This is a genomic window from Ruegeria sp. CF3 (assembly GCF_056537365.1).
The window spans coordinates 225554-283224 of the sequence record NZ_JBQFRK010000001.1 but is presented as its reverse complement, the minus strand read 5'-3'; the positions used below and the strand labels follow the sequence as shown (position 1 = coordinate 283224).

Sequence of the window (57671 nt, the reverse complement as noted above, 5' to 3'; positions counted from 1 at the left end):
CTTGATCATCACATTAGCTCCCTGTGTCTTATTGTGCCCTTCTTGTATTCTGTATACAGTACACAAGACGATAGTTCGATCAAATCCTTTCTTGATGACTCATGTTCAGATTCCGCTGATTTCGCCGTTTTCGTCGTGAATTACCGCATCCACATCGATTTCCACCGTCAAACCGGGTTGCGTCAGCCCGGCTTGAACGGCTGTCAGAACAGGATCGATATCTTTGAATACCTCTCCGTGAACGCTCGCGAATTCACCCGCGCGCGACAGATCGGTCAGATAGGCGCGAACCCGGCCTACATGGCGCATCTCGGCACCGACGGCCTTAAGCGCCTCTTCTATACGGGACAGAATGTATTTTGTCTGGGCGCCCACATCTCCTGGCGCATGAATACGCCCGCTGGGTTCGATCGCTGTGGTCCCTGCGACCCAAACGAAGGGACCGATGCGCTTTGCGCGGGAATAAGACGCAACTTCTTCGAACCGCCCGCCTGACTTCCAGATGCGGAGGGTCACAGGCCTAACCTCGATCGGATGGCATCCGCCGCTTTCTGCAAGGCTGCTTGTTCTTGATCGGTCAGCCGCAACTCCTCGACTTCGACCAACCCGGAAGACCCCAGATGGGCAGGAACACCAAGCACAACCCCATCGATGCCATATTCCCCCTGCAACATGACCGAGACCGGAACCGGGCCGGTGCGTGCGCCCCGGATATGGTCGATCAACTCGATCGACGCGTGCGCCGGTGCTATGGTTGCGGAACCGGATTTCTTCAGGGCAACTACCTGCCCACCGCCGGTCACGGCGTCCTGAACGCAAGCCTCAATCTGATCAGGCGATAAAAACACATCCAATGCCCTGCCCTTAATTTTGGCCCGGCTTGGGATTGGCGCCATCTCGTCCCCGTGGCTTCCGAGCGTGAAGGCCTCGACATCAGCGGGCGCTACTCCCGCAGCCATAGCAAGGGCGTTGCGAAACCGGCTGCTGTCCAGAGTACCGGCCATGCCCAGCACTCTTTCACGAGGGAACCCGGTTGCGCGCAGCATTTCTACGGTCATTTCGTCAAGCGGATTGGTCACCACGATGACGATGGAATCAGGCGCAGCGGAGCGTATGGCCTCAGCGGCCTGGCGGATCACGCGCGCATTCACGTCGATCAGATCCGCGCGGCTCATACCCGGACGCCGGGCACGGCCTGCGGTTACCACGACCACCTCAGCCCCTGACACAAGGTCCAGCGACTCGCCACCAACACATCGTGCCCGTGCGCCGGTAATGCCTGACGTGTGGTTCAGATCCAACGCCGTAGCAGCGGCCATTCCGGGCGCAATATCGATCAGCGCGATCTCATCCGCGATATCCTGCATCGCCGCCAGATGCGCCACATTGCCCCCGACGCCCCCTGCCCCGATCATGGCAAGTTTGCCAAGCCTTCGGGCCTTGTGTTTCGCACGCACCGGAGCAACCCATTTTGGCGAGCGGCGATACAACACCCGCTGCATTGAAATAGCAGCGTCTGTACGCGTTGGTTGTGGCTTTTCCAGCGGTCCGTCGACAAGCTTTATGCCAACACGCTCGGCAGTTTCGCGTGCCAAGGCCGTCACGATATCGTCGGGCAGGACTTCAAACACGATCCGACCGCGACGGCGGGCATCTTCAACCGCCTCTGAACCTATAACGCGCGGCGCTGCCATCAGTTGGCTCGCCCGTCCACCGCCTCTATCGCGCGGGTTGCGGCCTCGACGGCGGTCTTGACCGAGTTTTCAGACCCCGAGATGAACAGGCGGCCAAATCGCCCCACGGCGCGCACTTCGACAATATCGATCTCTGCTGCCTTCTCCGCTTCATTCGCGGCAATCGAGATATAAGCAGCCGGGGCACATTCGACGATGCCCAACGTCTGCCCTGGAACGATCAGAGCCCCCTTGCGCCATTTGTTCAGCAGTTGCGCCTGATAGGGTTCGACGCTGGTGATAATCTGCGTGGAACTGATCGCCGGTTTCAACCGGTCAGACATTGTTGCGCCGAGCTCGGCCAGCATCGCATCGCGCGCGGCGGACACCTCCGCATTCGACGGAGACCGCAAGATAAAAAACCCGAACTCGCGCTCGACCATCTGTGTTGTCGCCTCAACCGAAGATGCCTTGAGCGCCCGGTCGATCAGCGAGAATACTCCGTTACCCGGCGCAAACTCTCCGATCAAAACCGTATCCCCGGACAAGGGCACCGACCCTTGCACCGTCGCACCGTTATAGGCGGCGAATTTTGGTTGCAGGTTGTCGATCTGCATCAGCGCCCGGATGGTAATCTCGCTCATGCGCCATACTCCTCGTAAATGTCGCGCCAGGGTCTGCTTTCATAGGCTACCCGTTTGATGTTGATGAGATGCAGGGCCGTCACATTGTCCGAAGTGATCGAACCGGACCACGTGCCGGTGCCCAGCATGAAGGATGGTTCCAGATCAGTCGAATATCCCATACCGCCCATGATGCCCGGTGTATTCACCAGTACCCGACCCGTCGGCACGGTGGCAAAACGGGCCACGATCTCAGGGTCGTCCGAATGGATGACCGAGGAATGACCCCACCCTTCGAACTTGGCGATGGATTGCGCCAGCTCGATCCCATGGTCTGTGGATTTCGCCGCGTAGAACGCTAGAACGGGGTTCAGCTTTTCTGCAGACAGCGGGCGCTGCCAACCTACTTCTGTCTCTTCCGAAACAAGGCACCGGGTGCGTGGTGGGATGGAAAAACCGGCAGAATCCGCCAGCGCCTGCGGGCTTTGCCCCACCTTCTCAGGGTCCATGGCCTGCACGCCTTTGAAGATCACCCCGGCAAGACGATCCGCTTCGGCCGGTGTGCAGAAATAGGCACCTTTCAATTTAAGCTCGTGGCGCAAATCACGTGCGATCTCAGGATCAGCGACGACGGCCTGCTCACTGACGCAGGCGGTCCCGTAGTCAAAGCTCTTCGACGTCACGATCATCTCGGCGACTTCCGCCAGATCGCGTGCTTTCGACTTGTGTACGTAACACGGCACGTTGCCCGCACCGACCGCGAGCGTGGGTTTGCCGCTGGAATACGCCGCTTTGACCATGGCAGGACCACCGGTTGCCATCACAACCGAGGTACGGCGATGTTTCATCAACTCGGCTGTGCCCTGAATTGTCACGGAATCCAGACATTGGATTAGACCCGTGGGCGCACCCATTTGTTCAGCCACGCGCGCCATAATTCGCACCGTTTCGATGCCACAACTCACACCACGCGGATGCGGCGCACACACGATCGCATTGCCTGCCTTCACCGCAGAAAGCACTTTGTAGATGATGGTTGAAGTGGGGTTCGTCACCGGGATCAGAGCTGCCACAACGCCCATCGGTTCACCGAAGGCTGCGATCTTTGTCGCATCATCGCGCCAAAGCAATCCCAGCGTTGTCACATCTCTTAGATAATCCGCGACTGAAAGCGCGTTGAACAGGTTCTTGACGCGCTTGTCCGGCACATTCCCATATCCGGTTTCCTCGACGGCCATTTGCCCCAGCCGTTCGGCCTCGGGCTCGATGGCGCGCGCCATGGCGTCGACTATTGCGTCTACCTGCGCCGGGTCGGTGCCCAGAAAGGCGCGATAAGCCTCGAAAGCGCTATCTGCGGCACGCCGTGCGGCGGCGATTGATTTCAGATCTGCATCCATCAAGAAGCTCCGGTGACGATGGTGTCAAAGATACGGCGCGCTTGATCAACGTCGCCCGCTGAAACCCCTATTGCTTCGAGGCGCCGTCCGGCGGCAGCCACATCCGCCCCCAAAATTCGGTCGGACATCGCGATCAGGCTGTTCGTCAGCGGGCTCGGGATACCCGCAAGCTCACCCGCTGAGACCAAAGGTACAAGCGAGCCCAACACGCCATCCCGCATCATACCGCGCGACGTTTGTTGATCCGGGATCGGACGCGCGCCCGAGCCACGTTCGGCGCCGGCAAAAGTGGATATCCACCGCCCTGTCTCCGGCAGATTACGAACTCCAAACGCAGCAGCAATGCGTCGCCGTTCGTCTGCAAGACCCTGAATGACATCTGTCTGGTCCGGACCAATCAGAGACGCAAACGTCTGGTTATCCTCAAGCGGAACACCACCCATTGGAATGCCAGGACCACCTGTCCCCATTGCGGCACCGCCGAGGATCAGCGCAGGTATCTCGACTGCGGCCGACAGATCGTTGAAGCCGCACGACAAAACCGAGTCGACCACCTGAACGTTGGACAAATAGGCGGACACGGCGTCCAGAACCTCTTCCCGACCGCGCGGCAAGGTTGCCGCAGCCATCGGTGCCGCCTGCGAAAGCGTCAAAGCTGCGCCCTCGGAACGGAACCAGTATGGCAGACCCTGAACCTCAACCAGCGTGACGTCCGCCGCGCAGCCTCCGATCCGCAACAACCAGGCTGTTTCCACAGCCCCGAGAGATCGTCCCGGCGCAAGGACCAAGATTTGCCCGTCGCTGAGGTGATCGGCCAGCACCATCGCATACGTGCGCTGTTTGTGAAGCGGTCCGGTCAGGAATATCACCTGTGCATCGCGCACCGCTGCATCCAGCTCAGCGGTTGTGCGCACCGACGGCCCATCCCGATCGACTTGATAGGTCCCGACCGGACCTTCACCGCGAAGCGAGATGCCTGAGGACTGGGCCAACAGCGACAGTTCGGCCCCATAGGCCGAAAACAAGGTGACTTCAGCCCCTTCGGCAAGACAAAGAGCGGCCAACAGGCGCGCATCAGCCCCGCCGCCCAACACCGATATTCGGTCGAGCTTGGGATGTTCAGGTGCACCCCGGGTTGAGCCACGTGTCGCTGCACGTGTGAATTCCTCGAAACCGGCTGACATAGCGTCTCCTCAAGACAGACGGATTAAGCCGCAGAGCCAGCACCAAGGCTGTCGATTATGGCCTCAAGTTCATCATGTGGGCGCGCGATCACGTGGACGGATACGACTTCACCAACTTTATTTGCCGCTGTCGCACCTGCATCCGCGGCGGCTTTGACTGCGCCGACTTCACCACGCACAAGGGTGGTGACTAGGCCTCCGCCAGCCTTGGTTTGGCCGACAATCGAAACGCTGGCCGCCTTGACCATCGCATCTGCCGCTTCGATCGCGCCGACCAGTCCGCGCGTTTCGATCATGCCCAGGGCCATTTGCCCCGCCACTGGTTTCGCCATTTTTAGTTCCTCCAAAGAAATTTAGATGTTTGGTGTTCTTGGTTCAGGTCGTGGACACGCGATCCACAATCGCGATGATCGCCAGATCGACGGGCGCGGTGGACAGACCGGCGGCCATACGCGCCGCCGAGCCGTTGACCAGCAGAACCGTATCCCCCACCCCGGCACCGCAGGTGTCGACGGCGACCCGCGCCGGTTCGATCACCTTGCCTTTGCTATCGACCAAATCCGTCACCAGCAGTTTCGTACCGACCAGTTTTGCGTCTTTGGCCGTGGCTGTGACGGTCCCGGCGACCTTGCCCAAATGCATCAGAAAGTCCTCAGGAAACGGTCCAACTCAACCGGAGTGACCTGTTGATTGAAGAATTCAAGCTCGCGCTCGGCCTGTTGCAATACCAACTCCCACAGCATTTCGCCCATGAGATCGCGAAGCCATTCGGATCCTCGCGCCAGTTCGATCGCCGTTGGCAAGTCGGTCGGGATCGGATCGCCGATCCCTTCTTCGTAACCGTTGCCGGTCGTCGGTTCTGACGGAGCCAGGCCCTGCTCGATCCCGTCCAGCCCCGCTGCAATCTCAGCAGCCAACAGAAGGTAGGGGTTGGCATCCGCACCAGCATCGCGTTTTTCCACGCGCACCGCGCTGTCGGATCCTTCAATGACCCGAATACCAACGGTTCGGTTGTCATAACCCCAGCTCGTGTTGATCGGGCAGAAAGTATAAGGCTGACGGCGTCGATAACCATTGACGGTGCCACTGCCACAGATTGCCGTTTCGCACATGCGTTGTTGCAGCCCGGCGATGAAGGATTTGCCGGTATCGTTTATCTTGCCGTTGTCGGCAAAGACATTCTTGCCGTCTTTCCAAAGCGAGTAGTGTGTGTGGAAGCCGTTGCCGGACTGATCGAAGAACGGTTTTGGCATGAAGGTTGCCAGATAGCCGTGGGCGATGCCCAGCTGGCGGATCAGCGACTTAAACAAGACGACACGATCTGCCGCTGCCAGCGCTTCGCCGTAACGGATATTCACCTCAATCTGACCCGCAGCGTATTCGGGGTTCGATTGCTCGATTGGGATACCGCACTCGTTGATCTGCTGACGGATCGGTCCAACGATGTGCTCCATACGCGCGGCGCGGCCCAGACCGTAGACCTGAATCCCGCTATCGCGCGGCTGTCCGGTCTCCGGATCCAGTAGATAGAATTCAAGTTCAGTGCCGACATTGACCTCGAACCCCATTTCGCGGGCCCGTTCAACTTGACGCACCAACGCCTGACGCGGATCGATCGGAACAGGCTTGTGATCCATACCTTCCGCCCGACCAAAGCAAACAGCGACGCCTGGCTCCCACGGCACAGCGACGGGCTGGGTCATTGGGAAGACGTGCATATCGGGGTAGCCGTTGTCGAAATTGACATAAGGCGTATCCCAGACGTCGCACGTCATATCGATCGCCATCAATGCAATCGACAGCGCATTGCCGCTTTTGCAGACGTGGTCCCAGTGGCTGGCCGGAATGCGCTTGCCACGCATGATGCCGTTGAGGTCACCCACACCAAGTATGACGGTGTGCGTGCCTTCGGGCAGATCAAATCCCGAACTCATTGATGCGCTCTCCCTGTTTTTTGGCTTTATAATTGTTGTATTCTGTATACAGTATTCACAAAGACAATCGATAAACAAGGAAAATCTGCATCATGTCCAAGAACTCGGTCATCGTTGTCGGAGGCGGCATCGTCGGCGTCATGACGGCGCTTACACTGCAACGACGTGGTGAGGCAGTGACTTTGATAGATCGCTGGGAACCGGGACATTCCCGTGCATCTTCAACGGATTACAACCGTGTCATCCGTGCGATTTCCGGGCGGGATGAGTTCTATACACGTTGGGCCCGCGAAAGCCGCCTGCGCTGGCTGGAACTGCAAGCCGAGAGCGGCCAGAACCTGATGTATGAATGCGGTGCGCTGATTCTTGCAACAGGCGGTCATTGCGACTGGGAGAACGCCACAGCCGAAACCTTCGACCGCGTTGGTGTGCCCTACTACAAGTTCGGGCGGCAGGACATCGAATCGCGATTTCCGCAGTTTCGCGTTCCTGACATCGAATACGCCCTGTTCGAACCCGAAGCCGGAATGCTGATGGCGCATCGCTGTGTCCTGACCGGGCTTGAGCTGTTTCGTCGAGCGGGCGGGATCGTACAGCGCGGTCGCGTGACCACCGATGGATCAGAGCGCCCAATGCTGGATGGAAAGCCGCTTGAGGCTGATCTTATCATTGTCTCAACCGGCCCCTGGATGGCGGACATGTTCCCCAGGACGATCAAGCCGATATCGACGGTGGTTGGTGTGAATGTCCTCTATACCTCAACGCCAGATGGGTCCGAGGAGTTCGATATGAGCCGAATGCCCTGCTGGATCGATCATGGTCAGGGCTCATTCGGGCTGCCCTCCTCCGAGGGTTCAGGGGTAAAAGCGGCAGTCGTCATCCCGGACAAGATCGATCTGGACAATGACGAAAGGCTAATCCGACAGGAAACGCTAGGACGCACTCGCAGCTATATCCGTCATCGTCTTCCGGGCCTTGAGGGTGAGCGGGTCGTGGATTCCAAATTCAACCAAATCATCCTGACGCCAGACACGCACTTTATTGTCGACTGGCACCCCGAGCATGAAAACGTGCTGTTCGCCGGAGGCTGCTCGGGACATCTGTTCAAACACGCGCCGGTTTTTGCAGAATTTGCGGCAGGTGTTGGAATGAAGGATTTCGGAACGGCTGATCGTTTCAAGATCACTGGTCGAAGAAAACTGAGCCCAAAAGAAAGTCCAAGCGGGCGTTAACCTTCTGAAAGCGCCGCATAGAGTCCTGAATTCGGGCACTTTTCCTGAGGCAGGCGAACGCCTGATCGAATTGCATCTCGGCAGGTCTTTGCTTGGCGACAATGTCCACATTTTTCCGCCAACTCAAGGCCAAGCTCAGGATGGGCATTAAGATCATCTTCACTCAGGCCAAACTGACTAGCCATCGAGAGTATACGCTCTCGCGCGTTGGGCGCGCCAGAGCGCAACATGGCCAAGTCAGCGCGGGACAGGCCGAGATCCGATAGCTCCAGATCGCTGATACTTCCCTCGCGTGGAGCATTCACAATCCGCGCAATCCTCTCAAAGAAATCCTTGTATCCCGTCATTGCCAAATCTCCCAACCGATTGCGTATACAGTATACAAAATGCGGCTTGGCTGGACTTGATTAGGATCAAGAGCCGTTCGCTCAAACGCTTATTGTTCAGGGACGTATGCACCGCGAAAAAGCTCTACTGCTTGAAGCGCTGCAATATCGTCCGGCACCTTTGCCGCGTTGATCGAGGACATCCCATCATCCGCCTCCGTAGCTGACAAAAGCACCTCTCGACCTCTGGTGAACAGATCGCGCAAATGATGCGCCTTGTATTCGGGATGAAACTGAACAGAGCGGGCAGGAAAATCATAATCCAGTGCACCAACTGGACAGTGGCCCGCTGATCCGGTCACCCGAGCCGAGTCCGGAATGCTTGTTACCTGATCCTGATGCCAGACATATGCATCCACGCTATCTCCGCCATAGTCGAAGGGCCGTGCGCCAACGACATTGCCTACCTCGGCTTTCTCGGCCTGACCACCATAGACGTCAGCCATGATCTGATGACCGAAACAGATACCAAAGACTGGTTTTCGGATTTCTCGACAACGGTCCAGGAAGGCACGTAGCGGCTGCATCCAATCCGTGTCATCATAAACGCCAAATTCAGATCCGCCGACTATAGCACCGTCGAAATCGCTCTCGTCCGGGAGCGGTTCTCCATCAACAACCCCGATTACTACGAACTCGGCTTCCGGTAGGTGTGGGGCGATCCACTCCCGAATCTGCTGTGAAGTCCGCGGCATTCCCTCCAACAATGGCAGCGGATGGCTAGTCAACTCAAGAACTGCGATTTTCACCAGTCGTAAGCCCTGTCAATTCCAGCCATTTTCACCCCTGTAAAAGCTGACGCTTGAAAACTAAGCGCGCGCAGGTCTTCAGTTTCCAGGTTGTGTACCGAGGACTTTCCGCAGGCTTTCGCTAGCGCTGTAATCTCCATGGTCATGGCCGTCAAATAGCGCGCAATGCGCTCTGCGCCTGCATTCGGGTTCATACGAGCTTCGAGACTTTCATCCTGCGTCGCAATCCCGACCGGGCAGCGACCTGTGTGACAATGGTGGCAGGCGCCCGGCGAGGTTCCCAACGCCGCGTAATCTTCGAGATAGCGCGGACTGTTGCACCCTAGCGCAACCATGGCCGCGTTGCCGATCATCACAGCGTCAGCACCGAGGGCCAGACACTTCGCCGCGTCCACACCGGACCGAATGCCACCGGCAGCCACGAGAGAGACTTTGCCGGTCATGCCGCATTCGTCCAATGCTTCACGCGCAGCGCGAATAGCGCTCATCGTTGGGATACCGGTATGGTTTAACAACAGCTCCGGAGACGCACCGGTGCCACCTTCGGCACCATCAACTACTACAACATCGGCACCCGCTTTGGCGGCAACTGCCACGTCAAACCGGGGACGTGTCGCACCCATCTTGATGAAGATCGGCACCTGATAGTTGGTGGCGATGCGCAATTCCTCAATCTTCACTGCCAAATCATCAGCGCCGAGAAAATCGGGATGGCGGATCGTAGATCGCTGATCCACACCTTCGGGCAAAGTTCGCATCTGGCTGACGCGCGGGCTGACCTTCATGCCCAGCAACAGACCCCCGGTTCCGGGTTTCGCACCCTGCCCCACGACAAGTTCCAAGGCATCCGCGCGGCGCAGATGATCCAGATCCACACCATACCGCGCGGGTGACATCTGATAGAGCAGGCGTTGGGAGGCTTCGCGCTCCTCTTCCAGCATGCCACCCTCACCCGTGCAAGTCATGGTTCCTACTTTCGAGGCCCCATAACCCAGCGATGCCTTGGCCGATGCCGACAAAGCACCAAAGGACATTGAAGCGATGTAGATCGGGATCTTCAATTCAAGCGGGCGCTCCACAAGGCCGCGCCCTCCACCCAGAACGGTCGTCGTATCGCAATTCTCGCGATAGCCTTCCAGCGGCAGACGGGTCATCGTTGCAGGAACGAATGTCAGATCATCAAAAGTCGGCAATTGCTTGTTGAACGTGTTGTATCCACGTACCTGATAGCGCCCAAGCTGCGCCAGCGCGTGAACTTCCGAGATCGCCTCGGGTGTCCAGCGGGTCGAACCTCCTTCGTCATACGACGAAGGAACGCCAGCCGGGCGGCCGTCGATCGCTCCCGCATCGCGGAACCTGATTTCCTCTTCCGAGGCAACGTCGAACGGATATTCGTAAGGTTTACTCAGATCATGAGCCATGCGCTTGCGTCCCTGCTTTCAAAATACCAAAGACGCTGGCCCGAAACCATTTTGCGCCAATTTCGCGAACTGTCGACAAGCCCGAGCGGGTCGAGGATCGCATCGACCTCGGCCACTTCTTCAGCAGTCGGTTCGATCACGTCGACATCCACACCCAGGCTGTCGACCTCGCCAGCTACCCAGACTTCGCCTTCCCAGAGCGCATCAGCACAGGATTCACCCGCACCGCCAAGCGCTATTATCCGACCGGAATGCGCCATGAAGCCGGACTGATAGCCAATCTTTCCTTCGACGACGATGTTTCCACCTTTCATCGCAACGCCCACCCGTGGCCCCGCATCGCCTTTGACATGGATCGTGCCGCCGATCATCGCAGCACCACAGGACATACCGGCATAGCCACCGACAGTGATGTGCCCTTTGGCCATACCTTCGCCAACGGCCCAGCCGCAGTTGCGTTCGATAGTGATTTTCGCCCCGGTATTGAGACCGCCGCAGTAATAACCAACCGACCCCTCGAAAGTGATATCCACATTGTCTGGCAGACCCACGCCCAAATTATGACGAGACAGCGTATCTACCACGCGGATCGGCCGACCCATTGTGCAGGCTTCCATTATCTCACGATTGACCTCGCGGATATGTCGCTTGCCGACTTCGATGACGATCTCATCCATCTTTACAGCCACCTCATTCATGCCGCCAAACTCCGGTTTCCGACGCCCCAGATACCGGTCAGCGACGGGCCGTCGTAGTTGATCACATCGCATTCCTCGGTCATCACCCGGCGGACCGCTTGTTCTTCGGTCGCAGCCGCCAGATCGCCATTGCGGTTGACGACGACCAGAGGCTTCATTGCAAATCGGTCTTTGGCAAACCCAATCCCGTTTGGCGTTGCGATCATGTAGGTAAACACACCATCGATAGAGGTAATGGACTTCTTTAGCGCCTGCTCCATGGTCAGGCCCGCCTTCATCTGGTCGCTGACCCAGACGGCAATCAACTCGCTGTCATTCTCAGTCAAGAACCGATAACCCATTCGGGTCAGCTTATCGCGCCAGGTGAAGTAATCGGTGATCTGCCCGTTATGTACGATCGCGACATCCGAAAATGGGCGCGCCCAGAACGGATGCGATGCGTTAGGCAATACCGAACTTTCCGTAGCAAGCCGTGCATGCCCCAGCCCATGTGTTCCTATCATATCGCGAACGCCGTGCTTTTCTGCCACGGCTTCGGCACCACCAATATCCTTGATGATCTCAAGACTGCGGCCGCAGGATTGAACTTCAATGCGGTCTGTCAGCTCATCCGCGTCCGCGACCCAGGCTTGAAGATTCCTTGGGTCTGAAATTTCCATCCGAAAGCAATAGTGACGACTTTGGTCCGTTACGATTTGGGGGTCAGACAGAAAGCTGCTTCCGTGTTCACGCAATATCGTTTCAAACGCGGAGAGATCCGCATCCTGTTGAGACTTGTCGAATCCCATTCCGCGTAAAACGTATCCCGTTTCTCGTGGCAAACCATAAACGGCGAAGCCAGTGCTGTCGGCGCCTCGATGTTCCTGCGCATCCATCAGGTCAACAAGATCCGCCCCAACCTTCCCGGGCGCGGCCAGTATTCTACCAGCAATTCCACACATGAAGAGCTCCCTGTTCATTCTTTCCTGTATACTGTATACAGTACACGAACAATAGCAACCCCATTCGCCTTGGCAGCAGTTGTTTTATTGAATACAGAATTCATGAAGGACAGAAAGAGAGGCTCCGAGTGGCTCTGAAACAAATCAAAACACAGCGCAGACGCCTGGCGGACGAGGTCTATGACCAACTGGTCGAAGCCATCATGAGTCGCGAGATCACCGGTGAAGATCGGCTAGTGCAGGAAAAGTTGGCCGCCGAGTTGAACATCAGCAGGACGCCTGTACGCGAAGCGCTCATGCGGTTGGAGACTGAAGGCGTGTTGGAAGTGGCCGCCAGCGGCGGATTTCGACTGGCGCGCATGGACCAGACCGAGGTGCGGCAACTATACCAGGCACGTGCAGCCATCGAAGGACAAGCCGCGCGCATACTTGCGGTACACGCTGAACCAGAGGTGCTGGATCGATTGCGTGAACTCATTCGTCGCGAAGAAGATCTGAGTCAGCCGACGACCCGAGACTACTTTATCGCAAACCGGCGCATTCACCGTGCCTTCATGGTTGAGGCGGGCAACAAATTTCTGATCGACATGTTCGATATGATTTGGGGCAAAGCAATGGCGTTCCATCTGTTTTCGGCGATTGAAAACGTCGATATCTCCAAATCGCTCGGAAACCACCTGACGCTCGTTGACGCGATTGCGACGGGTGATGTCACCGAAGCGCTGGAAACTTTCACCAGCCACATTCAGGAAGGTTTCGACCTTCAGATCGAAGGTCTGAAAGAAGCGGATAACGGCTAAACCGCGTTTCTGATCGAGCGACCAATCAGGGCCTGAGCCCTGATTGGCCGCAACTGGTTCAAATCACAAAATGCAACCTATCGAACTCACTGCGCCATCCAGATACCTCGGATAGAACGGATTCACCGCCCAAGCCACGTCGGATCAGTTCTGCCAGACGCTCTGCATCTCCTGCTGTCATACCCCACCGGACCAGCTCGGGCGTGCCGATCCGTAGGCCATTCATGTCGCCTTCCACCGGCTCAACTGGCAATCCGATGCCACATGCCAGAAACCCGGATTTTCGAAGCAGTTTGGAGGCAGTCTGACCCCCACCATACGGCGCTGCCAGTACCGCGAATTGATGAGAATTGGTGAAACCCTCTCCACCCGCGAAGACCGGAACACCTTGCGCATCCAACGCGGCAGCAAGTGCTTTGGACATCGCAATCATTTCATCTGCATAGGCTGATCCGAACTCTTTCCAATCCAGCATGGTGACGGCAAGTGCAGCCGTTTTGGCTGCATCAAAGTTGGCTGTCATGCCGGGGAAAGCAATTGTATCCAGCGCCTTGGCGATTTCCGCATCGTTTGACACAATCAGCCCCCCGGCCGGTCCGCCAAGGCTTTTGTAGGTACTCATGGTCATGAAATGCGCACCCTCCTTCAGCGGGTTGGACCACGCATGCCCGGCGATGATCCCGCACTGGTGGGCGGCGTCGAACATGACCTTTGCGCCGATTTCATCCGCTATGGCACGCACTTCGGCCACAGGATGCTCAAACAGGTTCAGACTGCCGCCTATCGTGATTAGCTTGGGGCGTTCGGCTTTCGCCAATGCTCTCAACCGGTCCAGATCAACGGTATACCCATCTGCGTTGACGGGGGCCTCAATAGTGCGCAGACCAAACAGACCGGCACACCCCGCCAGGTGGTGCGTCACGTGGCCACCAATCGACGCGGGCGGAGCGATGATCGTATCTCCGGGTTTGCAGGTCGCCATAAAGCCATAGAGGTTGGCAATGGCCCCCGAGGGCACGCGAACCTCGGCGAACTGCGCATCAAAGACATCGGCACATAGTTCTGCGGCGATAACTTCGATCTCTTCGATCGCCTCCAGTCCCATTTCATATTTGTCACCGGGGTATCCCAGCGATGGTCTGGATCCAATGCCCGAAGACAATAGCGCCTCGGCCCTCGGGTTCATGACATTTGTCGCCGGGTTGAGGTTAAAGCACTCTTTTTCGTGAATGCGGCGGTTTTCGTCCGCCAGATGCTCGATCCGGGCCAGAAGATCGCCAGACGACAACGATGCGGCCTTTGTCGCGATGTCCTGGATCAGAGTTTCGCTTGCGGCAGGCACCCAATCTCTTTGTACAAGTGTCATCTGACATCCTCCTGTTTTTTGCAGTTTGGCGGCTTTCGCGTGACACCGCAAAGCAGAATTGTTATTTCTTGGCGTAGAAAAACTAAGGCTAGATCAATGAGTGTCTCCCCCAAACGCCCCAAGGGACCTCCGCTGAATGCAATGAGGGCGTTCGAGGCCGCGGCGCGTCACGTCAGCTTTGTCGCGGCGGCGGAAGAGCTGAACGTTTCTCCGGGTGCGATCTCACAACATGTAAAGGCGCTGGAGGGTTGGGCAGGTGCGCCGCTGTTTCGCCGCAACGCCCAAGGGGTGGAACTGACGCCCCAAGGTCAATCACTTGTCGCGGTCTTCACCACAGCCTTTGATCAGATGGGCGATGCCGCTCGGGCCCTTCGGAACCTCAAGCCAAATGCCGATTTTCACATCGCCGCCTTGCCTGCTGTTGCCCAACTCTGGTTGCCCAAACGATTACGCCGGATCAGAGAGTGTTTTCCACATATCAATTTTTCGGTCACGGCGCTGGAAACACCACCCAGCCTTTCGCGTGAGATGTTCGATTTGGCGATCTTCTTCGCGACCTTGGACGAAGCACCTGACCAAATTGTGCTGTGCGAGGATGAAACCCAACCGGTTTGCGCCCCTGCTCTGCTGGATCAGTTAACCGGCAACAACGGGTTTCAAGGCACTCCCTTGTTGCACGATCAGACTTGGAGCAGCGATTGGTCCACATGGTCGCGAAGCACAGGTTGTGAGGTCCCAGATGTCAAAACTGGCCCGCAGTTTTCGCTTTACAGCCTTGCCGTGGAAGAGGCCAAGGCCGCAGCTGGCGTGCTAATGGGGCACCTATGCTTACTCGAAGAGCCATTGAAATCTGGTGCACTCGTAACGGCCCACGCGCAATCCTGCGCGACAGGGCGTGCTCTAGCTGTTCAAGTGCCAGTGGCATCGCGACGAAGACCCGAAACCGATCAAGTCATCGCCTTGTTGTCAGATTGAGTCAAATCTCATCAATCCGGTGCATTGTGCACGACACTTCACATTGAAAGCCCTGCACAAAACAGTCTCGCATAGACCGCAAGGCAACTCAGATTACATAGGGCATATGGCGGAGAGACAGGGATTCGAACCCTGGAGACGGTTTCCCGCCTACACACTTTCCAGGCGTGCGCCTTCGACCACTCGGCCACCTCTCCGGTAGAGGTGACTTATGCGAATTTCTGAACCGAGCGCAAGGCCCCTTTCGCAAAAATGGACGGGTCAGAAAATACGAAAGCTGGCGACAAATGGCAGATGATCCGACACCTCATCCTTGAACGCCTCGCGCCCCATATTCATGGTCCAGTGCATAGGAAACAGTCGCAAGCTGCCGCGGATATAATCGGTGGAATAAGTGCGTGATACGGCAAAACCGTCCAGTAAATTGGCGCGACCCCTATCCAGAATATGCGAAAATCGGTCTTGTAGATCCCAGCACGAAACAAAGTCCATCATGTCATCCCCACCAAGATGGTGGAAATTGCTGACGTCCTGACCGGGGATCATGTTGAAATCACCCATCAGAAGGATCGTGCGCTGTGTCAGACCGGGGGTCGAGCGGATCTCGGCGATCTTGTCTCCGATAATCCTGCATTGGCTGTCACGTATCTGCTGCTCGGGCCGGTCTCGTCCGGATTTAAGATGCACAGCGATCAGCTTGGCCTTGAATTTGCCGACCTCGACATCGGCGATCAGGGCCTGACGTCCGCCGGGATCGTCACCTTCCGAGCCGTCGATCAGCTGCAAACCTGTCACCGAGACCCCCGGTTTGTGCAGAAACCCGATATGGATATTGCCGTTGGGCTGCGGCAGGATCTTGACCTGATAGTCCAGCCCCTTATCGGCCAGACCCAAGGCCAACCGATCGATATGTTCGATGGGGCTGACCTCGACCAGAGTGATCAGTTCGGCGTCCAGCAGGGCCAGCCCTTCGATTTGATGGGTGACCCGGTCACTGCTGGCCGGAATACCCAGACTTGTGTTTACTGGATTGAAGCCAGCCAGATTCCAGACGGCAATACGCGCGAGGCTGTGTGAAAATGTAACCATCAAAATTCCTCCTGCAAATGACTTTAGACTACATCAAAATGAAACAGTCCGATAACCATTTGCGGGAAAATGCCGATCGCATCACGCTCAGTGGTTGTCGCCCTCGCCGTCCTGATCCCCTGCCGCGTCCAGATCGTCTGCTGTCATGTCCACTGGTTTTGTCGATGGCGCATGGGGTGATAGGTCGTCATCCACGGCAGAAGCATCATTGGACGGATCGGACTGACCCGTCAGCACCTCAGGGTTACGGAGCCACAGGTCACGCTGCGCAAACGGGATCTCGATGCCTTCCTCAACGAACCGGCGATTGATCTCGTGGTTCATGTCGGATTTGACAGACAGCACCCAATTCACATCCCGCAGGATTGCGCGGATTTCGAAATCCAACGAGTCTGCACCGAAGCCCTGGAACACTACGCTGGGCGCGGGATTGGCCAGAACCATCGGGTGCCCGTTTGCGATCTCGCCCAGAATAGTTTCGACCTTGCGGGTATCGGTACCATAGGCGACGCCTACAGGCACGATCACTCGGCCAATCGTATTGCCCCGGGTGTAATTCGTAACCACCCCACTGATCAGGTCCGAGTTTGGAACGATCACATCCGTCCGGTCGAACGTCTCGATCCGCGTCGACCGGACTGAGATATCGCGCACATATCCCATCATCCCGTTCACATCGATCCAGTCACCTTTGGAGATAGGGCGCTCAACCAGCAGGATGATCCCTGAGACAAAGTTCGATACAATGGTCTGAAGACCGAAACCGATGCCGACCGACAAAGCACCCGCCACGATCGCAAGCGAGGACAGGTCAAAACCGGCAACCATGATGGCGATCAGTGCCGCCAGAAAAATTCCGACATATCCGGTACCCGACACGATGGCATTCTGCCCGCCGGGATCAATGCTGGTCTTCGGCAGCAGTGAATTGCGCAGCCCGCTTTGCAGCAAACGGGTCAGCGTATATCCAATGGCGAAAATGGCAACGAAAGTCAGGAAGTTACTGGGTGAAATCGTAACCCCGCCAATATCGAACCCCAGCAACAATCGCGACCAAGCTTCAAGCAAGTCCGTCTGGCGCGCGCCCCAGTAAAGCGCCAATATCGGCAACGCCAGAATGGCAAGCGCGAACCCGACCAGAACCGAAAACAGTGAATCGCGCGCGGCGTCGCCCTGCCCCGAAAGCCAGCCATATACCGTACCAATAAATCGCTGCACGATCACTAGAGCTGCAATCAGAACCAGCGTTTTGATGGCAGGAAATACGATAGCTTCGGCAGCGTTAATGTATCCGAAAGCCCCCAGGATTGGAGTCGCAATCCCAAGCATGAACAAGGCGCGCCGCAGGAACTCGACCAATTGGCTGAACCCTGCGCCACGGCGGGTAGCTTCCTGGTCCGTCTGTTCTTGCTGAGGCTCTGATTGGCGGACCTGACGCACACGCAGCAGAAGAAGGGCAGACACCACAACGATCGGGAAGCCAACAACGGCGCGGGTCGCGTCAGAGATATTCTCGATCTGCTCGAACAATTGCGCCAGCTCGTGCAAAATAAGCATGACCGCCAACAGGTCTATATAAACCCGCAATTCTCTGATTTTGCCTGCGGACAGTCTTTGGAAGTTCTGCGCCGCTCCCATCAGATAGACCTGCCGGCCGATCCAATCAAAATAGAAGATAATCGCGGCCCAATAGGGGATTTGCTGGAACAAAAGTGTACCGCGCAGGCCCAGCACGCCAGTTAGCACGACGGCGGTGACCAACGCCAACACGCCCAACCAAGGCAATAGAATGCGCAACAGCGAGACAATAAAGGTCCAGACCCCGCTGCCGCTACCTCCTAGCGAGCGGAGATATTCGCCGCCTTTCTCGGACCATTTGCGCCCAAACAGCAATAGAACTGCTGAAACAACCAACAGCACGAGAATGCCAAGACCGCGCTCGCGGATTTGTTCACGCACCACATCAGAGCGCAAGTTTTCGATGGTTTCGTTAATAAGACTGTGCGTCGCCTCTTTGATGTCGACCCAGGCTGGTCCCCAATAGACGGGGTTGAGCGGCGACGGCCCGCGTTTCAGCATCTCTTTCTTTTGTCGGTCTCGGACGATCCGATCAATTTCGCTGATCAGCCCATTCGCGCGACTGAAAGCCTCTTCCGAGATGATGCGGGGAACACGCAAACTGTTCAGTTGTGTTTCGAGTTGCGCACGCAGCTTGGCAATGTCTTCAGCCTCGCTTTCCCCTTCAGCCGGCTTTGGGCCAAGCGCCTTGAGTTGGCTTTCCAGCGTCTGAATACGATCGGTGTTGGCACCCCGCGCTTTGTTAAAGTCTTCGCGATACTCATTTATTTCCGAACGCAAATTCTCTAATGCCGCATTGGATGCACGGTTCGCGCGAATAACAGATTCCGCCCGATCCGCCGTGCTGACCCAGCCCTGATAATACTCGCTCTGCCGATCAGTAAGTTGGGCAGAGGCGATCCCGCCCAACCCAATCAGGCAGAATAGCACCAGAACCAGACACAGGCGGACCTGTTGCAGCATCACACGTCCTCAAACACGCCAGGAATACTGCGCGGCGCATCGGTCATCCAATCGGGCACGGGAAGTTCCTTTTCACGCAGGAATTCAGGATTGAACAGTTTGGATTGATAGCGGGTGCCGTAGTCACACAAAATCGTAACAATGGTGTGCCCTGGCCCCAGTTCTTTCGCCAAACGGACGGCACCGGCTATGTTGATCGCGGTTGACCCGCCCATCACCAGACCCTCTTCGCGCAGCAGATCGAAGATATAGGGCAGCGCTTCGCTATCGGTAATCTGCCAGGAATGGTCAGGGGTGAACCCTTCGAGGTTCTTGGTAATCCGCACCTGTCCGATACCTTCTGCGATAGAACCACCCTCCATCGCGATCTCACCCGTAGTGTAGAAGGAATAGAGCCCCGCCCCCATCGGATCAGCCAAACCGATCTTGACACCCTTGGGCTGCAACGCTTCAGCCACCCCGGCCAGAGTACCACCCGATCCAACGGCACAGATGAAGCCATCGACTTTACCGCCGGTCTGCTCCCAGATTTCGGGACCAGTGGTTTCCACATGTGCCTGACGGTTGGCGACATTGTCGAACTGATTGGCCCAAATCGCGCCATTTGGTTCGGTTTGAGCCAATTGTTCGGCCAGACGGCGCGAATAGTGCACAAAGTTGTTGGGATTACGGTACGGCGCCGCAGGCACCTGCACAAGCTGAGCCCCCGCCAGGCGGAGCATATCCTTTTTCTCTTCGGATTGGGTTTCAGGAATGACGATCACCGTCTTGAACCCCATCGAGGCACCAACCAGCGCCAGACCGATGCCGGTATTCCCGGCCGTGCCCTCAACAATCGTGCCGCCGGGTTTCAGATCACCGCGCGCTATCGCATCGCGGATGATAAACAACGCAGCACGGTCTTTGACGGACTGACCCGGGTTCATGAATTCGGCCTTGCCGAGAATCTCGCATCCCGTTTCTTCGCTGACGCGACGCAGCCGGATCAAAGGTGTTTTACCGACAGCGTCGGCAAGGTCTCGTGCAATGCGCATGGCATCCTCTTGTCATATGGTATTGCAGCAGATTTACAGGTGCCCTGACGCGATCACAAGCAGGGATCACTTAGCGCGCAGTCGATCGCGGTTCCGCGCCAACCAATAAGCAAGAGTTAGAAGCGGCAGATCCTTGAAAACATGAGCATCTACCATGCTCATGAATTCATCAAACGGCAGAATTCTGCTGCGGATATCCTCACCTTCGGAAGCGAGGCCACCGCTTTCAACCGTACTAGTCAGATCCCCAAGACCGACATAGAGATAAACATATTCTGTTGACGATCCGCTGGATGAATAGGCACCACCTGCATATTCCAGTTGGTATAGTGAAATCTGCGCTTCTTCCATGGCCTCGCGGGTGGCCGCCTGCTGAGGTGTTTCGCCCGGGTCGATCATGCCAGCCACAGGCTCCCACATCCACGGCTCGGGGTCGTCGATCAGGAACACGGGCGCGCGGAATTGCTCTACCAGCAACACCGTATCGCGCACCGGATCATAAGGTAGGACGACCACAGCGGACCCTTGCATCAATCCATTGCGATGCAGCACCGGACTCATCTCGCCGTTATTCTGACGATGCTGCAGTTCAATTTCATCCATCCCAAAATAGTTGACATAGGCGCGCTTGCGGTCATGAACGATCACGTCATCCGCAACGCTCCGCTCATCCCCCGCTCCACGTTGTCTTGCCGCTAATCTGGCCCAGGCGCGTGTTCTTATGGCTGGAAAGCTGCGCACGATGTCCGAGGCATCGACTCTTCCATAATGGGCCATCACCTCGTCTGCCGCGAACACCGAAAGCGCACCCCAATCCCTGATCCAGGTTTCAAGATCCCACGGTGCGCCTTTTTTCCAAATGTCAGTATCCGGAAAGAACACCAAGGCCTGATGTTCTTTTCCATCCTCAGTCACGATTGTCTCCGGGCGCAGTTCATATTCGAAACCGCCTTCATAGAAGGCCAATCGACTACGCTCGACGTCACCTAGGCCCTGCACCAGAATGCCACTGGCCTTACTGCCCTTTTCGGTGACAATCATTGGAAAGGGTTGATCTTGAACCGCGTATACGGCGTGATCCGGCAAAACAGCCTGCATCGCCGATAAATCGCCTGCGCTGCGACCCATGACGAGTTCCAGCAAAGAGACATGGCGCAAAGTGCCATAGAAAAACAGATTGGACAAAGCAGAGGCCCCGAATTGGCAGATCAGATTTAACGCCAGCGGCGAAAGGCAATTTCGGTAAGTATCCCGCTGAGAACAGCACCAAAACCCAGCGTAAGCAGGATTTCCGGTGCCAGAAGCTGTTCACCATAGGCAATCCCGATCTGAAAGATGGCAAGCAGAGCCTCAAACGGACCACCAAACCGATGGCGCATCGCCTGACTGAACATCTCGTAGGTGCCCTGAACGAACAGCCCCCAGAACACCAGTGCCGCAACACCGGTCAAACCGTTGTTGACGGCCGCGGTCCAGCCACGGCCAGCACGTTTACCCATGACAACCCAGCCACAGATCCAACCCAGGATTATGTTCACGTAAGTGAAATAACCATAGTCCTTACCCTCTTCCCCGTTGTCGATGATCATGCCCGTCACAAGGAACGCGATCACCAGCAGACACAACGCGGCGACGAGACGTGAGGCTGTAGGCATTCGATTTTTCCGTTCTTCAACTGGGTTTGGCTATCGTGATCTGTGTCACATCACAATTACCGGTGTCAAAGGCTGCGCCACATGCGGTCAAATAATAATTCCACATGCGGCGAAAACGCTCATCAAACCCCATCTCCGATATCTGATCCCACTTGGCATTGAAGGTCTCGTACCAGCGCCGCAGGGTCAGATCGTAGCTTTTGCCAAACTCTTTTGAGCGTACAACGGTCAACCCCGCCTGATCGATCTGATCTCTAAGGATAGACGGTGCTGGCAGCATCCCGCCGGGAAAGATATATTTCTGAATGAAATCAACGCCGTTCTTGTAAATGTCCCAGCGATGATCCGCGACCGTGATGATCTGCAAAGTGGCATGGGCGCCAGGCTTCAACCGATCACGGACCGTGTTGAAATATGCGGGCCAGTATTTCTGACCGACTGCCTCGAACATCTCGATCGAGGCAATTCCATCATATTGACCCTGCTCATCGCGGTAGTCCTGTAGCTTGAACTCCACGAGATCAGAAAGTCCCGCTTTTTCAATTCGCTCTCTAGCAAACTTCAACTGCTCTTGGCTAATGGTCAGCCCGGTGACGCGCAGCCCACGCTCTTTCGCGGCATATTCGGCGAACCCGCCCCAGCCGCACCCGATCTCAAGGATATGATCCCCCGGTTTGGCCCCCATTTCATCCACCAGGCTGGCATATTTCGCAGTTTGCGCCTTTTCGAGGCTTTCCTGACCCGTTTCAAATATGGCGCTGGAATAGGTCATCGTGTCATCCAGCCACAGGCCATAGAAGTCATTGCCGAGATCATAGTGATACGAGATGTTCTTTTTCGCCTGCGACCGGTTGTTACGATGCAACCAGAACCGCAGTCTTTCATAGGCTCGCACTAGAAACTGTCCGGTAAAATCATCGTAGACCGTCTCAGTTCCCAGATGCACGAGGTCCATGAAACTGCGTAGGTCCGGTGTGCTCCAATCGCCTTCAAGGTAGCCGTCCGAGAAGCCCAGCTCTCCCTCGCGCACCAGCCGGGAAAAGACGTCCGGGTCGTGGATGTCCACATGTGCCACGGGGCCTGGTTGGGGCGCATCCGCGCGGAAAATGCGGCCGTCGGGCAGCGCGATGTCAAGTCGGCCGCGCTCCATCCTCTTCAACATCTTGAAGACTTGTGTAAAATATCTCGGCAGGTTTTCCTGCCCTTCGGTGCTCGTCAGGAACATCCGCTCTCCCCTCTGCGGTTGCGGGTCAAAGCTAGGACGGGATTCGGTTTCTGGCAAGTTTTCAGTTCCTTACTGGTCTTTTCCGGCATTATACGCGCCCAACGCACGGGCGCGGCCTTCCTTCAGCCCCACCACAGGTGCGGGATACATCTGGTCACGAGAAAGCCCCCATGATCGCGGCACGGCATCAAAATAGGCCAGCGCGGTCGATGGCGGCTCGGATTGGCCCTCGGCAATCCAGCGACGCACATAACCTGAGTTTGGATCAAACCGCTCGCGCTGTGTGTCGGGATTGAAGATACGGAAATACGGTGCGGCATCAGGGCCGCAACCGGCCACCCATTGCCATCCCATCGCATTTGCAGCTGGGTCCCAGTCGATCAGGCAATCCCCGAACCAGTCTGCGCCGATTTTCCAATGCGTCATCAGATGCTTTGTCAGATAACTCGCGACAATCATTCGAGCCCGATTGTGCATGCGTCCGGTGACATACATTTGTCTTAGACCGGCATCGACAAGCGGAATTCCGGTTCTTGCCTGACGCCACGCGCGCACTTCGGGCGTGTCGGGATCAGTATTCCAAGGGAATGCGTCCCATTCAGGCTTCCAATTGGCACTCAGAAGATGCGGCCAGTGGTACATTAAGTGATATGCGAACTCACGCCACACAAGCTGACGCAGATAGCCTTCACCACCATGCGCCCCGGTTTGGTCGGCGATTTGCACCCGATGCCAGATTGTACGCGGCCCGATCTCGCCCAGTGCAAGGTATTCTGAAAGATCAGAGGTTCCAGATTGATCTAGTTGATCCCGCTGTTCGCGATACTGATCAATACGTTCCAGAAACGCGTCCAGCTGGTCCAGCGCCGCGTTTTCGCCCGGGCGGACAAACGGGCGGACCACTGCGGCCCCGCGCTGCATATCCCGATCCAGTCGCCAATCAGACAATTGATCGGACGCAGGCCAGGTTTTCGGCGTCATAAGCCGCGTGGGCGCGGGCTCGGGCAAAGAGACTTCGCGCCCCTGCACTGATCGCCACATCGGAGTGAAGACCCGAAACGGCTGGCCGGTTTTGGTGGCGATCGTCCAAGGCTCAAACAAAAGTTGGCCAGCAAAAGACTGTGCCTGGATACCCTGTTCGGTCAAAGCAGCCTTGATCTGGGTATCCCTGTTGATCGCCTCCGGATCATAAGCCCGCGTCCAGAATACGGAGCCTGCCCCAGTTTCTCTGACCAGTTCACAAAGAACATCCAGTGCTTGACCCTGGCGCAGTATCAACTTGCTGCCAAGCTGCTCAAGCCTGCCGGCAAAAGCGTCAAGGCCCAGACCAAGGCGCCATTTCGGCGCGGCACCCAAAGTCTGAACCTGATGATCTAGAACAAATACGGGCACGATGGGTCGACCTGATTGCACCGCCGCGCTCAGCGCCGGATGATCTCCTAACCGAAGATCGCGCCTGAACCACAAAATGATCGGAGAATGATCAAAATCCATGTCCGCCCCATGTTTTCTTCGAACTACGAAGCGCCGCAGAAACTGGATCACAAAACGCGGTCAAGCGCCTCCAAAAGCTGATCAATTTCCTGTCGACTGGTGTAGTGTGTAAAGCTAAGGCGCAAGACCCCTTGTTCTGCGTCAACGCCCATCGCTTGCAAAGGGCGATGTGCGTAGAAATCACCGCCACCTGCCATGATACCGTGTTTGGAAAGCTCGGCAGCAACAGGCTCGGCCTTCTTATTCAGACTTAACGCTACCGTCGGTGCGCGCCGACTGGCATCAGACGGTCCGATCAGGCGCAGAGCGTTCCGGTCTTTGACCGCGTCCAGTAGAGGTTGCAATAGAGCGACCTCGTGTTCCCGCATCAGATCATGCACAAAGGACCCCCGTGCCGAAGCTCCTGTTTCCGGTCCTCCATGATGGGCACAAAGCAGGTCCACATAGTCCGCCATGCCTGCGCTGGCCGCGATCTGAGCATGGTCAGGCCCGGCTGGTGTGAACCGCTTGAAAAGAGTGTCGCCGTTAAAATAATGCGCTTGGTTGGGCAGCAATTCACCCAGAGCTCGTCGAATAACCATGCAACCCTGATGCGGGCCATAGGTTTTGTAGGCGGAGAACAGATAGATATCAGGGCCCAGATCACCGACATTGGGGAACCCGTGCGGTGCGTAAGAAACCCCGTCGACACAGGCAAAAGCACCCGCAGCATGGGCGATTGCGGTGATTTCGGTGACCGGGTTGATTTCCCCAACAACATTCGAGCAATGCGGAAAGCACACCAGCCGCACTTTCTCGTCCAGCAAATTCTCCAAATCTTGCGGGTTCAAAGACCCACTCTCCGGATCAATCTTCCATTCCCGAATTTCGATCCCCTCATCGGCCAATCGCCGCCAGGGCCCCGAGTTTGCTTCGTGGTCTTGATTGGTCACGACAATCGCTTCGCCCGGCTGCATCCACTGCCGGAATGCCTGAGCCAGTACATAGGTGTTCTGCGTCGTCGAAGGGCCAAAGCTCAGCTCATCTGCTTCCACCCCCAATATCGCGGCAAGTCGCGCTCGTGCTTCGTCCATTTCCGCGCCACCCACACGGCTCGCCTCATAGGGCGCGTAGGGCTGAACCTTTCGCTGGGTGTAGAACCGGCTCAACCGATCAAGCACAGGTTTGCAGGTATAGGATCCACCTGCATTCTCAAAAAAGGCCTGTCCTTGAAGGCTGGGTTCCGAAAAGGCCGGGAACTGCGCCCGAACGAATTCAATATCAAGAGCGCCCATCGCATCTCTCTCCCTTATCATGCACTACAGTCCGGGTCGTTGCCCGTGCAAAGTCCGGACATCCCCGAAAACAAGGCAGGTCTTCCAGCCTAGCCGCAGGTCCTTGGAACGGGTAAGGATCGACGGCAGCCCCCATGATGGCCCCATCACCACCAGCAGACCCGGCCAGATAGCCAGAGGTAGAAGGTTGGGTCAAGTGATTGCGTTAATGGTATTTTTTGCCGCCACGCAATGCGTGCACTGACGACGTCATTGGCCCACGCGGGGCTTAGTTTCTTTTTGAGTACAAAAATGCCGGGCAGAGATGCCCGGCTCAGTGTTGTTCAAATCAGCATTAGCCCTGAACTTTGGTATAAGTCCCCTCACCCGCCAGGATGCCGCGGAACCCGCCGGGCTCATCCAGACCGAAAACGATCAGTGGCAGATTGTTGTCGCGCGCCAACGCTATGGCCGATGCGTCCATCACGCGCAGCCGCTTGGCCAAAACATCGTCATAGGAAACCTGATCATAGCGCACTGCATCCGAGTGTACCTTGGGGTCTTTGTCATAAACGCCATCCACACCGTTCTTGCCCATGAAGATCGCCTGACACGCCATTTCGTTAGCGCGCAGAGTCGCAGCGGTATCGGTGGTGAAATAGGGGTTCCCGGTTCCTGCGGCAAAGATGCAAACCCGCTTTTTCTCAAGGTGACGAACAGCACGGCGGCGAATGTAGGGCTCGCACACCTCATCCATCCGAATGGCCGAAATTACACGTGTAAAGACCCCTACCCCCTCCAGAGCGGATTGCATCGCCAGCGCGTTCATGACAGTCGCCAGCATGCCCATGTAGTCGGCTGTCGTACGCTCCATCCCCTGCGCAGATCCAGACAGACCACGGAAGATATTGCCACCCCCGATGACCATGCAAATCTCAACACCAAGATCATGAACCGATTTGACCTCTTGCGCGATGCGCTGAACGGTGGGCGGATGCAGTCCGAATCCCTGATCTCCCATCAGCGCCTCGCCGGAAATCTTCAACATGACACGGTCATATGTTGTTTTTGGGGTCTCGGTGGTCTCGACGGAAGGGGAAAGGCTCATGTTGCGCTCCGGGCTGGCACGGGGTTATTTTCCGGCGCAAAATGAAGCAAAACCTCCGCAGGTTCAATGCGGATAGTCAGGAACGGGGCAACCAGTCATGGCCGACAACTCTGAGAACCGGCTTTTGGCGCAATTGCCGTCGATTCCCGATGACAAACCTGTATTGATCGCCGGGCCCACTGCCTCGGGTAAATCGGCGCTGGCGCTGTTGATCGCCGAGCGTTTCGGAGGCGTGATTGTCAACGCCGATGCCAGTCAAATCTATGACTGCTGGCGTATTATCTCGGCCCGCCCCTCGCCCGAGGATGAGGCCCGCGCACCGCACCGTCTGTATGGGCATGTTGCCTATGACCAGACCTATTCGACTGGTCATTGGCTGCGAGAGGTCACGCCGATGCTGTCGCAACGCCCTCGTCCGATAATCGTCGGAGGGACCGGTCTGTATTTCACAGCTCTGACCGAGGGGATGGCCGATATCCCCGCAACCCCGCCGGAAATCCGGGAACACGCGGATAAGTTGCCGTTGCAAGAACTAATCGCGGGTTTGGACGGTCTGACCCTGCAGAGGATCGACACCCAAAACCGCGCGCGTGTTCAGCGCGCCTGGGAGGTTCAGAACGCAACCGGGCGATCCCTTTCGGATTGGCAGGCTGACACCCCCGCCCCGATACTGGATATTCAAAACACGGTGCCGATTGTTTTCGACGCCAGAAAAGACTGGCTGCTGGATCGCATCAACCGACGGTTCGACCTGATGTTGGACCAAGGAGCTATAGAGGAAGTGGAGGCCATGCGCGATCGCTATGACCCCTCTTTTCCCTCCTGTAAAGCGATCGGCGTTCCGGAGCTAATGGGCTACCTGGACGGCCGCATGACACTGGATGAGGCGCGCGAAAAAGCGACGATCGCGACACGTCAGTTTGCCAAGCGCCAACGCACATGGTTCCGTGCGCGCATGAAGTTCTGGCATCACCTTGACGCAGCGCGTTGAAGGTTGCAGCCGCCGGATACGATAAAGCCCAAAATAACAACGCCTTAATCAGCACCATGGTGAGAGATAGATATGTATCCATCTATCCGTCACAACGTGTCTCGTTTCCTTTCACATTGAAACTTTCCGAACCTCACTTTCTGCCCGGATGTCGTTTTTGTACCATCTATGACGATTTCCAACATTGACGCAGGGAAAAAACTGGTGCCGAATGCGGCTATGGGGATGTTGATAAATCGTAAATCCAAGCCCGTGGCCCTACCAACCGAGACTAAACGGTCCCTGTAGTGCCCGGCTCTATCAATCAGAAACACGAAATCTAAAAAAAAATTATGTGTCACAGGGAGACATCTATGGAAAACCAGACAATCAACGGAAAGCCGATGCATTGGGCGGCAGAGATGCACGCCAAGGAATATCGTGAGGGCAATCTGAGCCGTCGTGAATTTCTGGCCCGTGTAACCGCGCTGGGCGTTGCTGTACCGACGGCATATGGCATGATTGGCCTGCAGTCACCGGCAGCCGCTGCCGAACCTCAGCGTGGCGGCACCATCCGCTATCAAATGGAAGTGCGCGCACTGAAAGACCCGCGCACATATGACTGGACGCAGATCGCAACCTTCACGGCTGGCTGGCTGGAATATCTTGTCGAATACAATAATGACGGCTCGTTCAAACCCATGCTGCTGGAAAGCTGGGAAGCCAATGATGACGCCACTGAATACACGCTGAACGTCCGCAAAGGTGTGAAGTGGAACAATGGTGACGATTTCACTGCCGAAGACGTAGCTCGCAATATCGAAGGTTGGTGCGACGGATCTCTGGAAGGGAACTCGATGGCCTCGCGCATGGCCTCACTGATGGATGAGAGCACTCAGAAAGCCGCAGATGGCGCCATCACCGTTGTCGACTCGCATACAGTCAAGCTGAAGTGCAACGCGCCGGATATCACGATCATCCCCGGCATGGCAGATTATCCGGGTGCAATCGTACACAGCAGCTTTGATGCAAATGATATGCTGTCCAACCCAGTTGGTACGGGTTTCATGATGCCCGAAAGCCATGAGGTCGGCGTGAAGGGCGTTCTGGTCCGCAATGAAGGCTTTGACTGGTGGGGCTACGAAGCTGGTAAAGGCGGCTATATCGACCGGATCGAATTCATCGATTATGGCACTGACCCTGCTGCTTTCTTGGCCGCCTATGAGGCCGAAGAGATCGATATGAACTGGGAATCGGTTGGTGAGTTTGTCGACATCTTTGACAGTATTGGCCTTGTCCGCTCGGAAATCCCATCGGGCTTTACCATTGTCATTCGCCCCAACCAGCTGGCTGAAGACGCCGATGGCAACAAAATCTATGGCGACAAGAGGGTCCGTCAGGCCCTTGCCATGGCAGTTGACAACGCCGTCTGCCTTGAACTTGGCATGTCCGGCTACGGCATCACTGCCGACAACTGTCATGTCGGCCCGATGCACCCCGAGTACGACTCGGCTGTGACGCGTATCCCTTACGATCCGGCAGGCGCAAAGGCGCTGATGGACGAAGCGGGTATGGGCGATTTCGAACACGAAGTGCAGTCGATCGACGATGACTGGCGTCGCAATACCACGGCTGCGGTAGTGGCTCAGTTGAACGATGCGGGCATCAAGGCAAAGCACACGGTTCTGCCTGGTTCGACATTCTGGAACGACTGGACCAAGTACCCGTATTCCTCGACCAACTGGAACCACCGCCCGCTGGGCACGCAGGTTCTGGCACTGGCGTATAAGTCGGGTGTCGCTTGGAATGAATCTGGTTTTGCCAACGAAGAGTTCGACAAGCTGCTGGCCGAGGCGAACTCGATCGCGGATGTCGATATGCGCCGCGAGGTGATGGCGAAACTGCAGGCGATCATGATCGACGAAGGCGTGGTCATCCAGCCGTATTGGCGGACCGCGATGCGTCACCACCGCGACAATATGGTCGGTGTCGAAAAGCACATTGCGGACCTGCCGCAGCTTTATAAGTTCGGCCTGACTTCCTAAGCCGAAACCTACAAGGGCCGCGCCAATCTGGCGCGGCCCTTCGTCCTCAATACGGCGACCAGAATAATAGCAATGCGTGGGGCGAAATGCCTGTCACGCCAGCCGATCAACAGGGGCTAACATGGGACTTTTTATTCTAAGGCGTGTGGGGATTATGCTGTTGACAGCATTGTGCCTGACATTCCTGGTCTTCTTCCTTACCAATCTCTACCCGAACCTGGAAAAGCTTGCGAAGACGCAGGGCAATTTCAGGATGTCTGATGAACAGGTCGAAAGCTATCTGGAGAAAAACGGCTACCTCCAGTCCACGCCGATCAAATACGGTGAATGGCTCGGTGTCCTGCCCTCGTTCCGACACACGAATGAGGACGGTACCGTTCAGGGCAGATGTATCCTGCCAGGCAAAACTGCCGAGGAATCTCCGAATTTCTGCGGTATCCTGCAGGGGTACTGGGGATATTCAACTGTCTTCAAGGAAGAGGTCTCTACCGTTGTTGGCAACCGGCTGGCACTGACCGGACGGCTGATGTTCTGGGTGATGCTGCTGATGGTCCCTTCGGCACTTATTCTGGGCATCCTGGCCGGGATGAAGGAAGGTTCGGCCACTGACCGGACGCTTTCAACCTTTGCCATTACGACGACGGCGACCCCAGAATACGTCTCGGGTGTGATCTTCATAGCGATCTTCACATCCTCCGCCGTCGGACTCAAATGGTTCAAAGGCACCGCCACTCAGGCGATGGAGAACCCGACATTTGAGAATTTCTTCCTACCAGTGTTGACAATCGCACTTTACGGGATGGGCTATATCGCCCGGATGACCCGCGCCTCAATGACCGAGGTGATGACGGCGCAATACATCAGGACGGCGCGTCTGAAAGGCGTGTCATTCCCGAACATCGTCATGAAACACGCGCTGCGCAACGCGCTTATCGCGCCCTTTACAGTCATCATGCTGCAGTTCCCATGGCTGCTGAATGGTGTCGTGATCGTCGAGACCCTGTTCAACTACAAGGGCTTTGGCTGGGCGCTTGTACAGGCAGCGGGCAACAATGACATCCAGCTGCTGCTGGCGATCTCGGTCGTGTCGGTCTTTGTGGTGCTGGTGACGCAGCTGATCTCGGATATCGGCTATGTCTACCTCAACCCGCGCATCCGCATTTCGTAAGGAGGGATAGATCATGGAACCACTTACCTGGACCGGCTCTATCGCCTTCCTGAACCCGCTGTTGATGCTTGCGTTGGGACTGATGCTTTTGTCCATCGTTGTCTGGATGCTGGCAAGTATCGTGCTGCCCGAAGATCAGATGATTGTGAATGCCGATGGGACGCTCAGTTCGAGCTCTGGCCTGAGAATCCTGATACAATCGGCGCTGCGCTATAGCTTTTTGGCAAGTGTGGGAATCGCGGTGGCGTACATTGTCCTTGGCATCCTGATGGGGACCAGTGCTGGCATCATCGGCGCTATCTCTCAGCAGTTTCTGCCCGTCTGGCTGTCGCTGATCATCCTTTATGCGATGTCGATTGCGTTCAAGCGCAAGCTGGGCCTTTATGGCAAGCTGTTCGACAGCCCCATTGGGATGATCGGCTTTGGCCTTGTGATGTTCTGGGTGTTCACCGGCATATTTGGCGCACTCGATCTGATCGTAACCCACGATCCCCTATCGCAGGTCTCGGGTATGAAGAACAAGGTGCCGGGCACCCCGCTTCCCAATCTGGAGGACGGTCAATACGCTTGGTATTTGCTGGGTGGAGATAACCTCGCGCGCGACGTCTTTAGCCGTATGGTTAAAGGTGCTTGGATCGTCGTGCAGATCGCGCCGCTGGCGACGATGTTTGCCTTCATGGTCGGTATCACTCTGGGTTTACCCGCAGGCTACTATGGCGGGCGTCTGGATACGCTCCTGTCATTCCTCGCGAACCTGATCCTGGCTTTTCCCGTTATCTTGCTGTTCTACCTTTTGGTCACGCCCGAGATCGTAGCGACCGGCGTGCCGAACTATATGGCGGCGATCCTATTCGTGTTCCCGATCATCTTCCTCGGCGTTCTGCTGAATTCGCGTTTCTATACGCGTCCCAGTTTTCGAACGCCTTTGTTGATCGGCGTTCTGGGTGTTGCGCTCTGGCTCTACCTGTCGCTGATTTCGACCGGTGGCTACATCATCAACACCGACAGCTACCGCATCTGGGGTCTGCCGACCTACCTTGATCTGTTCGATATTCCAGGCGGTATTCTGGTGGTGTTCGTCTCGGTGGTCTTCGTGAACTCTCCGACCGTGTTCCGCATCGTACGCGGACTGGCGCTGGACATCAAAACTCGCGACTATGTGGCTGCGGCCCAAACGCGCGGCGAGGGTCCATGGTACATCATGCTGTGGGAAATCCTGCCCAACGCGCGTGGCCCGCTGATCGTCGATTTCTGCCTGCGCATCGGCTACACGACCATCCTGCTTGGAACCTTGGGTTTCTTCGGGCTGGGGCTGCCACCGGAAAGCCCCGACTGGGGCTCGACGATCAACGAGGGGCGCAAGCTTCTGTCGATCTATCTACATCCCGCACTGCCGCCCGCGCTGGCATTGCTGTCGCTGGTTCTTGGCTTGAACCTGCTGGCGGATGGTCTGCGCGAAGAAAGTCTGAAGGACTGATTGTGATCGAGGCCGGGGGCTCTGCCCCCGGACCCCCGAGATATTTTTAGCCAGATGAAGGGGAACCCCCGGACTCTCGCGAGGAGTAATAAGATGAACAAACTGGCGGATTATGACGGGCCAATCCTGGAGATCGACAAGCTTTCGATTTCCTTCTTTACCCGCCTTCGTGAGATCCCTGCCGTGATGGATTTCTCGGTCAGTGTGCAACCCGGCGAAGCCGTCGGTCTGGTGGGTGAATCAGGTTGTGGGAAATCTACCGTAGCGTTGGGTGTCATGCAGGATTTGGGCAAGAATGGCCGCATCGTCGGTGGCTCGATCAAGTTCAAGGGGCGTGATCTGGGTGAAATGACCACTGAGGAGCTGCGCGACATTCGTGGCAATGAAATCGCGATGATCTACCAGGAGCCGATGGCATCGCTGAATCCGGCGATGAAGATCGGCAAACAGCTAATGGAAGTGCCAATGATTCATGAGGGTGTTGGTGCAGAAGAGGCCTATGCTCGTGCGTTGGAAGTGGTCACCGATGTACGCCTGCCCGACCCTGAGCGGATGCTGAACTCGTTCCCGCATCAGCTGTCAGGCGGTCAGCAGCAGCGGATCGTGATTGCGATGGCGCTGATGTCGAAACCTGCCTTGTTGATCTTGGATGAGCCAACAACCGCTCTGGACGTGACGGTCGAGGCCGCCGTGGTCGAGTTGGTCAAGGATCTGGGCAAGAAATACGGCACCTCGATGCTGTTCATTTCGCACAATCTGGGTCTGGTGCTGGAAACCTGCGACCGGCTGTGCGTGATGTATTCAGGTGAGGCCGTCGAGCGTGGCTCGATCAAGGATGTATTCGACGAGATGCAGCACCCGTATACGCAGGCGCTGTTCCGCTCGATCCCGCTGCCGGGCGCTGACAAGAACTCGCGCCCGCTGGTGGCCATACCTGGGAACTTTCCCCTGCCCCATGAGCGGCCTCCGGGATGTAACTTTGGTCCGCGCTGCGACTATTTCGAAGAAGGCCGCTGTGACGCCAAGGATATCCTGATGGAGGCGGTACCGGGCAACGACCGACACCATACGCGATGCTTGAAATTCCAGGAAATCGACTGGAACGCGCCAATCACCGTTGGTGAGCAGAAAGAGAAAGGCGAGATTGGCCGGACTGTTCTGAAAATGGATAACCTCAAGAAATACTATGAGGTGGCTGCGAATGCATTGTTCGGCGGTGGTGAGACCAAAGTGGTCAAGGCCAATGAGACGCTAAGCTTTGAAGCGCATGAATCCGAGACGCTTGCCATCGTCGGCGAATCCGGTTGTGGCAAATCCACCTTTGCGAAGGTCTTGATGGGGCTGGAAACGGCCACCGACGGGCAGATCCTGCTGGACAATCGCAATATCGAGGACGTGCCCATCGAAGAACGCGACGCCAAGACCGTTGGCGAAGTGCAGATGGTGTTTCAGAACCCGTTCGACACGCTGAACCCGTCGATGACCGTAGGCCGTCAAATCATCCGGGCGCTGGAAATCTTTGGTGTCGGTGACTCCGAGGCCGATCGCAAGAAGCGGATGCTGGAACTGCTGGATCTCGTGAAATTGCCCCGCGCCTTCGCGGACAGGATGCCACGCCAGCTATCAGGCGGTCAGAAGCAGCGCGTCGGTATCGCCCGCGCCTTTGCCGGTGATGCACGGATCGTGGTTGCGGATGAACCGGTTTCGGCGCTGGACGTATCCGTACAAGCTGCCGTTACAGACCTGTTGATGGAAATTCAGCGCGAGCACAAAACCACGCTGCTGTTCATCAGTCACGACCTTTCAATCGTGCGCTATCTCAGTGACCGTGTGATGGTGATGTATCTGGGGCATGTGGTTGAACTGGGCACCACCGATCAGGTCTTTAGCCCACCCTATCATCCCTACACTGAGGCATTGTTAAGTGCGGTTCCAATCGCGGACACATCGATCGAAAAGCAGCACATCGTGCTTGAGGGCGATATCCCCTCGGCCATGAATCCGCCGCCGGGTTGCCCGTTCCAAACACGCTGTCGCTGGAAATCAGAAGTGCCGGATGGGCGATGCGAATCCCATGTGCCCCCGGTGCAAACACTTGCGGATGGTCATCAGGTGAAATGTCACCTTGCCGAAGACATTCTGGCCAAAATGGAGCCGGTTATCAAAATTGCGGCCGAATAAATCCGCACGAACGAAAGAAAAGGGTCGGTCAAAGACCGGCCCTTTCAATTTGCGTCACGTTTATTGGGGAGACAGGCGACGCAGGTCGTGGGTGAGTGGCAGTTTCTGATCGTAATCAGCCCGTCATCACGTTGTTGCCGAAGTGCATGAACTCCTGATTCATACCCGCCACATCTCCGGCTTCCAGTTTTAGACTGGCGCTGTCGAGCATCTTGTAACTCTGCTGGCTTTTGACCCAATCGTCTGCGGCCTGCAGCGTCGTAAGCGTGTATGACGTAACCTCATTGAGGTAGTGCGTCGGGATGATGATCTTGGGCTTGAGCTTGGCGACAATATCATTGCCCTGATCGAAGCTAAGGATGTGTTCCGATCCGTCGACGGGCAAAGTCAGCACGTCTACCTGTCCTATAGCATCCCAGAACTCCTGAGGCGGATTGTGGCGGTTGTCGCCCCAGATCAAGGTGCGAATGCCTCCGGTTTCGACAAGGTAGACCACCATGTCCATATGTCCGACGTTGTTGGGCGGACAAGCTTCCGCGCCAAACTCGGCCAAGGCGTTGGTCCATTCGTACCAACCCGGCGCAACGCAGGCATGTTTGTCAGCAAAACCTGTGATCTTAAGATCAGCAAATTCAAAATTGCCCGCCATCCTGTCTAAAACCATTGTGGAACTTGGTCGCTCGATAGCGTCATGGTCAAAATGAGCATGAGTGGACATGGTGATATCAACTGGGATCTGCGGGAACTCGTTGCGGAACCACAGGCCCCATGCGCCGGAGGGATCATCGCGCCAAGGATCAAACAATACGGTCGCTCCGTTTGGGGAGGTAATTTTGATCGCGCAGTGACCGTAATAATCGATTCCGACCGCTCCCGTACTTGCCTGACCAGTCGAGCCCTGTAGATCGATTACATGGTTATTGTTGCCAGGCTGCAGCCAAGCCTGCGATTGCGCCTCGGCCGGTTTGCTACCCAGCAGTGAGGCCCCTGCACCGACACCGGCGGCCCCGGCAGCCATAAAGAACGATCGACGCGACAGACCAGTTGCCAATGTGTCGCGTTCTCCGTTTAGAATTGTGGGTTTCAGATCTTTGCGATCCATTTTTTATCCTCCCGAGTTGAAAAGGCCCGGCTTGGTCCGCACCCTTGCGACCAACCTAGCGCGCGTGGCACAGGTTGCTCAGATCAGAAAAATCGGGGGGTAATATGGGGGAAATCCCCATATTCAGAAATCACGAAATCGACAAAAGATGGCTTCGCAAGTTCTGGTCACGGCCTTCGAGGCCAAGTTTTCGACGAATATTATTCCGATGAAAATCAATTGTAGAAGTTTCGCGCGACATGGCCCGGGCGATATCTTTCGTGGTTTTGCCCGACATGACCAGCTGAGCAATTTCGATCTCGGTCGGCGTCATGACCGAAAACGCATCCGATAGTTTGTCGGAAATCATTGAAGTAATCTCTTGCAGATTACGCTCGGCCAGTTCCAGATAAACTTGCGAGGCGTCGCCTTCGGTCAATAGCCCGCGCAACTTGTCCAGATAAGGCAACACCATCGTGCGAACCTGATCTACGATATCCTGATCCCGGTCTTTCCGATCGTCGTCCAAACTGGTCAACAGCACCCGTAGCGCCGTGTTTGTTTCCTGCAGCTCCCGCGTCCTCGCCGCGACGCGGTGCTCCAGTTGCGCCAGAGTTTCATTCAACTTCACTTCCAGCGCTCGGCGCAGGTAAACCTCTTGGATCAAAGCCAAATCCGATTCAACCATGCGCGCAAACTGTGCCAAACCTTCACGAAACAACAAGGCCCGGCGATTGCGGTGACGGTCCAAGACGCAGATTGTTCCGAATACCGAACCATCCGGCCACTTCAGCGGAAAACCGATATAGAAGGACATGCCATGCTCCATGTCCTCATTGTCGCTCCAGGCCGGGTCACAGGTTGCGTCCTCGACAACAAATTCGCCGTCGCGTTCCAGAACGCCCTGACAATAGAGCTTCGGGTTCAGTCGAAAATTCATGCCGACCGGGTATGGGTTTTCTGGATGATCCGATGTGATCAGAACCGCATGATCCGGCGCTTCGGTCTTCATGATCAAAGTGGCGGGCACATCGGCCAGCTGCGAAACAAGGTCGACCAAACGCTGCCAGTTCGCCATTGTTTCGGGCGGTATGTTGGGTCGATCTTGGATCATCGCAATTCGCACCAGTCCGAAAAGTTATCCAATCAGACTAGGACAGCGTTTGGCGGTAGATCAAGAAACAGACACGCTGCGGCGCAGCTAGCCCCCCCAGATCACTTTTACGTAGTTCTGGGTTTCCTTGTAGGGTGGAATTCCGCCGTGCTTTTCAACTGCTTTGGGCCCTGCATTGTAAGCTGCCAGTGCAAGGCGCCAGGACTTGAACTTGCGGTATTGCCAGGAAAGATAACGCGCACCACCCTCCAGATTCTGGATCGGATCGTGCGGATTGACGCCAAGCAGCCGCGCGGTCTGGGGCATCAGTTGCGCAAGACCCAAGGCCCCTTTGTGGGATTTGGCATTCGGGTTCCACCCGCTTTCTTGTTGAACAAGTCGCAGGAAAAGTTCTTCCGGCACATTATGTTGCCGCGCTGCTTTTCTGGCATGATCCAGATACTGGCCCCGGTAGTTACCAGTGTAACGCTTGACGAATTTCCCACGCTCGGTCTTGGGTTTAAGCCGTTCAGAGCCGCGATATTGCGTAGCGGCCCGATTATCCAAAACCTTGGATTGCTTGAGGAATATCGCCTTGCGATTCTTGGTGGACAGCGTTTCTGCCTGCGTCGCGAACGACGTCAGACAAAGACCCAATACCGAGATACCACCGACCAGAAAACGCATTAATGCCAATCCTGCACCCTCAACAACCAATCAGATTATAGTTAAATCAGCCGGAAATGAAAGCTTGGTTAAGACAGTCCTAATGTTTTCCTGCTCACCGTTGCACGATCAATCATGTTTCAACCAAGTCGTAGCCCGTATAGGGTCAGCACCAGAATACAGCGCCAGATTCGGGCGCCATCCAGTCAGAGTAAAACGAGGGAATATATGGCGGGTTCAGTCAACAAGGTCATTCTGATCGGCAATCTCGGTGCCGACCCCGAGGTGCGGTCGTTCCAGAACGGTGGTAAGGTGTGCAACCTGCGCATCGCAACGTCAGAGACATGGAAAGACCGCAACACTGGTGAGCGTCGGGATCGAACCCAATGGCACACAGTCGCCATCTTCTCGGAACCTCTGGTTCGCGTTGCCGAGCAGTATTTGCGTAAAGGCAGCAAAGTCTATGTCGAGGGCCAGTTAGAGACCCGCAAGTGGCAGGATCAGTCGGGGCAGGATCGCTATTCGACTGAGGTTGTCCTGCGCCCTTACCGCAGCGAGCTGACTATGCTGGATGCCCGCGGTGAAGGCGGTGGCGGCGGTGGTGGCTATGGCGGTGGTCAGGCCGGGGGAGGCTATGGTGATCCCTATGGCGGTCAGTCCAGCGCCCCTGCCCCTGCATCGGGCGGCATCGATGACGACGAGATTCCGTTCTAAACCAAACGGAGAAACAACATGGCATGGTCCTTCTCACTTGGCCGATTGCTCGGCTCGGAACTGAGGGTCCATGTCACCTTCTTCCTGCTGCTCGCCTGGGTTGGTTTTGCAGCGTATTCCAGCGGCGGTTGGCCCGCTGCGCTCAACAACATCCTGTTCGTTCTGGCTTTGTTTGCCTGTGTCGTCGCGCATGAATTCGGTCACGCGCTCATGGCAAGGCGATACGGCATTCGCACCCCTGATATCACTTTGCTGCCAATCGGTGGACTGGCACGTCTTGAGCGGATGCCAGAAAAACCGATGCAGGAGGTTTGGGTCGCCTTAGCAGGCCCGGCCGTAAACGTCGTCATCTGGGCCATCCTTGTGGTTTTAGGCGCGGGGATACAACTTGGATCGCTGGCCCAGATCGACTCGGCAGGCACGAACCTATTGAGCGGTCTGGCCTACGTGAATCTGCTGCTGGCGGCCTTCAACATGATCCCGGCATTTCCGATGGACGGCGGGCGTGTATTCCGCGCCTTGCTATGTATGAAGATGGAACGTGCCAAGGCCACGCGGATCGCCGCCCTTGGCGGTCAGATCGTAGCGGTCGGGCTTGGTTTTCTGGGGCTGACCTCTGGCAACCCGATCCTGGTTCTGATCGCCGTATTTGTCTTCATTGCCGCGAATTCCGAAAACCAGGACGTTGCACTACGTTCGGTTGCGCGGCGTGTGAAGGCCCGGGATGCGATGATCACCGAGTTCAAGGCGTTGTCGCCCGATGATACGTTGGCGACGGCGGCTCAAGCGGTCATTCATACGACCCAGCACGAGTTTCCCGTCTTGGCCGAGGATGGCAGCCTTTTGGGTTTTGTCACCCGTGACCGACTGTTCGCAGCGTTAGCAAGCGACCATCCCCGATCCGAGCCTGCAGCGTCGATTATGGATAAGAACATACCACAAGTCGCACTCACCAGCGGATTGGACCAAGTTCTGAATGGCCTGCATAAAGGTGCACCCGCAATTGCTGTATGCACCAAATCGGGACACATGGTTGGCTATATCACCCGCGAAAACATCGGCGAGCTGATGGTAATCCAGGGGCGCTGAATCTCAGCAGGCGGCCAGCGCATCATCAAGCACCGAGACCACTGTCTCGCGCGGCACTTCTGAAGTGACGAATGCCTGCCCGATGCCTCGTGCCATAATGAAACGCAACTGGCCATCCACGACCTTTTTGTCCTGCGCCATCAGATCGACCAGTGTTTCTGCATCCGGCAGTTCACCCGGAATATCGGCCAGATCAGTCTTCATGCCCATGGCGCGCAAATGCGCCCTGACACGGCTTGGATCTTCTTGCGGGCAAAGCCCCAGCCGAGAAGAAGTTTCAAACGCCAGCGCACAGCCGATGGCGACACCTTCACCGTGCAGCAATCGATCAGAATAATCGGTTGCAGCCTCAAGCGCGTGGCAGAAAGTATGACCCAGATTGAGCAGCGCCCGGTCGCCCTGCTCGGTCTCGTCGCGTGCCACGATATCGGCCTTCATCTGAACCGAGCGTGTGACGGCCTGCACGCGCGCAGCCATGTCGCCGGATGCTAACAGAGGCCCGTTATCTTCAAGCCACTCAAAGAACTGGGCATCGCCCAACAGTCCATATTTGACGACTTCGCCATATCCGGCGAGAAAGTCCCGCGTCTGTAACGTACCCAGCACGTCCGTGTCGGCCAACACCAGTGACGGCTGGTGAAACGCTCCAATCAGGTTCTTGCCCTGTGGCGCGTTGATCCCGGTCTTGCCGCCAACCGAGCTGTCGACCTGTGCCAGCAGCGAGGTCGGTATCTGAACAAAGCGCACCCCGCGCCGCATCACTGCTGCAGCAAATCCCGCCAGATCACCGATCACACCCCCTCCTAGCGCAACGACGATGTCGTTCCGTTCAACCTTTTCCGCCAGCAACCATTCCACAGCGCGCTCAAAATGCGGCCAGCTTTTGGTCGCCTCACCCGCCGGAAGCGCCAGCGCGGTCATCTCGATCCCGGCTGAGGCCAGACCATCGCGCAGGGCGTCCAGATGCATTCCCGCGACCGTTTCATCGGTCAGAACGGCAACGCGTGGGCGCTTTAGAAGCGGGGCAATCCGTTCCCCTGATTGCGCCAAAAGGCCGGGGCCGATCTCTACATCATAAGAACGCTCGGCCAAATCAACATGTACGGTTTGATGCATTAAATTCGTTCCAATATATCCGGGCGCGTCACCAATGCGGCAATCACCCGATCCACCATATCTTCGATTGCGGTTTCGCCATCTGAGTCAGCCACCAGATCGGCCTGTTCATAGATCGGCACGCGCGCCTCGTACAAACCACGCAACGTTGCATACGGGTCTGCCGTACGCAGCAATGGGCGCGTGTCTTTATGTTTGACGCGATTCCACAACACGTTCAGATCGGCCCGCAACCACACAGATGCACCACGATCTGAGATCATTTTTCGATTGCCTTCTGCCAGAAACGCGCCGCCTCCAGTCGACAGAATGCCTTTTTCCTCGTCCAGAAGCCGCCCGATGATCTGACTTTCCTTGCTGCGAAAGAACGCCTCACCATCGCGGGCAAATATCTCGGGGATGGTCATGTTGGCTGCCGATTCGATCTCGGAATCGCTATCGAGAAAGGGAACGCCGAGCCGAGCCGCCAGAGCCCGGCCCACCGCAGTCTTTCCAGCCCCCATCATTCCGACCAAAACGACGGTTTTGTGCAGTTGAAACTGCGCGGCTGTGTCGGAACGCACCGTGTTATGCTTAATTTCGCTCATTTCGTCGTGAATGACGTGATCTTAAGAAAAATGCTAGTTATAACTTGGGCAAAAGCAAAAATTGAGGCAGCGTTCACCCATGGGCCGTTTAATCAAGTTCCTGATTTACCTCATCTGCCTGTGTTTCATCGGGCTGGTTGGGTATGCCTATGTCGGGCCGTTTTTTGGTGCGGACTTTTCCGCTCCTCAAAGTGAAGTCCGCGAACCGGTCATCTTGAATGCCGACTAGAACCACTCTTCTGGCGCTTTTTCTGGCCGGAACTGCGCAGGCACAATCGACGGAGCCCTTGTCGATCATCGACTGGCTGACCGACCCGCCTGAGAATCTGCCGGGCACAGTGCTATTAGAGCCACCTGTCACCCAGACAGGGTTACAGCCGGACGTGCAGGTCACCCCGCTTGAGGCGCTGTCGCCTCCGTTGGGTTTGGTGGCCTCTTCCGTCACGGGTCTGCCAGTCAACTTGTGGCAGAACAGCGATGCGGATCGTCTGGCGGAACTGATCGCGCAGGTGCGGGTCAAGTCCAACCCCGCTATGCAACGGCTGCTGTTCACCCTGCTCCTTTCCGAGGCACGTCCCCCGAGCGGAGGACAGGCAGAAGACAAATTGCTGATGGCGCGACTGGACCGCCTTATGCAATTGGGCGCATCCGATCCGGTACAATCTCTGGTTCAGCTGGCCGGTCCGACCGATACGCAAGCTCGTTTCAAACGCTGGTTCGATGCAACTTTGCTGACGGGTGACGAAGACCGGAGTTGTACGGCGCTGATCGCGCAGCCGAATTTGTCTCGGGATTACGCAGCGCAAATATTCTGCAAGGCCCGTCGTGGAGATTGGGCCTCAGCCGCGCTGACGCTCGAAGCCGCTCATGCGCTGCAGGTGCTGCCCGAGGACCAGCTTGCGTTGCTCGATCGCTTTCTCAGCCCGGAATTGTTCGAAGGGGCTGAGTATCTTCCTCAGCCCGACGACCCGAATCCGCTTACGTTCCGTCTGTTCGAGGCCATTGGTGAACGTTTGCCCACGGCTTCACTGCCACGGGCGTTCGCCAATGCCGATCTGCGCGATGTGGCGGGCTGGAAAGCCCAGGTCGAAGCTGCTGAACGATTGACGCGGATTGGGGCGCTGACACCCAATCAGTTGCTTGGCCTATATACCGAACGTTCGCCGGCTGCTTCGGGCGCCGTGTGGGATCGCGTGGCTGCCATCCAACGGTTCGAAACCGCATTGGGAACCGGAAATCCCGATGCGGTTTCCAAGACTTTAATTGAGGTTTGGGCCCAGATGAAGTCAGTCGGGCTTGAAGTTCCGTTTGCCGAACTCTTTGCCCCGCGCCTGGCTGCAATCAAACTGTCTGGTCCGGCTGCCGAGAATCTGAGGTGGCGTATTCTGCTGTTGTCCGAGCTTTATGAAGACGCGGCGCAAAACGTGCCTGATAGTTCAGAGACCAACATGTTTCTGGCCGCCCTGGCACAGGGCGATCCGCAACGCGCGCCGTCGCCAACCCCTTTGGCGGATGCCATTTCGCAGGGCTTTGCCTGGTCCGCGCCCATCCCTTCGGATATCGACGGGCTGCTGAGTAACGATCAATTGGGCGAAGCCATTCTGGAAACGATGCAATTGTTCGCCCATGGCGCGCGCGGCAATCTGGTCGACCTGACCGCTGCAATCGCTGCGTTCCGCCGCGTGGGTCTTGAAGACACCGCACGTCGGGCCGCGTTGCAGTTGATGATCTTGAACGGGGCTTGAGCATGACCGCGCCCGCGTCTCAGGAGCTGTGGATTTCCACCTTCCTCGAAGCACAAGCTGCCGAGCTTGGCGCTGCCACCAACACCCTGCTCGCCTATGGCCGGGATCTGAAAGATTTCTCTGATTGGTTGACGCGTCGGAAATCGGGCTTTTCCGAAGCGGATCGCGATCGGATCGAAGGTTACCTGATCGATTGCGATGCGCAGGGCCTGTCGCGCTCGACAAGGGCACGGCGGTTGTCGGCGATCAAACAATTGTATCGATTTGCTTTCGAAGAAGGCTGGCGCGAAAGCAACCCGGCCATCCAGATCAAGGGACCAGGGCGCCCCAAGCGATTGCCTAAGACACTGGACGTGCCCGAAGTTGACCGCCTGCTTGCAGCAGCGCGGCGCACGGGTCGTTCCGACGCAGACAAAATTCGCAACACGTGCCTGATGGAACTGCTCTATGCGACGGGGATGCGGGTGACAGAACTGGTGTCGCTGCCGGTCAGTTCAGCCAGAGGTGATCCCCGCATGCTGCTGGTCCTCGGCAAAGGCGGGAAAGAGCGGATGGTTCCGCTGTCCCCCCCTGCCCGCGAGGCGTTGGCAGACTGGCTGCAAGCCCGCGATGCGGCCGAGGAAAAAGCCGTTTCCAAGGGAGGACAAGCGTCGCGTTTCCTGTTCCCGTCGCGCGGGAAATCCGGTCACCTGACGCGGCATCGCTTCTTTCTGCTGGTCAAGGAACTGGCGATCGAAGGCGGTGTTTCGCCTGAAAAAGTCACACCTCACACGCTGCGCCATGCGTTTGCGACGCACCTGCTGGCCAATGGCGCGGATTTGCGCTCGATCCAGACGCTGTTGGGCCATGCAGATGTGGCGACGACCGAGATCTATACGCATGTTCTGGATGAACGCCTGTCGGAACTGGTGTTGGAACACCACCCGCTGGCCAAAGACGACACCTCAGATCAGGGCTAACCCCTTGATTGGCCGGGCCCGCACCCCCATAACGAATGCAGCAACACGAACAACCTAGGACCAATGGAACCCACTCCTTCTCTGCTTGATGGCGCATTCTGGATCACGACAGGATCCATTCTTCTTCTCCTTGTCCTATCGGGCTTTTTCTCGGGCTCCGAAACTGCGCTGACCGCATCATCGCGTGGCAAGCTGAGAGCGCAGGCTGACAAAGGCTCGCGCGGGGCGAAAAAAGCGCTGGAAATCACCGATGATAACGAACGTCTGATCGGCTCGGTCCTTCTCGGCAACAACCTTGTCAACATCCTTGCCGCTTCGTTGGCGACCGCCCTGTTTACACGCCTGTTCGGCGAAAGCGGTGTGGCGCTGGCGACGCTCGTGATGACCCTTCTGGTGCTGATCTTTGCCGAGGTGCTGCCCAAGACCTACGCGATTACCAACGCCGAAAAAGCCGCCGCCTTGGTGGCACCCGTTATCAGCGTCGTCGTAACGGTGTTCTCTCCGGTGGTGGCTGCCGTCCGACTGCTGGTGCGCGGTGTATTGCGCCTGTTCGGCGTACAGATCGACCCTGATAGCAACATCCTTGCGGTCCGTGAAGAAATCGCTGGCGCATTGCAACTGGGCCATTCCGAAGGTGTGGTCGAAAAAGAAGATCGCGACCGTATTCTGGGCGCGCTCGATCTTGGCGACCGCGCGGTGGAAGAGATCATGCTTCACCGCTCGAATATTGAGATGATCGATGCGGATGACGAACCCGAGGCGATCCTGAAACAGTGTCTGGAAAGCCCACACACCCGCCTGCCTGTGTTCCGTGAAGAACAGGAAAACATCGTGGGTGTCGTGCACGCCAAAGACTTGTTCCGCGCAATGTATGCGCAGGTAGGTGGCGCGGATGGTGACCCTGAACGGCTTAAGAACTTCGACATCGCGAAGGTTGCCAATGATCCTTATTTCGTGCCCGAAACCACCACTCTGGACGACCAAATGCGTGAGTTTCTTCGCATGCACAGCCACTTCGCGCTTGTTGTTGACGAATATGGATCGCTGCGCGGGCTGATCACGCTGGAAGATATTCTGGAAGAGATCGTGGGCGAGATCGCAGACGAGTTCGACATCGACGAAGATGTCCCCGTTACCCGATCTGACGACGGCCAGTATCTGGTCGAAGGCGCGATGACCATCCGCGACGCAAACCGCGCGCTAGACTGGTCGCTGCCGGATGAAGAAGCCAACACGCTGGCCGGTTTGGTGATCCACGAGGCTCAGATGATCCCCATTGTGGGCCAAGTATTCTCGTTCCACGGTTTCCGGTTTGAGGTCACGGCCCGCGAAGGCAACAGGATCACGGCCCTCAAGGTCCGTCCTCTCTAAGCCCTACAGCATGCGTATTCAGCAAACGACGCGCGGTGTCGCGAACGGAACAGTAATACGCCAGAGCCCTCGGCAGGCTCGGCCAAAAGCCGAGGGAGAAACATCGTGAAAACCACCACCCGTGTCGCAGTTATCGGAGGCGGCGTTGTCGGATGCTCGGTCCTATATCACCTGACCAAGCTCGGTTGGTCGGATGTGATGCTGCTGGAACGGTCTGAGCTAACCAGCGGTTCGACCTGGCATGCGGCGGGCGGGTTTCACACCCTGAACGGTGACACAAACATGGCCGCCCTGCAGGGCTATACCATCCGGCTGTACAAAGAGCTGGAAGAGATCACGGGCATGTCGTGTGGACTGCACCACGTCGGCGGCGTCACGCTGGCCGACAATCAAGACCGGTTCGACATGTTGCTCGCCGAACGCGCCAAGCACCGATTCATGGGTCTTGAGACCGAGATCGTCGGGCCTGAGGAGATCAAGAAGATCGCTCCGATCACCAACACCGATGGGATCCTTGGTGCGCTGTATGATCCGCTGGACGGGCATCTTGATCCGTCCGGTACAACACACGCATACGCCAAGGCCGCGCGTATGGGCGGGGCTACGATCGAAACACATTGCATGGTGCGCGAGACGAACCAGCGCCCGGACGGAACTTGGGACGTGGTGACCGACAAGGGTACAATTCACGCCGAACATATCGTCAATGCGGGCGGATTGTGGGCGCGCGAGGTCGGTGCGATGGCCGGGATCTATTTCCCGTTGCATCCGATGGAGCATCAATATCTGGTCACCGACAACATACCCGAGATCGAGGCCATCATCGACGCAGGTGGCGAGCACCCGCATGTGATGGACCCCGCTGGCGAAAGCTATCTGCGGCAGGAAGGGCGTGGACTGTGCATCGGCTTCTACGAACAGCCTTGCAAGCCTTGGGCGGTCGACGGCACCCCGTGGGAGTTTGGCCATGAATTGCTGCCCGATGACTTCGACAAGATCACCGATAGCATCGAATTCGCCTACAAACGCTTCCCTGTTCTCGCTGAGGCGGGTGTCAAATCCGTCATCCATGGGCCGTTTACCTTTGCCCCGGATGGCAACCCTCTGGTCGGTCCGGTGCCTGGCGTGCGGAACTACTGGTCAGCCTGCGGTGTCATGGCCGGTTTCAGCCAAGGCGGTGGTGTTGGCTTGACCCTTGCTCAATGGATGATCGAAGGCGAACCCGAACGCGATGTGTTTGCCATGGATGTGGCGCGGTTTGGCGATTGGATCGGCCCGGGCTATACGCGCCCCAAGGTGATCGAGAACTATCAGAAGCGGTTCAGCGTCGCTTATCCGAACGAGGAACTGCCTGCAGCGCGTCCCAACCGAACCACACCAATGTACGACATCTTCAGCGATCTCGGTGCCGTTTGGGGGCAGCAATACGGGCTGGAAGTACCAAACTACTTTGCCCAAGGCGATGAACCGGATTTCGAGACACCCTCATTCCGCCGTTCCAACGCCTTTGAGGCCACCGGCCGCGAAGTTCGTGCCGTGCGTGGAGGTGTTGGGATCAACGAAGTCCACAATTTCGGAAAATACCGTATTACCGGTGCCGGTGCTCGTGCATGGCTGGATCGCATCATGGCGGGCCGCATACCCAAACCAGGCCGCGTTTCACTGACGCCAATGTTGTCGCATAAAGGTAAGCTGATCGGGGATTTCACCGTCTCCTGCTTGGGCGACGACCTTTTTAACCTGACCGCCTCATACGGAAGTCAGGCATTTCATATGCGCTGGTTCCTGCAAAACCAGGACCATGGCGTGGGCATCGAGAACATCAGCGACCGGTTGAATGGGTTTCAGATCGCAGGCCCCAAGGCCACCGAGGTTTTGTCGGCCTGCACCAGAGAAGCAGTCACCTCGCTCAGGTTCCTCGACGTGCGCGAGATGACAATTGGCATGACGGACTGCATCGTTCAGCGTGTCAGCTATACCGGCGATCTGGGTTATGAGATTTATTGCGACCCAATGGCCCAACGGCAACTCTGGTGGAGTTTGTGGCAAGCGGGTCAAGCTCATGACATGACCCCATTTGGCATGCGCGCAATGATGAGTCTGCGTCTGGACAAGTTCTTTGGCTCGTGGATGCGAGAATTTTCACCCGACTATACAGCGGCAGAAACCGGGTTGGATCGGTTTATCTCATTCTCAAAGAACAGTGATTTCATAGGCCGAGCAGCGGCCGAGGCCGAGCGCGCATCTGGCGCTGATCGCCGCTTGGTGGCTATTGAGGTCGACGCGGCAGATGCAGATGTAAACGCGTACGAACCGATCTGGTCGGACGGCACTGTCGTCGGCTTCTGTACATCTGGTGGGTATTCGCACTTTGCGGACAAGTCGATTGCCATGGGGTTCCTCCCGACTGAACAGGCCACCGAGGGACGTGCAGTTGAAATTGAAATTCTAGGTCAGATGCACAAAGCGCGTGTCATCACGACCCCACTTTTCGATCCCGATGGCGCAAGAATGCGGGGATGACTTATTAATCCACCGACGGCATGCTTGCGAAATGACGCAGATTCCCATCATCCTGCTCGCTGCCGGGCAATCCAGCCGCATGGGTGGTGCTGATAAGTTAATGCAACCGATTGAAGGCGTGCCGCTTCTGCGCCGAGTGGCTCAGCGGGCGCTTGCCGCAGGTCACGTTATCATCGCCCTGCCCCCGGCCCCACATCCCCGATATACGGTGCTACAGGGCCTCGATGTTCAACTGGTCGAAATCCCAAATGCGCAAGAAGGCATGAATGCCAGTTTGAGAGGCGCAATAGCCTCCGTTCCAGCATATGCACCTGCGGTCATGATCCTGTTATCGGACCTTCCGGACCTCACAACCCAAGACCTGAACAGCGTTCTCCGATCGGTCAAAACCCACCCTGACAATCTGATATGGCGTGGGGCTACTGAGGAAGGTGCTCCCGGCCATCCTGTCGTCTTTGATCGTTCTCTATTTTCAGAGCTTTCGGAACTGAACGGTGACAGCGGCGCGCAGATTGTCGTGCAACGCTACAAGGGCAAGGTTCATCTGCATCGCCTGCCCGCCCAGAATGCGCTGCTTGATTTGGATACACCCGCCGATTGGACCCGTTGGAATGCGGGCCGACCGCAAAAGCAGCCCCTCAAATAAACGCGACCCGGTCAATAATGACCGGGTCGCATGCCCAAAAACAGGACTACCACTTTCACCAATCTCCAAAGCGCGGTCAGATCGCCAATCAGGCTTCCCGACGTTGTGCTGCTGAACCTAAACAAGACCCCCTCGTTAACATGCCGCTCAGCGCTATGGAGACTGAGATGCGCCTTTGACACCCCCTAGTGCCTAAGGCCCCCCTCACTTGGGCAACTCCAATGTCGCTGATCCGATGCGTTCAAACAATGTAAAATTGGATGAAATGGTAAATTTCAGCGCAGGCGCACTGGCTTTTGAGCAACAATGCAACACTCTGGATTCTACCAATGGTTGCATCGACTTATACTTTTTCCAGAAGTTTCCGTCAGTTGCGCACTTAGAATACGGCTAACTTACCTATTTCAAAGGCATCGACGGGCGTGTTCGAAATTTGAACACTCCATCTCACGCAACTTTTAGGAGAAGTATTTTTGAGACCGCAAAAGCGTCGTTTCTTTGTTAACAAAAATGAATCAATTCAATGCTTTTTCGAAATTATTGACTTTATCGGCAACAATCCACCGATTCGCCACATAGCACCCAAGCTGATTCTTGCTACCCGAGCACCTTGAACGGAGTCATTAAAGCGGCGAAACGTGGCGAAATTAAGGTTTCTTAATATTTCTCTCAGGATATCCCAAGGTTGCCAGTGCATCTCCTGTCTCAATGCGCGGGATCAACCGCCGAAATAGACAGGAGTCAAAATGAGCATCCGTAAATCCTCACTGCTTATTCCACGCACATCCAGCTGGATGGGAGCTACCGCACTGGGCGCGGCCATGATGGCCACCACCGCCCTGCCCGCAATGGCAGACGAGGCTCTGGCCGATCTGGTCGAAACCGTCTCGCCTTCGGTGGTCACGATCACCGCCAAGCAAGATGCCAAACCACGCCCCACACAAGGTCAGGAGTTCGACCTCGAAAACCATCCCTTTGGCGAGTTCTTTAAACGGTTCGGCGGTCCTGAAGGATTTGACATGCCGCAGCGAGGCCCCAGCCAGGGTTTGGGATCAGGCTTTGTGCTGGATAAGGCAGGATACATCGTCACCAACCACCACGTTGTCGATAACGCTAGCGAAGTGACCGTACGTCTGAGCGATAACCGCACATTCGAAGCTGAAATCGTTGGTACAGATCCGCTTACGGACATCGCCGTGCTTAAAATCGACGCAGGAGAAGACCTGCAAGCCGTTCAAATGGGTGACAGCGATGTCATTCGCGTGGGCGAAGACGTCGTCGCCATCGGCAACCCGTTTGGCCTGAATGCAACTGTTACGACCGGTATTGTTTCCGCGAAGGGGCGCAATATTTCGGAAGGTCCCTACGCCGAATTCATCCAGACCGACGCTGCTATCAACAAAGGCAACTCGGGTGGTCCGCTATTCAACATGGATGGTGAGGTGATCGGTGTAAACTCGGCGATCTATTCGCCCAGCGGCGGCTCAGTCGGGCTCGGCTTTGCGGTGACTTCGAATATTGTAGATCACATCACGGCTGATCTGCGCGATGACGGCGAGGTCAGCCGCGGTTGGTTGGGAGTGTCGATCCAGAATGTCAGCCCCGAACTGGCTGCTGCGATGGGTATCGATACGGCAACAGGTGCACTGGTATCGGATGTTGTACCTGACAGCCCGGCCGATGGCGTACTGCAGCAAGGTGACGTGATCCTGACCTTCAATGACGAAGCCGTTGATTCCAGTAGCGATCTTCCGATCCTGGTTGGCACGACCAAGGTAGGTACTGATAGCACGCTGACTGTTCTTCGAAATGGCAAAGAAGAACAGATCGAACTGACAATCGGTCAGCATCAGTCAGCCTCGGCGGCGACCGATAGCGTGGTTGAAGACAAGTTCGAAGGTACGTCGCTGGGCGTAACCGTGGCACCGCTGACCGAAACCGCCCGCGCCGAGATTGGCGTGGCCGAGAACATCGATGGTGTTGTTGTCACCGATCTGGAGCCCGAAAGCCCTGCGGCCAAGGCCGGATTGCAGCGTGGTGATGTGATCGTTCGACTGGGCAATCTGGATACCGTTACGCCAGACGCTTTGAAAGAAGCGCTGGAGAACGAAAAGACGGATCCAGCTCTGGTTTTGATCAATCGCGGTGGCAACCAGATCTTCGTCGCGGTCGAAATCGCCTAACCCTACACCTAAGCGCGCCACATGATGGGGAAATCTGGAGCGCTTATTCTGGCAGGCACGGATTGTCCACGTGCCGCCGGAACAGCCGGGTGCACCTTTGCACCCGGCATGTTTTTTTCAAAGAGTATGTGTGTTTAAATCCCATTGGGAAGGAGCCCTGACCATGAGCAGACGCTTGTTGATCGTTGAAGATGACCAAGACACACGGGACTTCATTGCCAAGGGATTTGGTGAAGAAGGCTATGTTGTCGAAGTCGCATCAGATGGCCGCGAAGGCCTGTACCACGCAACTGACGGCGGATTTGATGCGGTCGTACTGGACCGAATGCTTCCCGGGCTGGACGGGTTATCACTGATTAAGTCAATGCGTGCGGCTGGGTTGAAAACACCTGTTCTGATGTTAACCGCCATGAGTGCAGTGGACGAGCGAGTCAAAGGCCTCCGCGCGGGCGCAGACGATTATCTGGTCAAACCATTTTCATTCCAGGAACTTCATGCCCGGATCGAAGCCCTGTTGCGTCGACCGCAAGAAGCCGAAGAAACGCCGACCCTTGCCTGCCGCGATCTCGAAATGGATCTGTTGACCCGCAAGGTCACACGCAACGGTCGTGAAATCACCCTGACCCCGCGCGAATTTCAAATTCTGGAGTTCTTTCTGCGCCGAAAAAACCGCGTCGTCTCGCGCACGATGTTGCTTGAAGGTGTGTGGGATTACCACTTTGACCCGAACACCAACGTGGTCGACGTCCATATTTCGAAACTGCGCCGCCAGCTTGATGAAGACGGAGCCGACCCGGTGATTGAAACAGTCCGAGGCGCCGGATACATGGTTTCGGATGGATAACCTGCGCCTGTCGCTGAAAAACTCTCGTACTCGGTTGGTTCTGGCCAGCATGGTGCTTAGCACTTTGCTGACGGCGACCGTTCTGACGATGGTGTATTTTACGGCTAATCGCACGATTTCAGGCGAGACGCGTTCGGTCGTTCAGGCCGAGCTTACGGGCCTCGCAGATGAATATGAACGGCGTGGCATGATCGGGTTGATCTCTGCCATCGACCGCCGTTTGCCGACAGCGGCTGAGCGGGATGCCTTGTACCTGCTGACAGGTCGGCAAGGCACGAAACTGGCGGGCAACCTGACGCATTGGCCGGAAGGGATAACTCCGGGCAGCGGCTGGGTCGATCTTCAGCTTCGCAAAGAAGATACGGATCAATATGTCCCGATCTCTGCCGCTTCAGTCCGGCTGCCGGGTGGTGAGAGGCTGCTTGTCGGGCGTGATTCATTGGCCAGACAGCAATTCGACCGGGTTCTGTTCCGGTCTGTCGCGCTGGCACTTGCCACGGCATTGGCGCTGAGTTTATTGACCGGCTGGCTGCTGACCCGGCTGGTGTTTTCACGACTGAAAGACATCGCCAATACAGCCGACAATATCGTTTCCGGAGATTTAGCTCTGCGCATGCCTCTACGAGGCACGGGCGATGAATTCGATCAGGTCGCGGCCACATTGAACAACATGCTGGATCGTATTGAAGAACTGATCAGCAACCTGCGCACAACGTCCAATTCGATTGCTCATGACCTGCGCTCTCCCCTGTCGCGACTGCGTCAACGGGTCGAATCCCTGGCTGAGCCCGGCAAAAGCGATCAAGATCGCGAGATCGACATGGCACGCGCGAGCGGAGAGATTGACCATCTGCTGCGCGTTCTCAGCCAACTGACCGAGATTTCACGCGCCGAAGCTGGTCTGGGCCGCGAACAATTTGAGCCGGTGAAACTATTACAACTGGTCGGTGATGTGGTTGAGCTATACGAACCCGTCGCCTCTGATCAGAACATCCGACTTGAGGTCGTTGGCAACGCGGACCCGATCCAAGGCCATCGCCCTCTGCTGTCTCAAGCACTGTCGAACCTTCTTGAAAACGCCATGCGCTACGCCCCGCCCGGCACGGCGATCACCATCGAAATTCGAGACGACGGCGACTATGCGTTACTCAGCGTTCGAGACCGGGGGCCCGGCGTACCAGAAAGTGATCTACCCCGATTGCAGATGCCATTTGTCACGCTTGATCCTGCAAGGACCGGGCGCAATGCCGGTCTTGGACTGGCGCTTGTGGCGGCAATTTCGCATATGCACGGCGGCACATTTCTGGCGCGCAATCGTAATCCAGGGCTTGAGACAACTCTGAAGTTGTCACGCAATTCCTAACTACATGAAGAAAATCTACTAGAGTACTGAACTGATTATATAACTGCAGGCAACGAAGCGTATCCGTGAAAGCGAATGCGACCACCCTGTACCCGTTTTCCCTGAATTTGGTAGTTGGGAAAACGGTTCAGCAATCGGCGCAATGCAACGCGACCTTCAAGGCGCGCCAAGGTCAGGCCAACGCAGACATGCGGCCCGCCCGCGAAGGCCAGATGCCTGTTCGGCTTGCGTGTGATGTCAAATCGGGTCGGGTCGGCAAACACCTCGGGATCACGGTTCGCTGCCCCTATGCACAGATGCAGGTTCGTTCCCTTAGCGATTTGATGTCCTCGGATTTCAACGTCCGCCGTAGTTTCCCGGTTGCCAAATTGGTTGGGGGACCTAAAGCGCAAAACCTCTTCAACCGCCGGAGCAATCAATTCGCCATCGTCCAACAGTCTTTGGCGCTGTTCAGGATAGTCGTGAAGCAGCGCAAGCCCATTGCCGATCAGATTGGTGGTCGTTTCGTGGCCCGCGTTCAGGATAAAGATACAGTTTTGCAGAAGCTCTATCTCGCTCAGCATCTCATCCGCGCCTTCGCCTCGGATCAGGCGTGTCAGAACATCTGTTTCCGGATCTCCCGGTTTTGCGCGACGACGGGTGACGAGATCACGAAGGTATGTTTTGAATTCTCGAACTGCATTGTGGCCCTTATCCAACTGAGCTTCCGTCAAAGCGGGTTCCAAAGCACCAAGGATGGCCAACGACCAATCGCGCAGAGGCGCGCGTTCATCCATCGGTACATCCAGCAGATTGCCAATGATTTGGATCGGAATGGTCGAAGCAAAATCCGCGATCAGATCAACCCGTCCCCTGCCCGCCATATCATCCAGCAGCGCATCAACGGTTTCGATCAGACCCGGCTCCATCCGCGCGATTGCTCGGGGTGTCAGGGCTGAGGTCATGATCTTGCGCACCCGCGTGTGCAAAGGCGGGTCGGAGAACACCAATGAAGTTGTATGATGCTCGAATAACGGCGAGCCAACACCGAATTTAGGGCCGAACATTGCTTCCTTATCCGAGGAATACAGCGTCGTGTTGCGATAGATGGCATCCAAATCCGAATGGCGCGACAACAACACAGAACCGTCCGGCTGGTGCAATACCGGCGCATGCTCAAGCAGTGCGTCGTAAAAAGGGAACGGGTCGTCGACAAACCCCTCGGGCGGGTTCATCAGGTCCAGATTTTGCGCGACATTCTCTAGGCTTAGATCGTTCATTCTGGCCCCTCCAACGCTTGGGTAGCGGAAAGGGAAGCTGCAAACAACCTTGAGCGGGTGACAGGCCGCTTGGGGCGGGATAATACAAGGCATGTCTGATCCGATATCCTCCATCCGCAATCTTGGCCCGGCGTTCGAGCAAGCCTGCGCACGTGCGGGCATTATGACAGCTCAGGAGTTGCGCGCGTTGGGAGCAGACGAGGCTTATTCGCGCCTATTGCAGGCCGGAACGCGCCCTCATTTCATCGGCTATTATGTACTGGTCATGGGCTTGCAAGGCCGACCCTGGAATGACTGCAAGGGCGAGGAAAAGAAGGCCTTGCGCGAACGGTTCGATGCGATCAAAGCCGGAGTCAGCATAGCGCCAAAGCATCAGATGATTGCCGATCTTGATGCTTTGGGCGTGCGAATTTCAGCCAAGGATTTGGCGGCAGACTAGGCTTCGAGCACCCCGATCATGTCGACCCGCGTTGCGTGGCGACCACCTTCGAATTCGGATGTCAGGAAAGCAGCCGTGATTTCCAGTGCTTGCTTTTCATCGATAATCCGCGCCCCCAGCGAGAGCATGTTTGCGTCGTTGTGCTGTCGGATCATCTGGGCCGAAAAGACATCACTGCAAACGCCACATCTGACGCCGTTGATTTTGTTCGCCGCCATCATGATACCCTGTCCGGTGCCACACAAGATGATACCAAAGCGACAATCACCCGAAGCCACGAGGCGCGCGGCGGCAGCTCCGTGTTCGGGATAATGAGTGCTTTCCGATGTGGTCGGGCCGATATCCACGGCCTCCCAACCTTGGGCTTCAACGTAAGCAGAGATAGCCTGCCTGAGGTCGATTGCAGCGTGATCACTGGAAAGAACAATGCGTTTGTTTGTGCTCATGACGGCATTTCGCTCCTGTCGACAAAAGCAATGCGGACAAACACTCTTGAGCCCTGCCCTCATAAGAAAGGCCGCACCCGATATGGGGTACGGCCTAAAGCTGTGATCTGACGACCGATTAGCCGACCAGTTCGATGCCCGAGAAGAAGTAGGCGATCTCAACCGCGGCAGTTTCCGGTGCGTCCGAACCGTGGACCGAGTTTTCACCGACCGATTCAGCGAACTCGGCGCGGATGGTGCCAGGTGCTGCGTCTGCAGGGTTGGTTGCGCCCATGACTTCGCGGTTCTTTGCAATGGCACCTTCGCCTTCGAGAACCTGAACAACAACAGGGGCCGACGACATGAATTCGCACAGTTCGTCATAGAACGGACGCTCGGCGTGCACGTCATAGAACTTGCCTGCTTGAGCTTTGGTCATGTGGATGCGCTTTTGCGCAACGATGCGCAGGCCAGCTTCTTCGAACTTGGCATTGATCTTGCCAGTCAGGTTGCGGCGGGTTGCATCGGGTTTGATGATCGAGAATGTGCGTTCCAGTGCCATATTGGCCTCTCCTTGACTTAAGGGCGCGATCCTCGCGCCGAAATCCATCGCGCGCCGCCTAACATGGTATTTGTCTCATGAAAAGCGTTATGATCGTTTATCGCTCAGATCGCCTCAGGCAGTGGGTCGGTACGATCCAACCGGCGGACATAGAGCACTGCCAAAAGACCAGCAAAGCTGCTGCCGCACATCATGCTCAGCACCAGATATGGCCCATTTTCAGGGCTTACAAACGTCCCGGTCATCATGGTCAAGACAGCCCCCAGTGCCACAATCAAGGCGCCTGATAATCCAGCCGCGCTGCCGGCTAGTTTCGGACGTACCGACATCACCCCGGCCGAGGCATTTGCATTGGTCAAACCATTTCCGAAACCAACGCAGATGGCGGATCCAAAAAACACCCAGACCGAGCCCATATTGCCGATGAACAGCAGCAGCCCGCAAAATGGCCCAACCGACGCCACTACCCGACCGAACAAGATCATTGTCGTCAGCTGGGTGCGCTTTGCGATGCGCCCGGTGACAAAGTTGCCGACCATAAACCCGCCCGTGATGATACCGATGCCCAGACCCAGCATTGCTGGGCTCAGGTCGAACCAGGCTGCGGCGACCAGAGGCGCGCCGGTGATAAAACTAAAAAAACCGCCGATGGAGAACGCGGCGCATAAGGCGTAACCCCAGAACCTACGCGCGCGGAACAAATGCGGGTATTCCCGCATCTGCGCCGCGAAAGTCGACGAGCGGTTGGTGTTGGTTTCACCCATGTCAGCCCAAAGCAGCAACAGCACCCCTGCCCCAAGCAGCGAATACAGCACGAACCCGGCCCGCCAACCAAAAAGCATATCCAGCGCGCCACCTAGCATTGGCCCAAGCATCGGTGCCAGTGCCATGGCCATTGCGACATAGCCCAGCTTGCTGGCGGCCTCGTTTGGTGGATATCGGTCGCGGATCGAAGCACTCGACAGCACCGGCCCGGCCACCACCGCCGCCTGAATCATCCGAAACGAAAGGAAAACCCAGATTGACTCGGCTAAAACGCATCCAATTGATGCGGCGACAAATATGACCATCGCGATCAACAAAACCGGCCTGCGCCCGTAGCGATCCGACAGCGGCCCGACGATCAACTGCAAGACCGCCGAGACAAATAGGTACCCTGCGACGGCCACGTTCATCAGGCCATAATCCACGCCGAAATCTTCGCTCATATGCGCCAGCGACGGAAGGAACATGTTCAGTGTCAGAACCGAGAGCGCCGTTGCAAAGATCAGCGTAATCAGGGTTGGAGGAGATTGAGCCGCACGCATAGCGAAACCAATTGGAGGACGAACCGGAACAGCGCTAACACATCGCTTCTGAATTGAACATGGCGACCTCTGGCGGCGGTTTGGATGCTCTGGTAAGAGCGGCTCATGCTACGGATCGAGAACATCACCTACGCCGTCGAAGGGCGACCCCTGTTTGATGGGGCCAGTGCAACCATTCCGGATGGTCACAAGGTGGGCCTTGTGGGGCGGAATGGCACCGGTAAAACCACGCTCTTTCGATTGATCCGGGGCGAGTTGTCTTTGGAATCGGGCAATATCGCGCTGCCGAAGCGCGCGCGGATCGGGGGCGTGGCGCAGGAAGTGCCCTCATCAGATGTTTCGCTGATCAACACGGTTCTGGCAGCGGATGTCGAACGCAGTGCTCTTATGGCCGAGGCTGACAGCGCGACCGATCCGGATCGAATTGCTGAGATTCAGACCCGTCTGGCCGATATCGACGCTTGGTCGGCTGAGGCGCGCGCCGCGTCGATTCTCAAGGGATTGGGCTTTGATGATGAGGATCAGCTCAAGCCCTGCTCGGATTTCTCGGGCGGCTGGCGGATGCGCGTGGCGCTGGCAGCGGTGCTGTTTTCGCAACCCGATCTACTGCTGCTGGACGAACCGACCAACTATCTGGACCTCGAAGGTGCGTTGTGGCTCGAAAGCTATCTGGCAAAATATCCGCACACGGTCATCATCATCAGCCACGACCGTGGTCTGTTGAACCGCGCCGTGGGGTCAATCCTGCATTTGGAAGACCGCAAGCTGACCTACTACGCGGTGCCTTACGATAAATTCGCCGAACGTCGCGCCGAACGCCTGGCGCAGGCTGAATCCGAAAATGCCAAAGCCAAGGCGCGCATCGCCCACTTGCAGAGTTTCGTGGATCGGTTTCGCTACAAGGCGTCTAAGGCTGTTCAAGCCCAATCTCGCCTCAAGATGATCGAGCGCATCCAGCTGGTCTCAACCCCGCAAGAGGCGGCTTTGCGCGCCTTTTCTTTCCCCGAACCGGAAGAACTGTCGCCCCCGATCATCCAACTTGAGGGCGGTGTGACCGGCTATGGTGAGACCGAAGTTTTG

General features: G+C 56.6%; 53 protein-coding genes and 1 tRNA gene (2 of these 54 running past the window's edge). 20 read left to right on the top strand and 34 right to left on the bottom strand.

Annotated features, from left to right (window positions below; genetic code table 11):
* The 9 genes from ACR0KC_RS01410 to ACR0KC_RS01370 form a co-directional block, all read right to left on the bottom strand.
* Window positions 1-9: the 5' end (the start) of an ABC transporter substrate-binding protein gene (locus tag ACR0KC_RS01410; RefSeq protein WP_170393270.1), read on the bottom strand. It extends 1272 nt beyond the left edge of the window; only the first 9 of its 1281 coding nucleotides appear in the window; it begins with the start codon at window positions 7-9; its stop codon lies off the left edge, out of view.
* 96 nt (window positions 10-105) lie between these two features.
* Complete coding sequence (locus tag ACR0KC_RS01405) at window positions 106-516, bottom strand: Rid family hydrolase (protein ID WP_480561597.1); 411 nt, start codon at window positions 514-516, stop codon at window positions 106-108.
* Entirely contained in the window at window positions 513-1694 is a 1182-nt protein-coding gene (locus ACR0KC_RS01400) for a malate dehydrogenase (protein WP_170662355.1), read from the bottom strand. The genes ACR0KC_RS01405 and ACR0KC_RS01400 overlap by 4 nt, the downstream gene beginning before the upstream one ends.
* Complete coding sequence (locus tag ACR0KC_RS01395; protein WP_170563025.1) at window positions 1694-2317, bottom strand: BMC domain-containing protein; 624 nt, start codon at window positions 2315-2317, stop codon at window positions 1694-1696. Before ACR0KC_RS01395 ends, ACR0KC_RS01400 begins: the two co-directional genes overlap by 1 nt.
* Window positions 2314-3693 carry an aldehyde dehydrogenase family protein gene (locus ACR0KC_RS01390; protein ID WP_170662353.1) on the bottom strand — a complete coding sequence of 460 codons (1380 nt, stop codon included), beginning with the start codon at window positions 3691-3693 and terminating at the stop codon, window positions 2314-2316. Before ACR0KC_RS01390 ends, ACR0KC_RS01395 begins: the two co-directional genes overlap by 4 nt.
* Window positions 3693-4877 carry a hypothetical protein gene (locus ACR0KC_RS01385; protein ID WP_480762381.1) on the bottom strand — a complete coding sequence of 395 codons (1185 nt, stop codon included), beginning with the start codon at window positions 4875-4877 and terminating at the stop codon, window positions 3693-3695. The genes ACR0KC_RS01390 and ACR0KC_RS01385 overlap by 1 nt, the downstream gene beginning before the upstream one ends.
* A gap of 23 nt (window positions 4878-4900) precedes the next feature.
* On the bottom strand, window positions 4901-5209 hold the full coding sequence (locus ACR0KC_RS01380; protein ID WP_170393275.1) for a BMC domain-containing protein: 309 nt from the start codon (window positions 5207-5209) through the stop codon (window positions 4901-4903).
* Window positions 5210-5252: 43 nt separating this feature from the next.
* The gene (locus ACR0KC_RS01375) at window positions 5253-5519 is read right to left on the bottom strand and encodes a EutN/CcmL family microcompartment protein (protein WP_170393276.1); all 267 of its coding nucleotides are present in this window, start codon (window positions 5517-5519) and stop codon (window positions 5253-5255) included.
* Window positions 5519-6811 (bottom strand): glutamine synthetase family protein, encoded by a 1293-nt coding sequence (locus tag ACR0KC_RS01370; protein WP_480791079.1) that lies wholly within the window; start codon window positions 6809-6811, stop codon window positions 5519-5521. Before ACR0KC_RS01370 ends, ACR0KC_RS01375 begins: the two co-directional genes overlap by 1 nt.
* A 92-nt stretch (window positions 6812-6903) precedes the next feature.
* On the opposite strand from ACR0KC_RS01370, the gene ACR0KC_RS01365 reads away from it, so the two are divergent.
* Window positions 6904-8043 (top strand): FAD-dependent oxidoreductase, encoded by a 1140-nt coding sequence (locus tag ACR0KC_RS01365; RefSeq protein WP_170393278.1) that lies wholly within the window; start codon window positions 6904-6906, stop codon window positions 8041-8043.
* Here the strand turns inward: ACR0KC_RS01365 and ACR0KC_RS01360 are convergent.
* The 5 genes from ACR0KC_RS01360 to ACR0KC_RS01340 all read right to left on the bottom strand — a co-directional run bounded on the left by ACR0KC_RS01360 (window position 8040) and on the right by ACR0KC_RS01340 (window position 12238).
* Window positions 8040-8390, bottom strand: coding sequence for a hypothetical protein (locus tag ACR0KC_RS01360; protein WP_170510714.1), 351 nt, complete (start codon window positions 8388-8390; stop codon window positions 8040-8042). The genes ACR0KC_RS01365 and ACR0KC_RS01360 overlap by 4 nt on opposite strands.
* An 89-nt stretch (window positions 8391-8479) precedes the next feature.
* On the bottom strand, window positions 8480-9124 hold the full coding sequence (locus ACR0KC_RS01355; RefSeq protein ID WP_480771392.1) for a type 1 glutamine amidotransferase: 645 nt from the start codon (window positions 9122-9124) through the stop codon (window positions 8480-8482).
* A gap of 50 nt (window positions 9125-9174) precedes the next feature.
* Window positions 9175-10599 (bottom strand): FMN-binding glutamate synthase family protein, encoded by a 1425-nt coding sequence (locus ACR0KC_RS01350; RefSeq protein ID WP_480771391.1) that lies wholly within the window; start codon window positions 10597-10599, stop codon window positions 9175-9177.
* Window positions 10584-11297, bottom strand: a complete 714-nt coding sequence (locus tag ACR0KC_RS01345; protein WP_480771390.1) for a GltB/FmdC/FwdC-like GXGXG domain-containing protein — start codon at window positions 11295-11297, stop codon at window positions 10584-10586. The genes ACR0KC_RS01350 and ACR0KC_RS01345 overlap by 16 nt, the downstream gene beginning before the upstream one ends.
* Complete coding sequence (locus ACR0KC_RS01340; protein ID WP_170421277.1) at window positions 11294-12238, bottom strand: class II glutamine amidotransferase domain-containing protein; 945 nt, start codon at window positions 12236-12238, stop codon at window positions 11294-11296. Before ACR0KC_RS01340 ends, ACR0KC_RS01345 begins: the two co-directional genes overlap by 4 nt.
* Before the next feature lie 128 nt (window positions 12239-12366).
* Between ACR0KC_RS01340 and ACR0KC_RS01335 the strand changes: the two genes are divergently transcribed.
* A complete protein-coding gene (locus tag ACR0KC_RS01335; protein WP_170405336.1) occupies window positions 12367-13038 on the top strand; it encodes a GntR family transcriptional regulator in 672 nt (223 codons plus the stop codon).
* Between the two features lie 58 nt (window positions 13039-13096).
* Here the strand turns inward: ACR0KC_RS01335 and ACR0KC_RS01330 are convergent, their stop codons facing one another.
* The gene (locus tag ACR0KC_RS01330; RefSeq protein WP_480771389.1) at window positions 13097-14404 is read right to left on the bottom strand and encodes an aminotransferase class I/II-fold pyridoxal phosphate-dependent enzyme; all 1308 of its coding nucleotides are present in this window, start codon (window positions 14402-14404) and stop codon (window positions 13097-13099) included.
* Between the two features lie 96 nt (window positions 14405-14500).
* Here ACR0KC_RS01330 and ACR0KC_RS01325 point away from each other — a divergent pair, with 96 nt between their 5' ends.
* A complete protein-coding gene (locus ACR0KC_RS01325; protein WP_170393286.1) occupies window positions 14501-15379 on the top strand; it encodes a LysR family transcriptional regulator in 879 nt (292 codons plus the stop codon).
* A 107-nt stretch (window positions 15380-15486) separates the two neighbouring features.
* Here ACR0KC_RS01325 and ACR0KC_RS01320 read toward each other — a convergent pair.
* The 10 genes from ACR0KC_RS01320 to pyrH form a co-directional block, all read right to left on the bottom strand.
* A tRNA-Ser gene (locus tag ACR0KC_RS01320) sits at window positions 15487-15576 on the bottom strand.
* A 64-nt stretch (window positions 15577-15640) separates the two neighbouring features.
* Window positions 15641-16468: an exonuclease/endonuclease/phosphatase family protein gene (locus ACR0KC_RS01315; RefSeq protein ID WP_170393287.1), complete on the bottom strand. Its 828-nt coding sequence runs from the start codon at window positions 16466-16468 to the stop codon at window positions 15641-15643.
* Window positions 16469-16555: 87 nt separating this feature from the next.
* On the bottom strand, window positions 16556-19009 hold the full coding sequence (locus ACR0KC_RS01310; RefSeq protein WP_170393288.1) for a DUF3772 domain-containing protein: 2454 nt from the start codon (window positions 19007-19009) through the stop codon (window positions 16556-16558).
* Entirely contained in the window at window positions 19009-20043 is a 1035-nt protein-coding gene (locus ACR0KC_RS01305; RefSeq protein ID WP_170393289.1) for a cysteine synthase A, read from the bottom strand. Before ACR0KC_RS01305 ends, ACR0KC_RS01310 begins: the two co-directional genes overlap by 1 nt.
* A 66-nt stretch (window positions 20044-20109) precedes the next feature.
* Window positions 20110-21228 (bottom strand): NUDIX domain-containing protein, encoded by a 1119-nt coding sequence (locus ACR0KC_RS01300; RefSeq protein WP_480704636.1) that lies wholly within the window; start codon window positions 21226-21228, stop codon window positions 20110-20112.
* A gap of 29 nt (window positions 21229-21257) precedes the next feature.
* A complete protein-coding gene (locus tag ACR0KC_RS01295; protein ID WP_480704634.1) occupies window positions 21258-21698 on the bottom strand; it encodes a TrgA family protein in 441 nt (146 codons plus the stop codon).
* Between the two features lie 16 nt (window positions 21699-21714).
* Window positions 21715-22923, bottom strand: a complete 1209-nt coding sequence (locus ACR0KC_RS01290; RefSeq protein WP_170393292.1) for an SAM-dependent methyltransferase — start codon at window positions 22921-22923, stop codon at window positions 21715-21717.
* Between the two features lie 69 nt (window positions 22924-22992).
* Window positions 22993-24417, bottom strand: a complete 1425-nt coding sequence (locus ACR0KC_RS01285; protein WP_480704632.1) for a cryptochrome/photolyase family protein — start codon at window positions 24415-24417, stop codon at window positions 22993-22995.
* A 47-nt stretch (window positions 24418-24464) separates the two neighbouring features.
* Entirely contained in the window at window positions 24465-25691 is a 1227-nt protein-coding gene (locus ACR0KC_RS01280; protein WP_480704630.1) for an aminotransferase class V-fold PLP-dependent enzyme, read from the bottom strand.
* A gap of 334 nt (window positions 25692-26025) precedes the next feature.
* Window positions 26026-26778 (bottom strand): UMP kinase, encoded by a 753-nt coding sequence (gene pyrH / locus ACR0KC_RS01275; RefSeq protein ID WP_170405311.1) that lies wholly within the window; start codon window positions 26776-26778, stop codon window positions 26026-26028.
* A gap of 97 nt (window positions 26779-26875) precedes the next feature.
* Here pyrH and miaA point away from each other — a divergent pair, with 97 nt between their 5' ends.
* From miaA to ACR0KC_RS01250, 5 genes are all read left to right on the top strand, one after another.
* Window positions 26876-27769 carry a tRNA (adenosine(37)-N6)-dimethylallyltransferase MiaA gene (gene miaA, locus ACR0KC_RS01270; protein ID WP_480569397.1) on the top strand — a complete coding sequence of 298 codons (894 nt, stop codon included), beginning with the start codon at window positions 26876-26878 and terminating at the stop codon, window positions 27767-27769.
* 353 nt (window positions 27770-28122) lie between these two features.
* Window positions 28123-29793, top strand: coding sequence for an ABC transporter substrate-binding protein (locus ACR0KC_RS01265; RefSeq protein WP_170393298.1), 1671 nt, complete (start codon window positions 28123-28125; stop codon window positions 29791-29793).
* 121 nt (window positions 29794-29914) lie between these two features.
* A complete protein-coding gene (locus ACR0KC_RS01260; RefSeq protein ID WP_170393299.1) occupies window positions 29915-30961 on the top strand; it encodes an ABC transporter permease in 1047 nt (348 codons plus the stop codon).
* A gap of 13 nt (window positions 30962-30974) precedes the next feature.
* Window positions 30975-32438, top strand: a complete 1464-nt coding sequence (locus ACR0KC_RS01255; protein ID WP_170393300.1) for an ABC transporter permease subunit — start codon at window positions 30975-30977, stop codon at window positions 32436-32438.
* 93 nt (window positions 32439-32531) lie between these two features.
* On the top strand, window positions 32532-34619 hold the full coding sequence (locus ACR0KC_RS01250) for a dipeptide ABC transporter ATP-binding protein (protein WP_170393301.1): 2088 nt from the start codon (window positions 32532-32534) through the stop codon (window positions 34617-34619).
* A 115-nt stretch (window positions 34620-34734) separates the two neighbouring features.
* Here the strand turns inward: ACR0KC_RS01250 and ACR0KC_RS01245 are convergent, their stop codons facing one another.
* The 3 genes from ACR0KC_RS01245 to ACR0KC_RS01235 all read right to left on the bottom strand — a co-directional run bounded on the left by ACR0KC_RS01245 (window position 34735) and on the right by ACR0KC_RS01235 (window position 37480).
* Complete coding sequence (locus ACR0KC_RS01245) at window positions 34735-35721, bottom strand: MBL fold metallo-hydrolase (RefSeq protein ID WP_170510750.1); 987 nt, start codon at window positions 35719-35721, stop codon at window positions 34735-34737.
* A gap of 130 nt (window positions 35722-35851) precedes the next feature.
* Window positions 35852-36814 carry a LuxR C-terminal-related transcriptional regulator gene (locus ACR0KC_RS01240; RefSeq protein ID WP_170405297.1) on the bottom strand — a complete coding sequence of 321 codons (963 nt, stop codon included), beginning with the start codon at window positions 36812-36814 and terminating at the stop codon, window positions 35852-35854.
* An 87-nt stretch (window positions 36815-36901) separates the two neighbouring features.
* The gene (locus tag ACR0KC_RS01235; protein WP_170405293.1) at window positions 36902-37480 is read right to left on the bottom strand and encodes a lytic transglycosylase domain-containing protein; all 579 of its coding nucleotides are present in this window, start codon (window positions 37478-37480) and stop codon (window positions 36902-36904) included.
* Between the two features lie 207 nt (window positions 37481-37687).
* On the opposite strand from ACR0KC_RS01235, the gene ssb reads away from it, so the two are divergent.
* Both ssb and ACR0KC_RS01225 read left to right on the top strand, forming a co-directional pair.
* Window positions 37688-38173: a single-stranded DNA-binding protein gene (gene ssb, locus ACR0KC_RS01230; RefSeq protein ID WP_170393305.1), complete on the top strand. Its 486-nt coding sequence runs from the start codon at window positions 37688-37690 to the stop codon at window positions 38171-38173.
* 18 nt (window positions 38174-38191) lie between these two features.
* Window positions 38192-39262 carry a site-2 protease family protein gene (locus tag ACR0KC_RS01225; protein WP_480704627.1) on the top strand — a complete coding sequence of 357 codons (1071 nt, stop codon included), beginning with the start codon at window positions 38192-38194 and terminating at the stop codon, window positions 39260-39262.
* Window positions 39263-39265: 3 nt separating this feature from the next.
* Here the strand turns inward: ACR0KC_RS01225 and aroB are convergent, their stop codons facing one another.
* Both aroB and ACR0KC_RS01215 read right to left on the bottom strand, forming a co-directional pair.
* The gene (gene aroB / locus ACR0KC_RS01220; RefSeq protein WP_480704625.1) at window positions 39266-40378 is read right to left on the bottom strand and encodes a 3-dehydroquinate synthase; all 1113 of its coding nucleotides are present in this window, start codon (window positions 40376-40378) and stop codon (window positions 39266-39268) included.
* Complete coding sequence (locus ACR0KC_RS01215) at window positions 40378-40965, bottom strand: shikimate kinase (RefSeq protein WP_170393308.1); 588 nt, start codon at window positions 40963-40965, stop codon at window positions 40378-40380. Before ACR0KC_RS01215 ends, aroB begins: the two co-directional genes overlap by 1 nt.
* Window positions 40966-41183: 218 nt before the next feature.
* On the opposite strand from ACR0KC_RS01215, the gene ACR0KC_RS01210 reads away from it, so the two are divergent.
* The 8 genes from ACR0KC_RS01210 (at window position 41184) to ACR0KC_RS01175 (ending at window position 52599) form a co-directional block, all read left to right on the top strand.
* Window positions 41184-42710 carry a hypothetical protein gene (locus tag ACR0KC_RS01210; RefSeq protein ID WP_480704622.1) on the top strand — a complete coding sequence of 509 codons (1527 nt, stop codon included), beginning with the start codon at window positions 41184-41186 and terminating at the stop codon, window positions 42708-42710.
* 2 nt (window positions 42711-42712) lie between these two features.
* On the top strand, window positions 42713-43669 hold the full coding sequence (locus ACR0KC_RS01205; protein WP_170563074.1) for a site-specific tyrosine recombinase XerD: 957 nt from the start codon (window positions 42713-42715) through the stop codon (window positions 43667-43669).
* Between the two features lie 63 nt (window positions 43670-43732).
* Complete coding sequence (locus ACR0KC_RS01200) at window positions 43733-45040, top strand: HlyC/CorC family transporter (RefSeq protein WP_170393312.1); 1308 nt, start codon at window positions 43733-43735, stop codon at window positions 45038-45040.
* A gap of 105 nt (window positions 45041-45145) precedes the next feature.
* Window positions 45146-47563: a GcvT family protein gene (locus tag ACR0KC_RS01195; RefSeq protein WP_480771388.1), complete on the top strand. Its 2418-nt coding sequence runs from the start codon at window positions 45146-45148 to the stop codon at window positions 47561-47563.
* 31 nt (window positions 47564-47594) lie between these two features.
* Complete coding sequence (locus tag ACR0KC_RS01190) at window positions 47595-48209, top strand: nucleotidyltransferase family protein (protein WP_480771387.1); 615 nt, start codon at window positions 47595-47597, stop codon at window positions 48207-48209.
* Between the two features lie 746 nt (window positions 48210-48955).
* The gene (locus tag ACR0KC_RS01185) at window positions 48956-50392 is read left to right on the top strand and encodes a DegQ family serine endoprotease (protein ID WP_480704618.1); all 1437 of its coding nucleotides are present in this window, start codon (window positions 48956-48958) and stop codon (window positions 50390-50392) included.
* Between the two features lie 163 nt (window positions 50393-50555).
* Window positions 50556-51236: a response regulator transcription factor gene (locus tag ACR0KC_RS01180; protein ID WP_170393316.1), complete on the top strand. Its 681-nt coding sequence runs from the start codon at window positions 50556-50558 to the stop codon at window positions 51234-51236.
* Window positions 51193-52599 carry a sensor histidine kinase gene (locus tag ACR0KC_RS01175; RefSeq protein WP_480771386.1) on the top strand — a complete coding sequence of 469 codons (1407 nt, stop codon included), beginning with the start codon at window positions 51193-51195 and terminating at the stop codon, window positions 52597-52599. The genes ACR0KC_RS01180 and ACR0KC_RS01175 overlap by 44 nt, the downstream gene beginning before the upstream one ends.
* Window positions 52600-52634: 35 nt before the next feature.
* Here the strand turns inward: ACR0KC_RS01175 and ACR0KC_RS01170 are convergent, their stop codons facing one another.
* Window positions 52635-53858 carry a cytochrome P450 gene (locus tag ACR0KC_RS01170; protein WP_480771385.1) on the bottom strand — a complete coding sequence of 408 codons (1224 nt, stop codon included), beginning with the start codon at window positions 53856-53858 and terminating at the stop codon, window positions 52635-52637.
* Between the two features lie 91 nt (window positions 53859-53949).
* On the opposite strand from ACR0KC_RS01170, the gene ACR0KC_RS01165 reads away from it, so the two are divergent.
* Window positions 53950-54297, top strand: coding sequence for a TfoX/Sxy family protein (locus tag ACR0KC_RS01165; protein ID WP_170563089.1), 348 nt, complete (start codon window positions 53950-53952; stop codon window positions 54295-54297).
* On the opposite strand, the gene rpiB is transcribed toward ACR0KC_RS01165, so the two are convergent.
* The 3 genes from rpiB to ACR0KC_RS01150 form a co-directional block, all read right to left on the bottom strand.
* The gene (gene rpiB, locus ACR0KC_RS01160) at window positions 54294-54743 is read right to left on the bottom strand and encodes a ribose 5-phosphate isomerase B (protein WP_480771384.1); all 450 of its coding nucleotides are present in this window, start codon (window positions 54741-54743) and stop codon (window positions 54294-54296) included. The two genes, ACR0KC_RS01165 and rpiB, sit on opposite strands and share 4 nt — an antisense overlap.
* A gap of 118 nt (window positions 54744-54861) precedes the next feature.
* On the bottom strand, window positions 54862-55284 hold the full coding sequence (gene ndk, locus ACR0KC_RS01155; RefSeq protein ID WP_008757405.1) for a nucleoside-diphosphate kinase: 423 nt from the start codon (window positions 55282-55284) through the stop codon (window positions 54862-54864).
* Between the two features lie 104 nt (window positions 55285-55388).
* Window positions 55389-56591 (bottom strand): multidrug effflux MFS transporter, encoded by a 1203-nt coding sequence (locus ACR0KC_RS01150; RefSeq protein WP_170405251.1) that lies wholly within the window; start codon window positions 56589-56591, stop codon window positions 55389-55391.
* Between the two features lie 105 nt (window positions 56592-56696).
* On the opposite strand from ACR0KC_RS01150, the gene ACR0KC_RS01145 reads away from it, so the two are divergent.
* A protein-coding gene (locus tag ACR0KC_RS01145) for an ABC-F family ATP-binding cassette domain-containing protein (protein ID WP_480771383.1) crosses the window boundary here: on the top strand, window positions 56697-57671 show its 5' portion. The gene runs 879 nt beyond the window's last position; only the first 975 of its 1854 coding nucleotides appear in the window; its start codon is at window positions 56697-56699; its stop codon lies beyond the right edge, outside the window.

Bases quoted from the DNA above. Each gene is read 5' to 3' on its own strand.
- ACR0KC_RS01390 (WP_170662353.1), bottom strand. From the start codon at position 3,693: ATGGATGCAGATCTGAAATCAATCGCCGCCGCACGGCGTGCCGCAGAT.
- ACR0KC_RS01365 (WP_170393278.1), top strand. From the start codon at position 6,904: ATGTCCAAGAACTCGGTCATCGTTGTCGGAGGCGGCATCGTCGGCGTC.
- ACR0KC_RS01185 (WP_480704618.1), top strand. From the start codon at position 48,956: ATGAGCATCCGTAAATCCTCACTGCTTATTCCACGCACATCCAGCTGG.
- ACR0KC_RS01150 (WP_170405251.1), bottom strand. From the start codon at position 56,591: ATGCGTGCGGCTCAATCTCCTCCAACCCTGATTACGCTGATCTTTGCA.
- ACR0KC_RS01210 (WP_480704622.1), top strand. From the start codon at position 41,184: ATGCCGACTAGAACCACTCTTCTGGCGCTTTTTCTGGCCGGAACTGCG.
- ACR0KC_RS01350 (WP_480771391.1), bottom strand. From the start codon at position 10,599: ATGGCTCATGATCTGAGTAAACCTTACGAATATCCGTTCGACGTTGCC.
- ACR0KC_RS01200 (WP_170393312.1), top strand. From the start codon at position 43,733: ATGGAACCCACTCCTTCTCTGCTTGATGGCGCATTCTGGATCACGACA.
- ACR0KC_RS01280 (WP_480704630.1), bottom strand. From the start codon at position 25,691: ATGGGCGCTCTTGATATTGAATTCGTTCGGGCGCAGTTCCCGGCCTTT.
- ACR0KC_RS01245 (WP_170510750.1), bottom strand. From the start codon at position 35,721: ATGGATCGCAAAGATCTGAAACCCACAATTCTAAACGGAGAACGCGAC.
- ACR0KC_RS01180 (WP_170393316.1), top strand. From the start codon at position 50,556: ATGAGCAGACGCTTGTTGATCGTTGAAGATGACCAAGACACACGGGAC.
- ACR0KC_RS01305 (WP_170393289.1), bottom strand. From the start codon at position 20,043: ATGCGCATTGCACGAGACCTTGCCGACGCTGTCGGTAAAACACCTTTG.
- ACR0KC_RS01285 (WP_480704632.1), bottom strand. From the start codon at position 24,417: ATGGATTTTGATCATTCTCCGATCATTTTGTGGTTCAGGCGCGATCTT.
- ACR0KC_RS01385 (WP_480762381.1), bottom strand. From the start codon at position 4,877: ATGTCAGCCGGTTTCGAGGAATTCACACGTGCAGCGACACGTGGCTCA.
- ACR0KC_RS01340 (WP_170421277.1), bottom strand. From the start codon at position 12,238: ATGTGTGGAATTGCTGGTAGAATACTGGCCGCGCCCGGGAAGGTTGGG.
- ACR0KC_RS01370 (WP_480791079.1), bottom strand. From the start codon at position 6,811: ATGAGTTCGGGATTTGATCTGCCCGAAGGCACGCACACCGTCATACTT.
- ACR0KC_RS01380 (WP_170393275.1), bottom strand. From the start codon at position 5,209: ATGGCGAAACCAGTGGCGGGGCAAATGGCCCTGGGCATGATCGAAACG.
- ACR0KC_RS01190 (WP_480771387.1), top strand. From the start codon at position 47,595: ATGACGCAGATTCCCATCATCCTGCTCGCTGCCGGGCAATCCAGCCGC.
- ACR0KC_RS01240 (WP_170405297.1), bottom strand. From the start codon at position 36,814: ATGATCCAAGATCGACCCAACATACCGCCCGAAACAATGGCGAACTGG.
- ACR0KC_RS01325 (WP_170393286.1), top strand. From the start codon at position 14,501: ATGAGTGTCTCCCCCAAACGCCCCAAGGGACCTCCGCTGAATGCAATG.
- ssb (WP_170393305.1), top strand. From the start codon at position 37,688: ATGGCGGGTTCAGTCAACAAGGTCATTCTGATCGGCAATCTCGGTGCC.
- ACR0KC_RS01400 (WP_170662355.1), bottom strand. From the start codon at position 1,694: ATGGCAGCGCCGCGCGTTATAGGTTCAGAGGCGGTTGAAGATGCCCGC.
- ACR0KC_RS01205 (WP_170563074.1), top strand. From the start codon at position 42,713: ATGACCGCGCCCGCGTCTCAGGAGCTGTGGATTTCCACCTTCCTCGAA.
- ACR0KC_RS01255 (WP_170393300.1), top strand. From the start codon at position 30,975: ATGGAACCACTTACCTGGACCGGCTCTATCGCCTTCCTGAACCCGCTG.
- ACR0KC_RS01375 (WP_170393276.1), bottom strand. From the start codon at position 5,519: ATGCATTTGGGCAAGGTCGCCGGGACCGTCACAGCCACGGCCAAAGAC.
- ACR0KC_RS01225 (WP_480704627.1), top strand. From the start codon at position 38,192: ATGGCATGGTCCTTCTCACTTGGCCGATTGCTCGGCTCGGAACTGAGG.
- pyrH (WP_170405311.1), bottom strand. From the start codon at position 26,778: ATGAGCCTTTCCCCTTCCGTCGAGACCACCGAGACCCCAAAAACAACA.
- ndk (WP_008757405.1), bottom strand. From the start codon at position 55,284: ATGGCACTGGAACGCACATTCTCGATCATCAAACCCGATGCAACCCGC.
- ACR0KC_RS01330 (WP_480771389.1), bottom strand. From the start codon at position 14,404: ATGACACTTGTACAAAGAGATTGGGTGCCTGCCGCAAGCGAAACTCTG.
- ACR0KC_RS01295 (WP_480704634.1), bottom strand. From the start codon at position 21,698: ATGCCTACAGCCTCACGTCTCGTCGCCGCGTTGTGTCTGCTGGTGATC.
- ACR0KC_RS01170 (WP_480771385.1), bottom strand. From the start codon at position 53,858: ATGAACGATCTAAGCCTAGAGAATGTCGCGCAAAATCTGGACCTGATG.
- ACR0KC_RS01360 (WP_170510714.1), bottom strand. From the start codon at position 8,390: ATGACGGGATACAAGGATTTCTTTGAGAGGATTGCGCGGATTGTGAAT.
- aroB (WP_480704625.1), bottom strand. From the start codon at position 40,378: ATGCATCAAACCGTACATGTTGATTTGGCCGAGCGTTCTTATGATGTA.
- ACR0KC_RS01315 (WP_170393287.1), bottom strand. From the start codon at position 16,468: ATGGTTACATTTTCACACAGCCTCGCGCGTATTGCCGTCTGGAATCTG.
- ACR0KC_RS01260 (WP_170393299.1), top strand. From the start codon at position 29,915: ATGGGACTTTTTATTCTAAGGCGTGTGGGGATTATGCTGTTGACAGCA.
- ACR0KC_RS01165 (WP_170563089.1), top strand. From the start codon at position 53,950: ATGTCTGATCCGATATCCTCCATCCGCAATCTTGGCCCGGCGTTCGAG.
- ACR0KC_RS01290 (WP_170393292.1), bottom strand. From the start codon at position 22,923: ATGTTCCTGACGAGCACCGAAGGGCAGGAAAACCTGCCGAGATATTTT.
- miaA (WP_480569397.1), top strand. From the start codon at position 26,876: ATGGCCGACAACTCTGAGAACCGGCTTTTGGCGCAATTGCCGTCGATT.
- ACR0KC_RS01345 (WP_480771390.1), bottom strand. From the start codon at position 11,297: ATGAATGAGGTGGCTGTAAAGATGGATGAGATCGTCATCGAAGTCGGC.
- ACR0KC_RS01310 (WP_170393288.1), bottom strand. From the start codon at position 19,009: ATGCTGCAACAGGTCCGCCTGTGTCTGGTTCTGGTGCTATTCTGCCTG.
- ACR0KC_RS01235 (WP_170405293.1), bottom strand. From the start codon at position 37,480: ATGCGTTTTCTGGTCGGTGGTATCTCGGTATTGGGTCTTTGTCTGACG.
- rpiB (WP_480771384.1), bottom strand. From the start codon at position 54,743: ATGAGCACAAACAAACGCATTGTTCTTTCCAGTGATCACGCTGCAATC.
- ACR0KC_RS01265 (WP_170393298.1), top strand. From the start codon at position 28,123: ATGGAAAACCAGACAATCAACGGAAAGCCGATGCATTGGGCGGCAGAG.
- ACR0KC_RS01215 (WP_170393308.1), bottom strand. From the start codon at position 40,965: ATGAGCGAAATTAAGCATAACACGGTGCGTTCCGACACAGCCGCGCAG.
- ACR0KC_RS01355 (WP_480771392.1), bottom strand. From the start codon at position 9,124: ATGCCGCGGACTTCACAGCAGATTCGGGAGTGGATCGCCCCACACCTA.
- ACR0KC_RS01395 (WP_170563025.1), bottom strand. From the start codon at position 2,317: ATGAGCGAGATTACCATCCGGGCGCTGATGCAGATCGACAACCTGCAA.
- ACR0KC_RS01250 (WP_170393301.1), top strand. From the start codon at position 32,532: ATGAACAAACTGGCGGATTATGACGGGCCAATCCTGGAGATCGACAAG.